51 protein-coding genes, 1 pseudogene and 2 riboswitches (2 of these 54 running past the window's edge) are annotated in these 57,270 nt (G+C 60.6%); of the genes and pseudogenes, 21 read left to right on the forward strand and 31 right to left on the reverse strand.

Translation table 11 applies throughout. From position 1 onward, the window contains the following. Both CE491_RS18420 and CE491_RS18425 read right to left on the reverse strand, forming a co-directional pair. Positions 1 to 715, reverse strand: partial view of a hybrid sensor histidine kinase/response regulator gene (locus CE491_RS18420; protein ID WP_110949763.1) — the beginning only. The gene continues 1,316 nt to the left of window position 1, outside the view; only the first 715 of its 2,031 coding nucleotides appear in the window; it begins with the start codon at positions 713 to 715; the stop codon falls past the left edge of the window. After that, positions 712 to 2,196, reverse strand: coding sequence for an ATPase domain-containing protein (locus tag CE491_RS18425; RefSeq protein ID WP_110949764.1), 1,485 nt, complete (start codon positions 2,194 to 2,196; stop codon positions 712 to 714). The genes CE491_RS18420 and CE491_RS18425 overlap by 4 nt, the downstream gene beginning before the upstream one ends. A gap of 308 nt (positions 2,197 to 2,504) precedes the next feature. Between CE491_RS18425 and CE491_RS18430 the strand changes: the two genes are divergently transcribed. Both CE491_RS18430 and nudC read left to right on the forward strand, forming a co-directional pair. Further along, positions 2,505 to 3,317, forward strand: a complete 813-nt coding sequence (locus tag CE491_RS18430; protein WP_110949839.1) for a crotonase/enoyl-CoA hydratase family protein — start codon at positions 2,505 to 2,507, stop codon at positions 3,315 to 3,317. Positions 3,318 to 3,422: 105 nt separating this feature from the next. After that, entirely contained in the window at positions 3,423 to 4,271 is an 849-nt protein-coding gene (nudC, locus tag CE491_RS18435; protein ID WP_110949765.1) for an NAD(+) diphosphatase, read from the forward strand. On the opposite strand, the gene CE491_RS18440 is transcribed toward nudC, so the two are convergent. The 6 genes from CE491_RS18440 to CE491_RS18465 all read right to left on the reverse strand — a co-directional run bounded on the left by CE491_RS18440 (position 4,233) and on the right by CE491_RS18465 (position 9,724). Continuing rightward, positions 4,233 to 5,006 (reverse strand): TSUP family transporter, encoded by a 774-nt coding sequence (locus CE491_RS18440; RefSeq protein ID WP_110949766.1) that lies wholly within the window; start codon positions 5,004 to 5,006, stop codon positions 4,233 to 4,235. The two genes, nudC and CE491_RS18440, sit on opposite strands and share 39 nt — an antisense overlap. 77 nt (positions 5,007 to 5,083) lie before the next feature. Further along, positions 5,084 to 6,241, reverse strand: coding sequence for a Gfo/Idh/MocA family protein (locus CE491_RS18445; protein ID WP_110949767.1), 1,158 nt, complete (start codon positions 6,239 to 6,241; stop codon positions 5,084 to 5,086). Between the two features lie 220 nt (positions 6,242 to 6,461). Then, on the reverse strand, positions 6,462 to 7,229 hold the full coding sequence (locus CE491_RS18450) for an SDR family oxidoreductase (protein ID WP_110949768.1): 768 nt from the start codon (positions 7,227 to 7,229) through the stop codon (positions 6,462 to 6,464). 36 nt (positions 7,230 to 7,265) lie between these two features. Next, the gene (locus CE491_RS18455; protein ID WP_110949769.1) at positions 7,266 to 8,333 is read right to left on the reverse strand and encodes a phosphotransferase family protein; all 1,068 of its coding nucleotides are present in this window, start codon (positions 8,331 to 8,333) and stop codon (positions 7,266 to 7,268) included. A 308-nt stretch (positions 8,334 to 8,641) separates the two neighbouring features. After that, positions 8,642 to 8,956, reverse strand: coding sequence for an SCP2 sterol-binding domain-containing protein (locus tag CE491_RS18460; protein WP_110949770.1), 315 nt, complete (start codon positions 8,954 to 8,956; stop codon positions 8,642 to 8,644). 57 nt (positions 8,957 to 9,013) lie between these two features. Beyond that, entirely contained in the window at positions 9,014 to 9,724 is a 711-nt protein-coding gene (locus CE491_RS18465) for a histidine phosphatase family protein (RefSeq protein ID WP_110949771.1), read from the reverse strand. 204 nt (positions 9,725 to 9,928) lie between these two features. Here CE491_RS18465 and sohB point away from each other — a divergent pair, with 204 nt between their 5' ends. Continuing rightward, positions 9,929 to 10,951, forward strand: coding sequence for a protease SohB (sohB, locus tag CE491_RS18470; RefSeq protein WP_110949772.1), 1,023 nt, complete (start codon positions 9,929 to 9,931; stop codon positions 10,949 to 10,951). Positions 10,952 to 11,169: 218 nt separating this feature from the next. Here sohB and CE491_RS18475 read toward each other — a convergent pair whose 3' ends face one another. From CE491_RS18475 to metH, 4 genes and pseudogenes are all read right to left on the reverse strand, one after another. Next, on the reverse strand, positions 11,170 to 11,664 hold the full coding sequence (locus tag CE491_RS18475; RefSeq protein WP_110949773.1) for a DUF934 domain-containing protein: 495 nt from the start codon (positions 11,662 to 11,664) through the stop codon (positions 11,170 to 11,172). After that, positions 11,648 to 13,306, reverse strand: a complete 1,659-nt coding sequence (locus tag CE491_RS18480; RefSeq protein WP_110949774.1) for a nitrite/sulfite reductase — start codon at positions 13,304 to 13,306, stop codon at positions 11,648 to 11,650. Before CE491_RS18480 ends, CE491_RS18475 begins: the two co-directional genes overlap by 17 nt. A gap of 473 nt (positions 13,307 to 13,779) precedes the next feature. Beyond that, a pseudogene (locus CE491_RS18485) lies at positions 13,780 to 13,954 on the reverse strand (DUF2970 domain-containing protein). A gap of 231 nt (positions 13,955 to 14,185) precedes the next feature. Next, positions 14,186 to 17,896 (reverse strand): methionine synthase, encoded by a 3,711-nt coding sequence (metH, locus tag CE491_RS18490; RefSeq protein WP_110949775.1) that lies wholly within the window; start codon positions 17,894 to 17,896, stop codon positions 14,186 to 14,188. A 172-nt stretch (positions 17,897 to 18,068) separates the two neighbouring features. Here metH and CE491_RS18495 point away from each other — a divergent pair, with 172 nt between their 5' ends. The 3 genes from CE491_RS18495 to nfuA all read left to right on the forward strand — a co-directional run bounded on the left by CE491_RS18495 (position 18,069) and on the right by nfuA (position 22,422). Further along, the gene (locus CE491_RS18495; RefSeq protein ID WP_110949776.1) at positions 18,069 to 20,378 is read left to right on the forward strand and encodes a fatty acid cis/trans isomerase; all 2,310 of its coding nucleotides are present in this window, start codon (positions 18,069 to 18,071) and stop codon (positions 20,376 to 20,378) included. Positions 20,379 to 20,708: 330 nt separating this feature from the next. After that, on the forward strand, positions 20,709 to 21,731 hold the full coding sequence (locus CE491_RS18500; protein WP_110949777.1) for an acyltransferase family protein: 1,023 nt from the start codon (positions 20,709 to 20,711) through the stop codon (positions 21,729 to 21,731). A 97-nt stretch (positions 21,732 to 21,828) separates the two neighbouring features. Then, complete coding sequence (gene nfuA, locus CE491_RS18505) at positions 21,829 to 22,422, forward strand: Fe-S biogenesis protein NfuA (protein ID WP_110949778.1); 594 nt, start codon at positions 21,829 to 21,831, stop codon at positions 22,420 to 22,422. Between the two features lie 281 nt (positions 22,423 to 22,703). Here the strand turns inward: nfuA and cobM are convergent, their stop codons facing one another. From cobM to CE491_RS18525, 4 genes are all read right to left on the reverse strand, one after another. Beyond that, the gene (gene cobM, locus CE491_RS18510) at positions 22,704 to 23,450 is read right to left on the reverse strand and encodes a precorrin-4 C(11)-methyltransferase (protein WP_110949779.1); all 747 of its coding nucleotides are present in this window, start codon (positions 23,448 to 23,450) and stop codon (positions 22,704 to 22,706) included. A gap of 117 nt (positions 23,451 to 23,567) precedes the next feature. Beyond that, complete coding sequence (locus CE491_RS18515) at positions 23,568 to 23,999, reverse strand: cobalamin biosynthesis protein (RefSeq protein ID WP_110949780.1); 432 nt, start codon at positions 23,997 to 23,999, stop codon at positions 23,568 to 23,570. Then, positions 23,996 to 24,715 (reverse strand): CbtA family protein, encoded by a 720-nt coding sequence (locus CE491_RS18520; RefSeq protein WP_110949781.1) that lies wholly within the window; start codon positions 24,713 to 24,715, stop codon positions 23,996 to 23,998. The genes CE491_RS18515 and CE491_RS18520 overlap by 4 nt, the downstream gene beginning before the upstream one ends. An 11-nt stretch (positions 24,716 to 24,726) precedes the next feature. Then, positions 24,727 to 24,912, reverse strand: a complete 186-nt coding sequence (locus tag CE491_RS18525; protein WP_110949782.1) for a CbtB domain-containing protein — start codon at positions 24,910 to 24,912, stop codon at positions 24,727 to 24,729. Between the two features lie 105 nt (positions 24,913 to 25,017). Further along, a riboswitch (cobalamin riboswitch) is annotated at positions 25,018 to 25,231 on the reverse strand. A 228-nt stretch (positions 25,232 to 25,459) separates the two neighbouring features. Then, positions 25,460 to 25,680, forward strand: a riboswitch (cobalamin riboswitch). A 133-nt stretch (positions 25,681 to 25,813) separates the two neighbouring features. Between CE491_RS18525 and cobW the strand changes: the two genes are divergently transcribed. From cobW to CE491_RS18545, 4 genes are all read left to right on the forward strand, one after another. Then, positions 25,814 to 26,893: a cobalamin biosynthesis protein CobW gene (cobW, locus tag CE491_RS18530; protein ID WP_110949783.1), complete on the forward strand. Its 1,080-nt coding sequence runs from the start codon at positions 25,814 to 25,816 to the stop codon at positions 26,891 to 26,893. 2 nt (positions 26,894 to 26,895) lie between these two features. Further along, the gene (gene cobN / locus CE491_RS18535; RefSeq protein ID WP_110949784.1) at positions 26,896 to 30,660 is read left to right on the forward strand and encodes a cobaltochelatase subunit CobN; all 3,765 of its coding nucleotides are present in this window, start codon (positions 26,896 to 26,898) and stop codon (positions 30,658 to 30,660) included. Between the two features lie 102 nt (positions 30,661 to 30,762). Continuing rightward, a complete protein-coding gene (locus CE491_RS18540; RefSeq protein WP_110949785.1) occupies positions 30,763 to 31,785 on the forward strand; it encodes an ATP-binding protein in 1,023 nt (340 codons plus the stop codon). A gap of 2 nt (positions 31,786 to 31,787) precedes the next feature. Then, positions 31,788 to 32,465: a vWA domain-containing protein gene (locus CE491_RS18545; protein ID WP_234407625.1), complete on the forward strand. Its 678-nt coding sequence runs from the start codon at positions 31,788 to 31,790 to the stop codon at positions 32,463 to 32,465. 108 nt (positions 32,466 to 32,573) lie between these two features. Here the strand turns inward: CE491_RS18545 and CE491_RS18550 are convergent, their stop codons facing one another. Next, entirely contained in the window at positions 32,574 to 32,840 is a 267-nt protein-coding gene (locus tag CE491_RS18550; RefSeq protein WP_110949787.1) for a hypothetical protein, read from the reverse strand. A 390-nt stretch (positions 32,841 to 33,230) separates the two neighbouring features. Here CE491_RS18550 and CE491_RS18555 point away from each other — a divergent pair, with 390 nt between their 5' ends. Then, positions 33,231 to 34,550, forward strand: coding sequence for a sigma-54 dependent transcriptional regulator (locus CE491_RS18555; RefSeq protein WP_110949788.1), 1,320 nt, complete (start codon positions 33,231 to 33,233; stop codon positions 34,548 to 34,550). Positions 34,551 to 34,706: 156 nt separating this feature from the next. Here CE491_RS18555 and CE491_RS18560 read toward each other — a convergent pair whose 3' ends face one another. Beyond that, positions 34,707 to 35,231, reverse strand: a complete 525-nt coding sequence (locus CE491_RS18560; protein ID WP_110949789.1) for an AAA family ATPase — start codon at positions 35,229 to 35,231, stop codon at positions 34,707 to 34,709. Between the two features lie 7 nt (positions 35,232 to 35,238). Next, positions 35,239 to 35,802, reverse strand: a complete 564-nt coding sequence (pnuC, locus tag CE491_RS18565; RefSeq protein WP_110949790.1) for a nicotinamide riboside transporter PnuC — start codon at positions 35,800 to 35,802, stop codon at positions 35,239 to 35,241. Between the two features lie 330 nt (positions 35,803 to 36,132). On the opposite strand from pnuC, the gene CE491_RS18570 reads away from it, so the two are divergent. Then, entirely contained in the window at positions 36,133 to 36,963 is an 831-nt protein-coding gene (locus CE491_RS18570; protein WP_110949840.1) for an undecaprenyl-diphosphate phosphatase, read from the forward strand. Between the two features lie 4 nt (positions 36,964 to 36,967). Continuing rightward, a complete protein-coding gene (locus tag CE491_RS18575; protein ID WP_110949791.1) occupies positions 36,968 to 37,402 on the forward strand; it encodes a DUF1294 domain-containing protein in 435 nt (144 codons plus the stop codon). 15 nt (positions 37,403 to 37,417) lie between these two features. On the opposite strand, the gene CE491_RS18580 is transcribed toward CE491_RS18575, so the two are convergent. Then, positions 37,418 to 37,762 (reverse strand): MmcQ/YjbR family DNA-binding protein, encoded by a 345-nt coding sequence (locus CE491_RS18580; RefSeq protein ID WP_110949792.1) that lies wholly within the window; start codon positions 37,760 to 37,762, stop codon positions 37,418 to 37,420. A 79-nt stretch (positions 37,763 to 37,841) separates the two neighbouring features. Next, positions 37,842 to 38,750 carry a LysR substrate-binding domain-containing protein gene (locus tag CE491_RS18585; protein ID WP_110949793.1) on the reverse strand — a complete coding sequence of 303 codons (909 nt, stop codon included), beginning with the start codon at positions 38,748 to 38,750 and terminating at the stop codon, positions 37,842 to 37,844. Between the two features lie 128 nt (positions 38,751 to 38,878). On the opposite strand from CE491_RS18585, the gene CE491_RS18590 reads away from it, so the two are divergent. Together CE491_RS18590 and CE491_RS18595 are read left to right on the forward strand one after the other, a co-directional pair. Further along, a complete protein-coding gene (locus CE491_RS18590; protein ID WP_110949794.1) occupies positions 38,879 to 39,484 on the forward strand; it encodes an FMN-dependent NADH-azoreductase in 606 nt (201 codons plus the stop codon). 394 nt (positions 39,485 to 39,878) lie between these two features. After that, positions 39,879 to 40,919, forward strand: a complete 1,041-nt coding sequence (locus CE491_RS18595) for an alpha/beta hydrolase family protein (RefSeq protein WP_110949795.1) — start codon at positions 39,879 to 39,881, stop codon at positions 40,917 to 40,919. A 51-nt stretch (positions 40,920 to 40,970) separates the two neighbouring features. On the opposite strand, the gene CE491_RS18600 is transcribed toward CE491_RS18595, so the two are convergent. The 6 genes from CE491_RS18600 to CE491_RS18625 all read right to left on the reverse strand — a co-directional run bounded on the left by CE491_RS18600 (position 40,971) and on the right by CE491_RS18625 (position 47,549). Then, the gene (locus CE491_RS18600) at positions 40,971 to 41,834 is read right to left on the reverse strand and encodes a TIGR03915 family putative DNA repair protein (protein WP_110949796.1); all 864 of its coding nucleotides are present in this window, start codon (positions 41,832 to 41,834) and stop codon (positions 40,971 to 40,973) included. Further along, positions 41,831 to 43,051, reverse strand: coding sequence for a putative DNA modification/repair radical SAM protein (locus tag CE491_RS18605; RefSeq protein WP_110949797.1), 1,221 nt, complete (start codon positions 43,049 to 43,051; stop codon positions 41,831 to 41,833). The genes CE491_RS18600 and CE491_RS18605 overlap by 4 nt, the downstream gene beginning before the upstream one ends. 215 nt (positions 43,052 to 43,266) lie before the next feature. Beyond that, entirely contained in the window at positions 43,267 to 43,911 is a 645-nt protein-coding gene (locus CE491_RS18610; protein WP_110949798.1) for an HAD family hydrolase, read from the reverse strand. A 195-nt stretch (positions 43,912 to 44,106) separates the two neighbouring features. Continuing rightward, positions 44,107 to 45,060, reverse strand: a complete 954-nt coding sequence (locus tag CE491_RS18615) for a 2-hydroxyacid dehydrogenase (protein WP_110949799.1) — start codon at positions 45,058 to 45,060, stop codon at positions 44,107 to 44,109. Positions 45,061 to 45,126: 66 nt separating this feature from the next. After that, positions 45,127 to 46,530, reverse strand: coding sequence for a sodium:solute symporter family protein (locus tag CE491_RS18620; RefSeq protein ID WP_110949800.1), 1,404 nt, complete (start codon positions 46,528 to 46,530; stop codon positions 45,127 to 45,129). Positions 46,531 to 46,985: 455 nt separating this feature from the next. Continuing rightward, positions 46,986 to 47,549, reverse strand: coding sequence for a cysteine hydrolase family protein (locus CE491_RS18625; protein WP_110949801.1), 564 nt, complete (start codon positions 47,547 to 47,549; stop codon positions 46,986 to 46,988). A 101-nt stretch (positions 47,550 to 47,650) separates the two neighbouring features. Between CE491_RS18625 and CE491_RS18630 the strand changes: the two genes are divergently transcribed. From CE491_RS18630 to CE491_RS18645, 4 genes are all read left to right on the forward strand, one after another. Next, complete coding sequence (locus CE491_RS18630; protein ID WP_110949802.1) at positions 47,651 to 48,649, forward strand: GlxA family transcriptional regulator; 999 nt, start codon at positions 47,651 to 47,653, stop codon at positions 48,647 to 48,649. Positions 48,650 to 48,715: 66 nt separating this feature from the next. Beyond that, positions 48,716 to 49,837, forward strand: a complete 1,122-nt coding sequence (locus tag CE491_RS18635) for a DUF1615 domain-containing protein (protein ID WP_110949841.1) — start codon at positions 48,716 to 48,718, stop codon at positions 49,835 to 49,837. A gap of 114 nt (positions 49,838 to 49,951) precedes the next feature. Further along, complete coding sequence (locus tag CE491_RS30325; protein ID WP_199885166.1) at positions 49,952 to 50,212, forward strand: hypothetical protein; 261 nt, start codon at positions 49,952 to 49,954, stop codon at positions 50,210 to 50,212. A 118-nt stretch (positions 50,213 to 50,330) separates the two neighbouring features. Further along, entirely contained in the window at positions 50,331 to 50,858 is a 528-nt protein-coding gene (locus CE491_RS18645; protein WP_110949842.1) for a hypothetical protein, read from the forward strand. A 92-nt stretch (positions 50,859 to 50,950) separates the two neighbouring features. Here the strand turns inward: CE491_RS18645 and moaA are convergent, their stop codons facing one another. The 4 genes from moaA to CE491_RS18665 all read right to left on the reverse strand — a co-directional run bounded on the left by moaA (position 50,951) and on the right by CE491_RS18665 (position 55,686). Continuing rightward, on the reverse strand, positions 50,951 to 51,949 hold the full coding sequence (gene moaA, locus CE491_RS18650) for a GTP 3',8-cyclase MoaA (RefSeq protein WP_110949804.1): 999 nt from the start codon (positions 51,947 to 51,949) through the stop codon (positions 50,951 to 50,953). Between the two features lie 75 nt (positions 51,950 to 52,024). Next, a complete protein-coding gene (locus CE491_RS18655) occupies positions 52,025 to 52,846 on the reverse strand; it encodes a formate/nitrite transporter family protein (protein WP_110949805.1) in 822 nt (273 codons plus the stop codon). Between the two features lie 303 nt (positions 52,847 to 53,149). Next, complete coding sequence (locus CE491_RS18660; protein WP_110949806.1) at positions 53,150 to 54,496, reverse strand: cation:proton antiporter; 1,347 nt, start codon at positions 54,494 to 54,496, stop codon at positions 53,150 to 53,152. Between the two features lie 248 nt (positions 54,497 to 54,744). Then, the gene (locus tag CE491_RS18665; protein ID WP_110949807.1) at positions 54,745 to 55,686 is read right to left on the reverse strand and encodes a class I SAM-dependent methyltransferase; all 942 of its coding nucleotides are present in this window, start codon (positions 55,684 to 55,686) and stop codon (positions 54,745 to 54,747) included. A gap of 112 nt (positions 55,687 to 55,798) precedes the next feature. Between CE491_RS18665 and CE491_RS18670 the strand changes: the two genes are divergently transcribed. Continuing rightward, positions 55,799 to 56,329: a GNAT family N-acetyltransferase gene (locus CE491_RS18670; protein ID WP_110949808.1), complete on the forward strand. Its 531-nt coding sequence runs from the start codon at positions 55,799 to 55,801 to the stop codon at positions 56,327 to 56,329. A 216-nt stretch (positions 56,330 to 56,545) separates the two neighbouring features. Next, positions 56,546 to 57,270 carry the 5' portion of a porphobilinogen synthase gene (gene hemB / locus CE491_RS18675; RefSeq protein WP_110949809.1) on the forward strand. Its footprint extends 250 nt past the window's final position, so 725 of the gene's 975 nt are visible here — the first part of the coding sequence; its start codon is at positions 56,546 to 56,548; the stop codon falls past the right edge of the window.

Raw genomic sequence — 57,270 nt, forward strand, 5'->3', positions numbered from 1 at the left:
CCACCCAGTGCAGCGAACCGTCGGGCCATACGTTGCGGAATTCGATAATGAAGTCGTCGCCCGTATCGAGGCTGCGTTGCAGCGCCGATTGCATGCGTGGCTGATCGGCGGGGTGCGCCGCGTCCAGCCACTCGTGATAGGTGAAGGGCGCCTGTTCGTCTCGCCCGTAATGCGACTTGCTGATGTCCGAGCAATCCAGTTCGAGGAATTCGGCTTCCAGTTGCCACGACCCGAGACGCCCGGCCTTGAGGGCATGCTGCAGGCGTTGCTCGCTTTCGAAGAGGTCTTCCATGCGGCTGCGCGCTTCATATTGCCTTCGGCGTCCGCGTACGGCGGTGCTCACCAAACTGACCAGAGTCGCCGGGTGAAACGGACGCTCGAGAAACGTCACGTTGCCGAGCATCTTGCCCAGCCGCGCCGACGGGTTCTGTTCCGGCCGGCCATGGTGGGTCAGCAGCACAATCGGCAGATCCGACCAGGCGGGTTGGTGGCTCAGCCAGTTGAGCAGAGGATTGAGATCGACCCCGCGCAATGCCTCGTCGGCAATGACGGCAAGGCCTGCGCCGGAAATCAATTCCTTGCACAGGCCTGCCAGGTCGTGGGCGATGAGCGCCGGGAAGCCCGCTTCCTGCAGGATTCTCAGGGCGATCTGGCTGTCCCGGCCCTGTGGGGCCAGGATGATTGCGCGTTCCGACAGTTGCCCAGGGGTACTCACACGTCTTCATCCCGCAACAAAGGATTGCTCTCGCCAAAATAGTGAGGCACGCCGCGCAGCACGCCCTGGAACGCTTCCAGCGGAGCCCCGATTTTCATGCCGGAGCCACTGATGCGGTATTCGCGGATGGTCGATTCATGAGTCCCTGTGCGTTTTTTGATGACGGAGATGGCGCGACGGACTTTGCCTAGCGCTTCGAAATAACGCAACAGGATCACGGTGTCGGCCAGATAGGTGATGTCCACCGGGGCGCGCATATCGCCGACCAGCCCGTGCTGTGCGACTGTCATGAATGTCGAGGCGCCCTGACGGTTGAGGTAGAGCAGCAGCTCATGCATGTGTAGAACCAGGGCGTTCTCTTCCGGCATTGCCGCTTGATAACCGTTGAGACTGTCGATGACCACGGTGCGGATATGCTTCTGGTCCACGCTGTGCCGTACGCGGTGCGAAAACTCGCCCGGGGACAACTCCGCGGCGTCCACCTGCTCGATCAGCAGATTGCCTGTGTCTTGCAATGCCTTGAGGTCGATCCCGATCTTCTTCATGCGCTCGAAGAGAAGCCGCAGCTCCTCATCGAAAATGAACAGTCCGACCTTTTCTCCTCGTGCCGCGGCGGCTGCGGCGAACACCAGCGCAATCAGCGATTTGCCGGTCCCGGCAGGGCCGAGAATCAAGGTGCTGGAGCCGCTATCGATACCGCCGCCAAGCAAGGCGTCAAGTTCAGGAATGTCGCTGCTCAGCTGCGTGCTTTGGTAGCCGTTGCGATGCTCGGCCGCCACCAGACGCGGGAACACGTGAATGCCGTCGGCCATGATGTTGAAGTCGTGATACCCGCCGCGATACTTCTGCCCGCGATACTTGACCACTCGCAGGCGCCGACGCTCGGCGCCGTAAGCGGGGGTCAGTTCTTCCAGGCGAATCACCCCGTGGGCGACGCTGTGCACGGTCTTGTCCAGGGCCTCGGTGGTCAGGTCGTCCAGCAGCATTACGGTGGCCTCGTAACGCGCGAAGTAGTGTTTGATCGCCAGAATCTGACGCCGGTAGCGCAACGAACTCTGCGCCAGCAGGCGGATTTCCGAGAGGCTGTCGATGACCACCCGCGTCGGCCTGACGCGCTCGACGATCTCGAAGATCTGCTTGGTCGCTTCGCCCAGTTCGAGGTCGGATGAATACAACAGGCTCTGCTGGTGCTCGGCGTTAAGCAGATCCTCAGGCGGTGTCAGCTCGAATATCTCGATCCGTTCATCCAGCTCCCAGCCATGAGAGCGTGCACCGTCACGCAACTCGCGTTCGGTTTCGGAAAGCGTGATGTACAGGCCTCGTTCACCTGCGGCAGCGCCCGCCAGAAGGAACTGCAGGGCTACGGTGGTCTTGCCGGTTCCGGGTTCTCCCTCGAGAAGAAACACATGACTACGTGAAAGCCCCCCCGCGAGGATGTCGTCCAGGCCAACGATGCTGGTTGCCGCTTTTGATGTAGTCAAGAACCGCCCTCTTGCGACCTGAAAAAGATGGGGTGCCGGTCTTCGATCGGTCACCCGGGCAGCGGCGAATGTCGCCTATTTGCACTTCTTCGCTGCCATGTTTCTGGACCATTGCCAGTGTTCTCGGTTCAGTTTTTCTGGATGGCCCGATGATGGCGGGGGGGATGTGCGACGTGTTGCGGTCCGGCAAATGGCGCAACCGTTGCCTGCGGCGGTCCGAGCGCCTTGATATAGTCCGGCGTCAAGGAATTCCACCCGCCCACCGCTCATTCATGTCATTCAAGTTATTCAATTCGAGGATCAAGGCCGTGTCCGACTACAGTGCTTTCAAGGTCGAGCTGACCGACCATATCGCTCACGTGCAAATCAACCGCCCGGAAAAGATCAATGCCATGAATGCGGCATTCTGGAGCGAAATCATCGACATCTTCCAATGGGTCGAAGACACCGATGAAGTTCGCGTGGTGGTCCTCAGTGGCGCAGGCAAGCACTTTTCTTCAGGAATCGACCTGATGCTGCTGGCGTCGGTGGCCAACGAGCTGGGCAAGGATGTCGGGCGTAACGCGCGACTGTTGCGGCGCAAGGTCCTGCAGATGCAGGAATCCTTCAGCGTCGTCGACCGTTGCAGCAAACCGGTGCTGGCGGCCGTTCAGGGCTATTGCATCGGCGGCGCCATCGACCTGATCAGCGCCTGTGACATGCGCTACGCGGCCGACGATGCACTGTTTTCCATCCGTGAAATCGATATGGGCATGGCTGCGGATGTTGGCACGCTGCAACGCCTGCCGCGGTTGATTGGCGATGGCATGATGCGGGAAATGGCGTACACCGGTCGCAACGTGAAGGCAGATGAAGCGCTGCGCATCGGTCTGGTCAACCGGACCTTTCCCAGCCATGAGCAATTGCTGGAAGGTGTGTTGGCCATCGCCGGCGAAATCGCTGAAAAATCGCCGATCGCCGTCGGCGGCAGCAAGCGCATGATCGCTTACATGCGCGATCACAGCGTCGATGATGGTCTTGAATACATTGCCACCTGGAACGCTGCCATGTTGCAATCGGCGGACCTGAAGCTGGCGATGGTGGCCCACATGGGCAAGCAAAAGCCGGTCTTCGATAATTGACTGCGAAATTCACTTCGCAGGCGCCTGCCCTCGCCGGATGTCCGGGACCCGCTTGACGGGCCGGGATGTCGAGCGAGGCAGGCCGCTCACCAGAGGAGTTTTGTCATGACGCGCCCCAGGCGTTGGACCACCGCCGTGCTCGATACCCAGGCAGCTGGCGGCTGGGCCGTGGTCCATAGTGACCAGGGTTTTATGCTGGACGGCAACGGTGTGATGTTCCCCCGTGAATGGCTCAAGCGTCAGGATTTGCCGCTGCTCAGTGAGCACGGGATCGGCCATTTCGATGGCGAGCCGGTTTACGTGCAGGTGCTCAGGCACCCGGTAGACCTGGAAGGGACGAGCTGGCAAACCTTACGCCAGTTCATGCTGGCGGAAGATGCCGATGTCTTTCAGAAACTCGCGTATGCCGCACAGATCAGCACCTGGGCGCGCGAGCATCGTTTCTGCGGCAGCTGCGGTCAGCCGACGCAGCAGGTGCCGGGGGAGCGGGCGATGTACTGCAAGGATTGCGATCTGCGCGCCTATCCACGCATTTCGCCGAGCATGATCGTGCTGATCACTCGTGGCGACGAGGTGCTGCTGGCCCGATCCCCGCGTTTCGTGACCGGCGTCTACAGCACACTGGCCGGATTCGCCGAGCCGGGCGAGTCTGCCGAGGATTGCGTGCATCGCGAAGTCATGGAGGAGGTGCAGGTCAGGGTCAGGAACATCCAGTACAAGGGCAGCCAGTGCTGGCCGTTCCCGCACTCGATGATGCTGGGCTTTCACGCTGAATACGACAGCGGAGACATCGTGCCTCAGGTCGACGAGATCGAAGACGCGCAATGGTTCAGCGTCCACGACATGCCGCCGTTACCGGCCAGTCGCTCGATTGCGCGTTATCTGATCGACCTGTATCTGGCCCAGCGGCTTGGGTTAGCGGAACCAGTGTTGCCAGGCCAGGCGGACAGTTAAGCCCAGCACCACGGTGATGAACACAGGGCGGATGAATTTGGCGCCGCCCTGAATCGCCGTTCTGGCACCGAGAAACGCGCCCACCATCAGCGCCGAACCCATGGCCAGGCCGATGACCCAGTCCACCGAGCCATTGATCGCGAAGATCGTCAGTGCCGCCGCATTGCTGACGAAATTCATGCTGCGCGCTACGCCGCTGGCCTTGACCAGATCGACCGGGTACATCAGCAGTGTGCTGACCGTCCAGAATGCACCCGTGCCGGGGCCTGCCACGCCGTCATAAAAGCCCAGCCCCAGACCTTGTGGCAGCTGCCATTTGCGCTTGATCGGCGCGTCGATGTCCAGTGGCGCCTTGGGTGTGCCGCCGAACAACAGGTACAAGCCACAGCCGAATACAATCACCGGGAGCATCTGGTTCAGCAGCTCGGCCGGCAGATAATGCGCGACCACAGCCCCGACCAAGGCGCCGACGGCAGTGCCGATCAGTGCGCGGGTCCATTGTCGGGGGTGAAACAGCTTGCGTCGGTAGAAGGTGAACCCGGCGGTGGCAGAGCCGAAGGTCGAGCTGAGTTTGTTGGTGCCCAGCACCAGATGCGGCGGCAGGCCGGCCGTGAGCAGAGCAGGGGTGGTCAACAGACCGCCGCCACCGGCAATGGCATCGATGAAACCAGCAACGAAGGCGACAAGGGCGAGCACCACCAGCGTGGTGGGATCAACGGTGAGTTCGAACGGCATGGCAGAGGGCTTACTTGGCAGACAGGCAGAATGGCTGCCCGGAAGCGCGGCATTCTACCTGCAAGCCAGTGAATGCGTCACACCCGGGTGCCGCATTGGATATCGGCCACCCTCACCCAGCGCATCTCTGTGGCCGCCACCCGAATCGCCGTCGCCAACCGTTCCACTTGCAGCGCTTCGGCAAAATCCGTGCCTTTGCTATTGATGCCACACAGCGCCTGAATCAGCCCGTGCACTTCCAGAGTCTTGAGCTCGTTGTAGCCCAGTTGATGCCCGGGCGCGGGGCAGAACGCGGCATAGTCCGGCTGCGTCGGCCCAGCCTGAATCCGTTGGAAGCCATCGCGGCCCGGTGCACCGGCCCGATACAGACGCAGCTCGTTGAGCCGCTCCTGATCGAACGACAGCGTACCCAGGGTGCCACCGATCTCGAAACTCAAGTGGTTCTTGTAACCATGCTTGAGCCAGCTGCTGCCGAAAGTGCCACGGGCCCCATTGGCAAAGCGCAGCAGGGCGTAGGTCTGGTCATCGACGACGATCCGTCGCTGCTCCTGACTGCCGACGGATGCCGGGCGCTGGCCGTGGACGGTTTGCGAGTCGGCGCATACCGCTTCGATATCACCCAGCAGATGCCGAGCCATCGACAGCAGGTGACTGCCCAGGTCCGCCAGCGCCCCTCCGGCATGAGCCTGTTCGCACCGCCAGGACCATGGTCCCTGCGGATCGCCCATGAAGTCTTCGCTGAACTCGCCCTGAAAACTGACGATCTGACCCAGCTCGCCGCTTTCGATCATGTCTCGAGCCAGGCCGATGATCGGGTTATGGAGGTAGTTGTAACCCACACGGGTCACGACGCCGGCTTTCAGGGCGGCGTCGTGCATTTCCCGCGCTTGCTCAAGGCTGACTGCCAGCGGTTTTTCGCAATACACCGCCTTGCCTGCTTCGAGGGCGGCCATGGCCATAGGGAAGTGCAGGTGATTGGGCGTGGTGATCGCGACCAGATTGACAGTCGGATCGCTGATCAGCTGTTGCCAGTCGGCGTGACTGTGATCGAAACCCCAGGCGCGTGCGCACTCCTGGGCGCGGGCAGCATCGGCGTCGGCCAATGCGCTGAGTTTGAGGTTGACCGCAAGATCGAACGTGGTGCGGGCATTCTGGAAAGCCAGGGCATGCGCCCGACCCATGAAACCGGTGCCGATCAAGCCGACACCCAGATCCGGAAGCGAAGACTCGCGCATGGCAGCGTCCTTGAGGGATTGTTGTTGTGCGCAAAATGTATTCGCTGCGTGATCTGGATGGAAACTTTATTCCATCAAATAAACCTCAGATTCGCCTCAATTTCATCGATCCATGGGCGCGTGCTTGCCCGCGATTGCGGTCTATCCGTGACATTGAGGTCGTTTGATACCCAGCATTCGCACGCAAGCGCGCTCCTACGGTGACAGCCTGCATCGCCAATCAAGACAAAAAACCGCCGTCTACATTCAACGCCACACCCGTGGTGTAGCTTGAGGCATCGCTGGCCAGGTACAGCACGGTGCCGGCCATCTCGCTCGGCGCAGCGACGCGATTGAGCGGAATCTGTGCCAGTGCGGTGTTGAGGATCTTCTCGTTGCTGACCAGTGCCGAGGCGAACTTGGTGTCGGTCAGGCCCGGCAGCAGCGCATTGCAGCGAATGCCGAATTGTGCGCATTCCTTGGCGAACACCTTGGTCATGTTGATCACCGCCGCTTTGGTCACCGAGTAGATACCCTGAAAGATGCCAGGCGATACGCCATTGATCGACGCCACGTTGATGATGCTGCCGCCGCCGTGCTCACGCATCAGCTTGCCGGCTTCCACGGACATGAAGAAGTAACCGCGAATGTTGACGTCCACCGTCTTCTGGAACGCACCCGGATCGGTATCGAGGACGTTGCAGAACTGTGGATTGGTCGCCGCGTTGTTCACCAGAATGTCGAGGCGCCCGAACTCTTCGCGAATCCTCGCGAAGACGCCGCTGATCTGCTCCATCTCACCGATGTGGCAGGCTATTGCCGTGGCCTTGCCGCCCTCGGCGACGATCGCGTCGGCGACCTGCTGGCAGCCTTCGATCTTGCGGCTGGAGACGATGACATGAGCACCCTGCAGGGCCAGCAGTTTAGCGATGGCTTCGCCGATGCCGCGGCTGGCGCCGGAAACGAAGGCTATCTTGCCGTCGAGGTCGAACAGTTGGGTCTTGGGCATGTTGTTTTCCTTATCCTGTCGCAATCGGTGTCGGGGTCACAGGCTTGAGCGGTCGATGACTTGCAAGGCCATGTGTTCGAGCAACTTGTTCATGTGAATGAACTGGGCGAAGCGCTTGTCCTGGGTCTGGCCGTGGAAGAACCGGTAGTAGATCTGCTGGACGATGCCCGCCAGACGGAACAGCCCGTAGGTGTAGTAAAAGTCGAAGTTATCGATGCCAATGCCCGAGCGTTCGGCGTAATAGGCAACGAACTGCTCGCGGGTCAGCATGCCCGGCGCGTGGCTTGGCTGCCTGCGCATCAACTGCACGGGCGCCGGGTCGTCGGCCTGAATCCAGTACGCCAGGCTGTTGCCAAGATCCATCAGCGGATCACCCAGAGTCGTGAGTTCCCAGTCCAGTACGCCGATGATCTGCATCGGATTTTCGGGGTCCAGAATGACGTTGTCGAAGCGGTAATCGTTGTGCACCAGGCTCGAGGTCGGATGGTCGGCAGGCTTGTTGTCGTCGAGCCAGCGTGCAACCTTTTCCCAGCCTGGGGCGTCCGGGGTACGGGCCTTTTCGTAGCGCTCGGCCCAGCCGCGAATCTGCCGCTCCACATAGCCTCGGGGCTTGCCCAGATCGCCCAGGCCGCATGCGTTGTAGTCGACCTGGTGTAAATCGACCAGTTTGTCGATGAAGCTCTTGCACAGGGCTTGGGTTTGTTCAGCGTCGAAATTCAGCTCGCCCGGTAGTTCGGAACGCAGGATGATGCCCTTGACCCGCTCCATGACATAGAACTCGGCGCCGATCACCGATTCGTCGGTGCAATGCACGTAGGCTTTGGGGCAATAGGGGAAGGCGTCCCGCAACTGGTTGAGAATGCGATATTCGCGGCCCATGTCGTGGGCACTTTTGGCTTTGTGGCCAAAGGGAGGGCGACGCAGCACGAATTCCTGCTCGGGGTATTTGAGCAAGTACGTGAGGTTGGAGGCACCACCGGGAAACTGGCTGATCTGTGCGGCGCCGCTCAGGCCGGGAATCCGGGCTTTGAGGTAAGGATCGATCAACGCTGCGTCGAGCTCTTCGCCGGATCGAACCTGCGTGGACTGGTCGGTTAGCGCCATGCTTATCCCTGCTGTTTATTTTGGTGGGGCTTGATCATTGGCTAATCTAATGCGCACCCACAGGCCCGAACAAGCGCCACGAGGCCTTATTGGCGAGCGTGTTACAGGGCGATCAGCGTCTTTGATCAGCGTTGTTGAGAAACCATAGAGCAAAAAAACCGAAGCCCGGAAGCTTCGGTCAGACGCATTTTCAAACTGACATGCGTAGCAGCGCGCTTGCCTGCGATGGGTGACTCCCCGTGACATCTGGATAGCCGACACACCGCGATCGCGGCTTGGCGCGCCCCTGAGCAAAGCGTCTCTGGGCTTTACGACGGGAACAAGTCGCTCAGCTTCATCGCCAGCATCATGTCGCCTTCGGCGCGCAGCTTGCCGCCCATGAACGCCTGCATGCCATCGGTTTCGCCGCTGACGATGCCTTCCAGGGTCTCGCCGTCCATCACCAGGGTGACTTGTGCGTCCGGGTTTTCGCCTTCCTGTAACTCGCAGGTCTTGTCCTTGACGATCAGGGAGAAATTCTTGGTTTCATCGATACGGAAACCGAACACCAGGTCCAGGCCCGCAGCGGCTTCCGGGTTGAACTTGGCTTTCATGGCTTGAACGGCATCGGCTACGGAGGTCATGGTGTCATCCTTTCATATGAGTGATTGCAGGCACCTTGCGGGTGCGATTGGCCGGGCTCAGCGGTAGGTGATGAGCTCCGGCGCCTTCATCAGTTGCAGATGCGCGAGACTGTTGAAGGAAGCCAGGGACACCTCGCGACCACGAAACTTCAAGTGGTTGAGCGAGGTGTTAACAATTTGCCAGTTAAGTTCGAACGCCTGGGTCGCCGGCATTTGGGTGATCAAGTGGAGCAGGGCGGTAATGGTGCCGCCTGAGGTGAACACGGCGATGCGATCGCTCTGGCCGGCGGTGTCCAGGATGCGTGCGAGGCCACTCTGAACCTGCTCGACGAACGCCAGCCAGCTCTGCAGCGCCGGTGTGTCATATTGCCCGCCCAGCCAGCGACCGATGATCAGTGCGAACAGGCGCTGAAATTCTGCGCGGTTCTGTGCGGCGTTACGCATGACTTCCAGCGCTTCGGGCTCATCGGGCAGCATGGCCGGAAGCAGGGCTCGGATAACGGCTTCGGCGTCGAATTCGTTGAACGCAGAGTCGGTTTCCAGCACAGGCGTAGCGAGTCCTGCGGCATCCAGCTGGGCCAGCGCTGTTTCGGCAGTATGGCGCTGGCGAAACAGGCTGCCCGAGATGCAACGATCTAACCTCAGCCCTAGTTGCGCCAAGTGCGCGCCGAGGACTTCGGCCTGGCGATAACCGGTCGGCGACAGGACATCGTAATCGTCCGCACCAAAGGAGGCCTGGCCATGTCTTATCAGGTAGATGCTGCCCACTCGCGCGTCATCCTGGCACGTTGAAAGTGAAGCGAGGTTATGAGGACGGTGCTGGGTCTGTCAATAAAAAAACATACGCTTGTTTGAATTGCTCGATTGTCATGATCTTTGACAGTCCTGCGGCTGGCTCGGCGCAAGGCTCGCCGGTATGCTGGGTCCATTCGCGATCCTGTCTCGGATCTGACGTGTAGGTAAGGAGCATCTGTGGAGTTTATTTTCGATTACGCCAGCTTTCTGGCAAAAACCGTCACTGTGGTGATCGCCATTGTCGTGGTGCTGGTGGTCATCGCGTCGATGCGCGGCCGGGGTCGCCGGAGCGGTGGCGGTCAGTTGCACGTGACCAAACTCAATGATTTCTACAAGGGTCTGCGCGATCGTTTGGAGGGTTCGCTGCTGGACAAGGCGCGCCTCAAGGCCTTGCGCAAGTCTCAGGCCAAGGAGCTGAAGAAGGACAAGAAGCAGGCCGTCGTCAAACCCCGCGTTTATGTGTTGGACTTCGACGGTGACATCAAGGCGTCGGCCACCGAGAGCATGCGTCACGAGATCACTGCGCTGCTCACCCTCGCAACCGACAAGGACGAAGTGGTACTGCGTCTGGAAAGCGGCGGCGGCATGGTCCACAGCTACGGGCTGGCCTCTTCGCAACTGGCGCGGATTCGTCAGGCGGGCATTCCGCTGACCATCTGCATCGACAAAGTGGCGGCCAGCGGCGGTTACATGATGGCGTGCATCGGTAATCGCATCATCAGTGCACCGTTTGCCGTGCTGGGTTCGATCGGGGTGGTGGCGCAGTTGCCCAACGTCAACCGTCTGCTTAAAAAGCACGACATCGATTTTGAAGTGCTCACCGCCGGTGAGTACAAGCGCACGTTGACCGTGTTCGGCGAAAACACCGAGAAGGGCCGCGAGAAATTCCAGCAGGACCTGGACATCACCCACGAGCTGTTCAAGAACTTCGTTGCCAGCTACCGCCCGCAATTGCATATCGATGAAGTGGCCACCGGCGAGGTCTGGCTGGGCATGGCGGCCAAGGACAAGCAACTGGTCGACGAGCTGAAAACCAGCGATGAATACCTGTCGGAGAAAGCCAGGACCGCCGAGGTGTTCCATCTGCACTATGCCGAGCGCAAGAGTTTGCAGGAGCGCGTAGGCCTGGCGGCGAGCGGTTCGGTGGATCGTCTGGTGACAGGGTGGTGGAGCAAGCTGACGCAGCAGCGGTTTTGGTGAGGCGCCGATTGCTTTATGAGGTCCAAACCGTGGGAGTGAGCTTGCCCACGAAGCTGTATTTCCAAGCTCTGTATCTGATGTGAAGGTAGGCCTGCTCGTGAGCAAGCTCGTTCTTGAAGGGTGATGCTCAATACCGATGGGACCTTTCGGCGACAAACAAAAAGCCCCGGCTTCTCGCGAAACCGGGGCTTTTTTGTTGCGCATCGATCAGCGTCGAGTCAACGACGACGAAACAGCGGCAGTGGCTCGTCGGTAGCAGCCTGATAAGACACGGAGAAATCCTTGAGGCTTTCCAGCGCTTCGTACGGGTCCTTATCGGCGCGGATCGCGAAGGCATCAAAACCGCAGCGATGCAGATAGAACAACTGGTCGCGCAGCACGTCGCCAATCGCTCGCAATTCGCCCTTGAAGCCATAGCGGTCACGCAACAGACGCGCGTTGGAGTAGCTGCGGCCGTCGGTGAACGCCGGGAAGTTCAGGGCAATGACCTGGAACTGATTGGCGTCATCCCCGATTTCCTCGGCTTCTTCGTCGCTGTCCAGCCAGACGCCCAGGCCGCCATCGCGGGCCTTGAGCGCGTGACCGTGGTCGCGCCACAGCGCCAGCGGCACGATCAGGTCGTCGCAGTTGGACAGGCCGTCCAGGGTGGTGTCCTTGGGCAGCAGGTGCCAGGTCTCGTCGATGACTTCGTTGTTCTTAATGATTCGCTGCATAGACGCGCTCCTTGAAAGGGTCGATGCCGATACGCTGGTACGTGTCGATGAAGCGCTCGTCTTCGGTGCGTTTTTCGACGTAGACGTTGATCAGCTTCTCGATCACATCCGGCATGGCGTCCTGTGCGAACGACGGGCCAAGGATCTTGCCCAGGCTTGCATCCCGGCTGGCGCTGCCGCCGAGGGAAACCTGATAGAACTCTTCGCCTTTCTTGTCCACGCCCAGAATGCCGATATGGCCGACGTGGTGGTGGCCGCAGGCGTTCATGCAGCCGGAGATGTTCAGGTCCAGTTCACCGATGTCGAACAGGTAGTCCAGATCGTCGAAACGGCGCTGGATGGATTCGGCGATCGGGATCGACTTGGCGTTGGCCAGCGAACAGAAATCACCGCCAGGGCAGCAGATGATGTCGGTCAGCAGGCCAATATTCGGCGTCGCGAAGCCTTGATCGCGCAGCTCGCCCCACAAGGTGAACAGTTGATTCTGCTCGACATCGGCCAGGATCACGTTCTGTTCGTGGGAAGTACGCAACTGGCCGAAGCTGTAGCGTTCGGCCAGGTCGGCGATGCCGTCCAGTTGCTTGTCAGTGACGTCGCCCGGCGCAACACCGGTCGGTTTCAGTGACAGGGTCACAGCCGCATAACCCGGCTTTTTGTGGGTCAGGACGTTGCGGGTGCGCCAGCGGGCGAAACCGGGGTGTTCCTTGTCCAACTGGGCCAGCTGTGCGCTGTAGTCAGGCAGGGCTTTATATTCAGGATCGACGAAGTGTTTGGCGACGCGATGCACTTCGGCTTCGGTCAGGGTGGTCTGGCCGCCACGCAGGTGGGCCATTTCCGCCTCGACCTTCTCGGCGAAGACTTCAGGGGTGAGCGCCTTGACCAGGATCTTGATCCGCGCCTTGTACTTGTTGTCGCGACGGCCGTAGCGGTTGTATACCCGCAGGATCGCGTCCAGGTAACTCAGCAGATCCTGCCAGGGCAGGAACTCATTGATGAATGCGCCGACGACCGGAGTACGACCCAGACCACCGCCCACCAGCACGCGGAAGCCCAGTTCGCCCGCCGCGTTCTTCACCGGCTCAAGACCGATGTCGTGAACTTCGATGGCCGCGCGGTCGGAAGTGGAACCGTTGATCGCAATCTTGAACTTGCGCGGCAGGTAGGCGAATTCCGGGTGGAATGTCGTCCACTGACGCACGATCTCGCACCATGGGCGCGGGTCAACCAGCTCATCGGCAGCGACGCCGGCAAACTGGTCCGTGGTGACGTTGCGCAGGCAGTTACCGCTGGTCTGGATCGCGTGCATCTGCACGGTCGCCAGTTCAGCGAGGATGTCGGGGATATCTTCCAGCGCCGGCCAGTTGAACTGCACGTTCTGGCGGGTGCTGATGTGCGCGTAGCCCTTGTCGTAATCGCGGGCGATCTTCGCCAGCATGCGGGTCTGGCGGGAAGTCAGCTGGCCGTAAGGCACAGCCACGCGCAGCATCGGCGCGAAGCGCTGGATGTAGAGGCCGTTTTGCAGGCGAAGCGGGCGGAACTCTTCTTCGCTGAGCTCGCCGGCCAGATAGCGGCGGGTCTGGTCGCGGAACTGCTTGACGCGGTCCTCGACGATCCGCTGATCGTACTCGTCGTATACGTACATGGTGGTCCTGTTCTCAGGCGGTTCACTGCTGCTTAGACGGCCCAAAACAGGCGATGCGTTGTCGCGATGATTTCAGGCCGCTGAACAAATCTGCGCGCACGGTCGCACAGCCCCTAACGGAGCCGGGGGAGGTTACCAGTTTGAAGATATGCGCAAAAGTGATGTTTGAATATAAGCAAAGAACCGAACGTGCTAAGCCCTTCGTCAGTTCCCCATAACCCCACTTGTGATAAGGATAAAGCTCGACTTTACTTTGGATTGGGTCAAGGCCATGCGCCTTTCCTGTGTACCAGACTGCATAAGACATCACCAATAAGACTGACAAGAGGCGATGCAATGAGAAATCACCACCCTAAAGTTGCCAAGTCCGACAGCCACGTGGATGCCTGGGCGATCCTTTTCATCATCATTCTCGTCGTGGGGGCCGGGGTGTTCTGGGTGAGTCATCAATAGCGCAAATACTAAACCCTGAATCAGCGCAGCGCGAAGTCCAGCATCGATTGCACGATACCCATCAGCGCCAAGGCGAACACAGCGGTAAAGACAATACCGATGACCACGAAATGCGCAGGCTTGCGGTGGGTGAAGCCGCGCGCGATGCTTACGGCTTTGCACGCCGAACGCCGCGGCCATGACGCTGTGCAGCATCGGCCAGAAGGTGGGTGGCTTGGTGACGTCGGGGTCGCGGGGCGGCTCTTCGGTTGCCTTTTCAAGCGATCTTCAGCGCACATGGAGGGCTGAAGAAGAAATAGCCGGAAATCGAGCGAGCTTTTATAGGCGCACGCTTGCCCGCGATGTGTAATGTCTGTGAAAAAATGCGGTGTTGACACTACGCAATCGGCGAGCAAGCGCGCTCCTGCACGTTGATCTACGCGTCAGTTACTCGTCATAACCAAGGTTCGGGGCCAGCCAGCGCTCGGTCACGCGCATTTCCTGACCTTTGCGGGCGTTGTAGCTTTCCACCTGGTCCTTGTCGACCTTGCCCACCGCGAAGTACTGCGCCTGTGGGTGGGCGAAGTACCAACCGCTGACCGCCGCCGCCGGGAACATCGCGTAGTGCTCGGTCAGGAACACCCCGCTGATACCTGGCTTGCCGTCGCCTTGAGTCGGATCGAGCAGGTCGAACAGCACGCCTTTCTCGGTATGGTCCGGGCAGGCCGGGTAACCGGGAGCAGGGCGGATGCCGACGTATTTCTCCTTGATCAGATCCTCGTTGTCCAATTGCTCGTCGGTGGCGTAGCCCCAGTAGTGCTTGCGCACTTGCTGGTGCAGCCATTCGGCGCAGGCTTCGGCAAGACGATCAGCCAGGGCCTTGACCATGATCGCGTTGTAGTCGTCGCCCTTGTCCTGATAGGCCTTGGACACTTCTTCGGCGCCAATGCCCGCGGTGGTGATGAAGCCGCCCACGTAGTCGGTCACGCCGCTGTCTTTGGGCGCGACGAAGTCGGCCAGCGAGAAGTTCGGCTTGCCGTCGGTCTTGATGATCTGTTGACGCAGATGATGCAGCCTGGCCAGCGGCTGGCCGTTGTCGTCGAACAGCTGAATGTCGTCGTGGTCGACCTGATTGGCCGGCCAGAAGCCGAACACTGCTCGGCTGCGGATCAGCTTCTCGTCGATCAGCTTGCGCAGCAGCTCCTGCGCGTCGTTAAACAGTGAGGTCGCCGCTTCACCCACCACTTCATCCGTAAGGATGCGCGGGTACTTGCCGGCCAGGTCCCAGGAAATGAAGAACGGCGTCCAGTCGATGTAATCCACCAGCACGTTCAGGTCGATGTCTTCCAGCACCTTGACCCCGGTGAAGGTCGGTTTGGCGGGCTGGTACGCGGCCCAGTCGAACTGCGGCTTTTTGGCGATGGCGGCACTGTAGCTCAAGCGTTCGGTGCGGGCGCTGCGGGCTGAGGTGCGTTCGCGGACTTCGACGTACTCGGCGCGGGTCTTCTCGATGAAACCGGCTTTCAATTCCTTGGACAGCAGCTGCGTGGCGACGCCCACGGCACGGGAGGCATCGGTGACGTAAATCACCGCGTCGTTGCTGTACTTGGGTTCGATCTTTACCGCCGTATGGGCTTTGGACGTGGTCGCGCCGCCGATCATCAGCGGCAGGCTGAAATTCTGCCGCTGCATTTCGCGAGCGACATGCACCATCTCGTCCAGCGACGGAGTAATCAGGCCGGACAGGCCAATGATGTCGCATTTTTCATCCTTGGCGACTTGCAGAATCTTCTCTGCAGGCACCATCACGCCTAAATCGACGATGTCGTAGCCATTACAGCCCAGTACCACGCCGACGATGTTCTTGCCGATGTCATGCACGTCACCCTTGACCGTGGCCATGAGGATCTTGCCCTTGGCTTGCGGCTTGTCGCCTTTTTCCGCTTCGATGAACGGTATCAGGTGAGCCACCGCCTGTTTCATCACCCGGGCGGATTTCACCACTTGGGGCAGGAACATCTTGCCCGAGCCGAACAGGTCTCCGACCACGTTCATGCCAGCCATCAGCGGGCCTTCGATGACTTCGATCGGTCGCGCAAAAGACTGACGCGACAACTCGGTGTCTTCGACGATGTGGGTGGTGATGCCCTTGACCAGCGCGTGCTTGAGACGCTCGTTGACCTCCCAGCCACGCCATTCTTCGGTTTCCGCTTCCTTGACCGAGCCGTCGCCCTTGAACTCGTCGGCGATCGCCAGCAGACGCTCGGTGCCGTCTTCGCTTCGGTTCAACACCACGTCTTCCACGGCGTCGCGCAGCTTGACCGGAATCTCGTCGTAGATCTCCAGTTGGCCGGCGTTGACGATACCCATGGTCAGCCCGTTGCGAATCGCATGCAGCAGGAACACCGAGTGGATCGCTTCGCGCACCGGGTTGTTACCACGGAACGAGAACGACACGTTGGACACGCCGCCGGAGGTCAGTGCATACGGCAGCTCGTCACGGATGTAGGCACAGGCGTTGATGAAGTCGACCGCGTAGTTGTTGTGCTCTTCGATGCCGGTGGCGATGGCGAAGATGTTCGGGTCGAAGATGATGTCTTCCGGCGGGAAGCCGACTTCGTTGACCAGAATGTCGTAGGAGCGTTTGCAGATTTCCTTCTTGCGCGCTTCGGTGTCGGCCTGACCGGCTTCGTCGAAGGCCATGACCACGACGGCGGCGCCGTAACGCTTGCACAGCCTGGCGTGATGGATGAACTGCTCGACGCCTTCTTTCATGCTGATCGAGTTGACGATGCCCTTGCCCTGAATGCACTTGAGGCCGGCTTCGATCACTTCCCATTTCGAGGAGTCGATCATGATCGGTACGCGGGAGATGTCCGGCTCGCCGGCGATCAGATTGAGGAAGGTCACCATGGCCTTCTTCGAGTCCAGCATGCCCTCGTCCATGTTGATATCGATCACCTGGGCCCCAGCTTCGACCTGCTGCAGAGCGACTTCCAGGGCTTCGGTGTAATTGTCTTCACGAATCAGGCGGGCGAAACGCGCGGAGCCGGTGATGTTGGTGCGCTCGCCGACGTTGACGAACAACGACTGGCGATCGATGGTGAACGGCTCCAGACCCGACAGGCGACAGGCTTTCGGGATGTCCGGGATCGTACGCGGCGGATACTTGCCGACGGCGTTGGCGATGGCCTTGATATGCGCCGGAGTCGTACCGCAGCAGCCCCCGACGATATTGAGAAAGCCGCTCTGGGCGAACTCTTCGACGACCTTGGCCATTTCGGCAGGCGACTCGTCGTATTCACCGAATTCGTTGGGCAGGCCGGCGTTGGGGTGCGCCGAAACCTGGGTGTCGGCCTTGTTCGACAGTTCTTCCAGATACGGCCGCAGGTCGCTGGCCCCCAAAGCGCAGTTCAGACCGACCGAGATCGGCTTGGCGTGACGCACCGAGTTCCAGAAAGCCTCGGTGGTCTGGCCCGAAAGGGTGCGGCCGGAGGCATCGGTGATGGTCCCGGAAATCATGATCGGCAGTTCGAAGCCGATCTCATCAAACACACCCTGCACGGCGAAGATCGCTGCTTTGGCGTTCAGGGTGTCGAAGATGGTTTCGATGAGGATCAGGTCCGCGCCACCTTCGATCAGGCCTTTGGTGGCCTCGGTGTAGTTCTTCACCAGTTCGTCGAAGGTAACGTTGCGATAGCCAGGGTTGTTGACGTCCGGCGACAGCGAGCAGGTGCGGCTGGTCGGGCCGAGTACGCCGGCGACGAAGCGCGGCTTGTCGGGGGTTTCGAGGGTCTTGGCGTCAGCGACCTTGCGCGCCAGTCGCGCACCTTCGACGTTCAGTTCGTAGACCAGTGCTTCCATGCCGTAGTCGGCCTGGGACACCTGGGTCGCGTTGAAGGTGTTGGTTTCGAGAATGTCGGCGCCGGCGTCCAGGTATTCTTTCTCGATCGCGCCAATGACGTCGGGGCGCGTCAGCACCAACAGGTCGTTGTTACCCTTGACGTCGCTTGGCCAGTCGGCAAAACGCTTGCCGCGGTAGTCTTCTTCCTCCAGACGGTAGCTCTGGATCATGGTGCCCATGCCGCCATCGAGAATCAGAATGCGTTCCTTGAGAGCTTGACGAAGTGCTTGAAGACGCGCGTTGCGATCTGACATTGGCTTACCCGGATGAAGAAAAACGGAAAAATGGTGACGCTCAAAGGAGCGAAATAATAGCAAACCTGTACCGTTTTAAACCGTGACGAGCTTTAAATGAATTCTGTTCATGTTAATGGCCGCTCGCCATGGGTAGAATTACCGGGTTTTTTATTTTCAGGACGCTCGTTCCATGTTGCATCGCTTGTTCGCCATGACTGTGGCCCTGTTGTTTTGCGGTGCAGCGTTCGCGCAATCGCCTCCTGCTTCGCCTGCCATTTCCCCTGTTTCCTACAGTCGCGACATCCAGCCGATCTTTACCGAGAAGTGCGTCGCCTGCCACGCCTGCAACGACGCCGCCTGCCAGTTGAACCTGGGCAGCGGCGAAGGGGTGTTGCGTGGTGCTTCCAAAGTACCGGTGTACCAGGGCGATCGCAGTCAGGCCGTTGCGCCGACGCGGATCTTCTACGACGCCAACCGCCCTGAGGCATGGCGCAAAAAGGGCTTCTATTCGGTGCTGGACGGGCAGAGCAATCAGGCCGCATTGATGGCCAAGATGCTGGAGTTCGGTCACAGCACGCCGTTGGTGCCTAACGCCAAATTGCCGGATGACATTGTGTTGGGCCTCAATCGCCAGAACATGTGCCCGCTGCCACAGGAGTTCGAAGGCTATGCCAAGGCGCATCCGGGGCAGGGTATGCCGCTGGCGGTCACCGGCCTGACCGACGTGCAATACAACACCCTGCAAAGCTGGCTGGCAGCAGGCGCACCCGTGGAGCAGACGCCGGTGCAGCCGAACGCGGGCGAGGCAGCGCAGATCACCGAGTGGGAAAACCTGTTCAACCGCCCTGGTTCGACCGAGGCCCTGGTCGCTCGCTGGCTGTATGAGCATCTGTTTCTGGCGCACATCTATTTCACCGATGGCGAGCAGGGGCATTTCTTCCAGTGGGTGCGTTCGCGCACGCCAAGCGGCCAGCCGGTGGACCTGATCGCCACCCGCCGTCCCGATGACGATCCGGGCACCACCTTCTATTACCGCCTGATGCCGGTGCAGGGCGTCATCGTCCACAAAACCCACATCACCTATCCGATGGGTCCGCAGAAGCTGGCGCGGGTCAAGCAGCTGTTTTACAGCGGCAACTGGCGCGCCACCGAGCTACCGGGGTATGGCCCGCAGCGTCGTGCCAACCCTTTCGACACTTTCAAGCAAATCCCGGCGGTCGCGCGTTATCAGTTCATGCTGGATAACGCCGAGTATTTCGTGCGCACTTTCATTCGTGGCCCGGTGTGTCGTGGTCAGATCGCCACTGACGTGATCCGCGATCATTTCTGGGCGCTGTTCCAGGAGCCTGCCCACGACCTCTATATCACCGATGCGGCGTATCGCGGCAAGGCAACGCCGCTGCTGGCGATGCCGGGCCAGAACGACGATGTCGGCAGTGTGCTCAGCGTATGGCGCGGCTACCGCAACAAGCGCAACGAATACGAAGACCTGCGCAGCGACGCCTACGCGCATATGCCGCCGCCGGGCTGGGCAACGCTGTGGGCAGGCAATGACAACGCCTTGCTGACCATCTTCCGCCACTTCGACAGCGCCACGGTCAACAAGGGCCTGATCGGCGATCTGCCGACCACCGTCTGGCTGTTCGATTATCCGCTGCTGGAGCGCACCTATTATCAGTTGGTGGTCAATTTCGACGTGTACGGCAACGTCTCCCATCAGGTGCAGACGCGCCTGTATTTCGACCTGATCCGCAACGGCGCCGAAGTCAACTTCCTGCGCCTGATGCCCGCGGACGAGCGCGACGACATCTTGGGCAGTTGGTACCAGAACGGCGGCCAGGTGAAGATGTGGCTGGATTACCAGGCCATCGACAACGACACGCCGACCGGTATCAAGCTGGACGAGAAAGACCCCAGGCATGATTTCGAGCGCAAACTGATCGAGCGCGCCGGCACGCTCAACGTCGCGCCCGATCCGATCAACCGCTGCAGTGGCGCCTATTGCTCGCGGCAGGGCGTGGGGCCGGTATTCAGCGATGTCGAGCAATCCCTGAGTCGCCTGGTGTCGCGCCCGGCGGCGGGGCTGCGTGTCATCGATCTGTTGCCGGAAGCGACGATGCTGCGTATTCAGGATGGCAGCGGCAAGCGCATCGTCTACAGCATGCTGCGCAACCGCGCCCACAGTAACGTGGCGTTCCTGCTGGGCGAGGCCTACCGCTATCAGCCGGGCCTAGACACGCTGACGATCTATCCGGGCGTGCTGACCAGCTACCCGAACTTCATCTTCAATATCCCGGCCAACCAAGTGAGCGCGTTCGTCGATGCGATGGAGCAGGCCCACGAGCACAGAGAGGCTTTCGACAGGATCGTTCAGCGCTGGGGCGTGCGTCGCAGCAATCCGTTGTTCTGGACGTATTTCCATGACCTGGACCAGTACATTCGCGAGACCGAACCGCAGGAGGCGGGGGTGTTGGATATGAATCGGTATGAGAATTTGTAAGCGTGGTCGTGGGTAAGCCGTGATCCCCTTGTAGCAGTCCGGCTTGCCAGCGGTAGGAATTTTGCCGATGCCGCCGCTGGCAAGCCATGCTGCCTACAGGATCGCCGCCCTCGATAATTAATTGCGAAATCCTCAACTCCGCGTAACGCCCATGCATGCTGGCTGAGACCCCTGAACCCTTCTAAAACATGGCGTGCAGCCATTATGCAGCCCGTCAGTCTTGCCGAACCTTTTTGCCAAAACCTCAGTCCGAACCTGCGAGTCGTCCTGCAAGTATGGGCTTTTGAGGTCCTGGTCGTGGGTCAAACCAGAGTAAGCAAGAGGTTGCAGATGTTGATTTCGGTTCAAGCCCTGCGGGCACTCGCCGCGTGGGTCGTTGTGTGTCACCACTTCATGCAGATTTTTTTCGATTTCCATCCCAGCGGCCCGATCGGCCGGTTCTTTACCGAAAAAGGCGCAGTCGGCGTCGACATCTTCTTCGTTATCAGCGGTCTGGTGATCTACCTGTCTACAGTGGACAAGGACATTCCCGCCAGCCGCTTCATACTCAACCGCATTATCCGGATCGTGCCTGCCTATTGGCTTTACACCCTGGTCATGGGGCTCTTGGTTCTGGTCGCCCATCCGCTGTTGCCTCATCAGGTCGTGGATTGGCAGAGCTTCATGCTGTCACTGATGTTCATCCCGTCGGAGAACCCCGGCGGGTACGGGCTGTACCCGACGTTGAACGTTGGCTGGACGTTGAATTACGAAATGCTGTTTTACGTGCTCTTCTCGATGGTGTTTTTGTTCCAGCAGCGTCTGCGCCCGCTCATCATCGCCGCCGCACTGTTCGCCGTAACCGACGTTCTGGGGCGTTCCGGTTTGATCAGCCGCTTCTACGCCAACGATATCGTTTATGAATTCCTGCTTGGCATTGGCATTGGCGTCATCTACCGCCGCGGCTGGATCACCGAGCGCCTGTGGCTACCGCTGCTGGCCGTGGGTGGCGCGTTGCTGACGATCAAAGAGCTGCAGCCGGACCTGCGATTCATCCATTGGGGCGTGCCCAGCGCTGTAATTGTGGTTGCGTGCATTTCCCTCGAGCCTTACTTGCGTGGCAGTCGGCTATTGAAAACCATGGGTGATTGCTCTTATTCGGTGTACCTGCTGCACGTTCTGGTGCTGTACGGCGGCTGGCTGGCGACCGAACGCTACGGTCTGAACCCTTACGCGGCGTTTGCCGTGTGTGTGCCGATCATCGCCCTGGGGGCCTGGCTGAGTTATGAGTGGATCGAGAAGGGCCTGTATCGCCGGATGAAGGGCTGGCTGGACAGCAGGCGGGCGGTCAAGGAAGAGGCAGCGCTGTCGTGAGTGAGTCTGTCGTCGTGTATTACCTGAGCGAAATACTAGGACTTTGTCAGTTGCTGTGGAATGGCGTAAACTGCGCCCACGTCTGCGAGGAATTTTCATGACCGCTATTACTATTACCGATGCCGCCCACGATTACCTGGCCGATCTGCTGCAGAAGCAGAACACCCCCGGCATCGGCATCCGCGTGTTTATTACCCAGCCTGGCACCCAATACGCCGAGACTTGCATCGCCTACTGCAAGCCGGGCGAAGAGAAGCCGGAAGACAAGGCCATCGGCCTCAAAAGCTTCACCGCCTGGATCGATTCGTTCAGCGAAGCGTTTCTGGATGACGCCGTGGTCGACTACGCCACCGATCGTATGGGCGGTCAGCTGACGATCAAGGCGCCGAATGCCAAGGTGCCGATGGTCAATGCCGACAGTCCGATCAACGAGCGCATCAATTATTACCTGCAGACCGAAATCAACCCCGGTCTTGCCAGCCATGGCGGGCAGGTGACGCTGATCGACGTGGTCGAGGAAGATGAGGCGAATATCGCCGTGCTGCAGTTCGGCGGCGGTTGCCAGGGTTGCGGTCAGGCTGACGTGACGCTCAAGGAAGGCATCGAGCGGACGTTGCTGGAGCGTATTCCTGAGTTAGCGGGTGTGCGTGACGTGACTGACCATACTCAGAAAGAGAACGCTTACTACTAAGCGGTTTCGGCCTGGATCGAAGAAGCCCCGACGTGTTCGGGGTTTTTTTGTGGGTGGTGGCGGCTTCGCAGCGTCCATGCCGATCGGCCCAGGGAGCGTCGCCTGCGTTCGGCCTGCACCCAAGTCGCGCTCAGCGGTGTCTGGACTGTCGCGCAAAAAAGCTGTAGCAGCGTGACTTGACGGTGGCGTCTGGGAAGCCGGGGCCGTCGGCAAGCCGGACTGCTATAGGTTGTGCCTTGGGCTCTTATCGATGTGTTTACAGGCTCAATCACTTTCGTTCTTTACGGCCTGAACACATGCGCATGCCCCGCTCGATACAGCGACGATTCACCGAACACATCATTCCCCAGCACTCGCCCTACCAGAATCAGCGCGGTGCGCCTGAATCCCTTGGCCGCTACTTTCGCTTCAATGTCTGCCAATGTCCCGACGACCCAGTCCTGATCCGGCCAACTTGCACGATGGACCACGGCAATTGGGCAGTCCTCGCCATAATGCGGCATCAGTTCGGCGACGATTTTGCTGAGGTGGTTTACCCCCAGGTGAATCGCCATGGTCGCCTTGTGACGCGCGAATTCGCCGAGTTCTTCGCCTTCGGGCATGGCGGTTTTGTCAGCGTAGCGGGTCAGTATCACGCTCTGCGAGATGTCGGGCAGCGTTAGTTCAGTACCCAGCAGGGCAGCACAGGCAGCGGTGGCGGTGACGCCGGGGACGATTTCGAAAGGGATGTGGAGATCACGCAGGCAGCGAATCTGCTCGCCGATGGCGCCGTACAAACTTGGGTCGCCGGAATGCACGCGCGCCACATCCTGGCCCTGTGCATGAGCGGTTTTCATCAAGGCGATGATCTGCTCGAGGTGCAGCTCGGCGCTGTTGGTCACCTGAACCGCGTGATGGCCCTGGATGACGGCCTCCGGAACCAACGACCCGGCGTAGATGATCACAGGACAGCTACGGATCAGGCGTTGGCCCTTGACCGTGATCAGATCTGGATCGCCTGGGCCTGCGCCGATGAAGAAAACGGTCATTCAATCTCCCGAATGTCGATGTTTCGACGAACCCTGTAGGAGCGCCCGCAATCGCTTCTGTACCAGACGACACACATCCGCTGGACGTTGCAATTCTCTTCGCGGGCAAGCGCGCTCCTACAAATTACTGCGTCCAGTCCTCGCCTCAGCCAGCGCAAACGTTGCCCGCGAACTGTTCCGCCGCTCGATCACCAGCTTCGCCGGCGATCCACTCAAACGCGAAGCCATCGCCAGCGCCGCGCTTTCCGCCACGCCGTGACAACCCGTGTTGTCAAAGGCGATCTGCGAGCGATGGCTCAATTGCGGTTCGAATGCGGCCAGCTCATCAGCGCTGAAGAAGCCAAGAGGCAGCCCTAGATACTCGGCCAACTCCAGCAAGCCTGACTCTGAAGACTTGATGTCGATGGAGGCGAGGGCGGTGATATCCGCCAACGTCAATCGATGCTCCCGCAGGCTGACCTCGATCAGGCCCTGGAGCACCGACGTCGGGCAGCCGCGCTGGCACCCGAGGCCGATCACCAGGGTCGGTCGGCAACCCGCTTCATTCACAGCGCGGGATTCAGGCCAGGTTGCGCCGAGCGCGGCTCATAACGTTGGAACAGCCAGGCGCTGATCAGCCCCATCGCCACCCAGAACGCGGCGTTGGTCAGCAATGAGGCGATCTTGAATTGCGCCTCCAGCGCTTCAGGCGCCAGCGCCGAATGGACGTCCGGCTGAGGCGCACCCAGCACATGCGGCACCACCAGAATCGCCGCGCCCAACACTTTCAGCAGCCAGTTATGAGCGAAGACGATGAGCGCCAAACCCGCAGCGGTAGAGGCTGCGGTCCCGACCCACCAGATCTGCCGTTGAGTCAAATCGGCAGCAGCGGTGCCTGGCAACTCCGGCGGCAGCCCCAGGGTCGGGGCGAGCACGAAGACGGCAAACCCGGCCAGACCCCAAAGTGCGCCCTGGCGGATGTTGCTTGGCGTACGCAGGGTGTACAGCGCTGCCAGGATCAGGGCGAAACCCACCGCGACCACCAGATTGCCGCCGGTGGTGGACAGTACGCGCTGCCAGCCGTCTTCCGGTTCCCAGGCTTCGTCGTTGTGGACGTGAGCGGCCATCGCGCCTTCGGCGTGCTCGTGGGTTTGCACGGTAGGCGCTTTTTCGTAGGTTTCGGCCTGGAGGATCAACGGCGCTACCCAGAAGCTCTGCAAAAGCGTGAGCAACAGGGCGGCGAGCAGTCCGGTGAAACCGGCCGTTTGAGCGATTCGCTTGAACATGACGGCAGGTCTCAGTGGCAAGGGAAGGCAGAGCTGTGACGGGTGTCGTGCGCAGCGTTATGCACGGCGTCGATGTGCGAGAAGCCGGCGAAGTAGACCAGGCACGCGCCGAGAATCATCGCACTGATGGCGGCGGTGAGACGCTGGCTCTGGGTGTTGACGTTGCTGGTGGTCTGGCTGGTGGTGCTGATCGACATGGCGCTTCCCTCTGGAATGTCGGCGAAGGGAGGGCGCAAAGCCAACCACTGACGCATGTCAGTAGCGAACTCAACAGCGCCCGCCCACCGCGGGTTTGTTATGTGTCGTTGTCATTGTCGGGCCGGTCTCCGGGCTTGCGAGGGGCATTGGACATGCCGACAAGAATCCCCTTCCCATATCGCTGATCGACACAGTGGATCTGACTCTTCGCTCGCTTACCGTTGCGGGGGCAGCGCCGGACTTGCACAGACATCGAGGTCTGCACGCACCGGTTTCCCGTTTCACCCTGTGAAGGGCACCCGTAACAAGGTGTGTAGGAGACCACGGAGCAGGGCGGCAGTCAATTCCACATGGCGCGTCATCCGGCGCTATTAGCGCAGCCGGGCTGTAGGAGTGAGCCTGCTCAGGAAGGCTCACTTCCAGAATCGACATCTGCCGCGGATGTACGAGCCCTTTGTTGAGCACGCTCACTCCTACGGGGATCGGTAGCAGACCGACGTCCTGCGTTCACGCCGGTTTGCACGTTGACCTTCGCCAAGGCACTGCGTAGCCTTGCGCACTTGAGGTTCGCCGATCCGGGTCCAGCCGTCTCGGCGCTAAGAAGGGAATGTGGTTCAAGCCACAGCTGCCCCCGCAACTGTAAACGGTCATGTTCATTGCACAGCCACTGCGCGAGCGGGAAGGCGCATGAACGCGTGTGTTCTGGCGAAGATGCCAACACATTCGCCGCCGTGAGCCAGGAGACCTGCCTCAAACACCGGCCTGTTATCCCGACAGCCCGAAGAATTCTCATTACAACCGGGCGGGGTGATCCGGTGGCGAATCGAACGGCGGGCCTGTCGAGATGGGCGGTTGCGCGGTTCTCGTCCTGTTTGCCCGCCGCTGCGCCTGAGGGCAACCATGAAAACACTGGCCAAACTTCCCGTCACCATCGTTACCGGCTTTCTCGGTTCAGGCAAAACCACGCTGCTGCGTCACATGCTCGATAACGCCGAAGGCCGTCGCATCGCGGTGATCGTCAACGAGTTCGGCGAGCTGGGCATCGACGGCGAAATCCTCAAGCAATGCACCATCGGTTGCACCGAAGAAGAGGCCACCGGCCGGGTCTACGAGCTGGCCAACGGTTGCCTGTGCTGCACCGTTCAGGAAGAGTTCTTCCCGGTGATGCAGGAACTGGTGGCCCGTCGCGGCGACCTGGACCATATCCTCATCGAAACCTCCGGCCTTGCGCTGCCCAAACCCTTGGTACAGGCCTTCCAGTGGCCGGAAATCCGCAACGCTTGCACCGTCGATGCGGTGATCACCGTGGTCGACAGCCCGGCCGTAGTTGCCGGAACCTTCGCCGCTTTCCCCGATCAAGTCGATGCCCAACGCAAGCTCGATCCGAACCTGGATCATGAATCGCCGCTGCACGAACTGTTCGCGGATCAACTGGCCAGCGCCGATCTGGTCATCCTCAACAAGGCCGACATGCTCGATGCCGATGCACTCGCTGCTGTGCGTGCCGAAGTCGCCGAAGAACTGCCGCCCGCGGTGAAGGTCATCGAAGCCAGCAAGGGGCAGTTGCCGATCAGCGTCCTGTTGGGGCTGGGCGCCGAATCCGAGCTGCACATCGACGGTCGCAAGACCCACCACGATCACCACGAAGGTGACGACCATGACGATCACGATCATGACGCCTTCGATTCGATTTCCATCTCGCTGCCCCAGGCCGACGAAGCACTGTTGCTCGACGCCTTGGTTGAGGCCGTCGTGCAACATGGCATTCTGCGGGTCAAAGGTTTCGCGGCGATTCCCGGTAAGCCGATGCGCTTGCTGGTGCAAGGTGTCGGCACGCGTTTCGACAAGCATTTCGACCGCGCCTGGAAAACGGATGAGCAGCGCCTGACCCATCTGGTGCTGATCGGCCAGGAGCTGGACGCTGCGGTGCTGGAAGCCCAGTTGCGCGCTGCGCTCACCACCGTTGAAAGCAAAGCCTAGTCATGCACCTGCTGCGTACCCAGCCCGGCGGCTTCGTCCCGGATGACAGCATCGCGGACCTGGGTCAGACCCCCGCCGAGCTGGTGATTCTGTGCAGCGGTGATTCCCATCTGGCGTTGTTGGCCGAAACCGCGCAGCAATTGCCGGACGATTACCCCAGCCTGCGCCTGGCCAACCCCATGCAGGTGCAGAACCACGCCTCGGTGGACCTGTACGTCGATGAGGTGCTGCGTCACGCCAAAGTGATCCTCATCTCGCTGCACGGCGGCATCGGCTACTGGCGCTACGGCGTCGAGCGATTGGTGGAGCTGGCGGCCAAGGGTGTGAAGCTGATACTGGTGCCAGGGGACGACCGCCCAGACCCGGAACTCAGTGACCTGAGCAGCGAACCCGCAGAAGACCGCGAGCGGCTCTGGCATTACTTGCGTCAGGGCGGCAAGCAAAACGCGCTGCAGCTGTTTAATTGTCTGGCTAATCGCTGGCTGGGTCGCGCTTACTCGTGGCAAGAGCCACAGACGCTGCCCCGCGTGGCGATCTACCACCCGCACAAGGCCAGCGCCGTGCTGGGCGACTGGCAGGCGGACTGGCGAGCCGATCAGCCGGTGGCTGCCGTGCTGTTTTACCGCTCGCACCTGCAGGCGGCCAACACCGGTTTTATCGACGTGTTCTGCCAGCAACTGCTGGCGCAGGGGTTGAATCCGCTGCCCATCGCTGTTGCGAGCCTCAGGGAACCCGCGTGCCTCAGCGCGGTACAGGACTGGTTGGACGAAACCGAATGCGAGGTCATCCTCAACACCACCGGTTTTGCCCAATCCAGCCCGGAAGCGCCGCATTTGCGACCTTTTCGTCGCAATATTCCGGTGATCCAGGCGATCTGCGCTCAGGACAACGAACCGGCCTGGCAGGCCAGTGAGCAAGGGCTGGGTTCGCGCGATCTGGCAATGCACATCGCACTGCCGGAACTCGACGGACGCATCATCAGCCGGCCGATCAGTTTCAAGGACCTGGCCTGGTACAGCGAGCGCAGCCAGTCTGACGTGGTCTGTTACCGCGCCCAACCCGAACGCATGGATTTCGTGGCTGAACTGGCGCGGCGCTGGGTATTGCTGGCGCGCACGGCCAATGTCGACAAGCGCGTGGCACTGATTCTGGCCAATTATCCGACCCGCGATGGCCGCATCGGCAATGGCGTCGGCCTGGATACGCCTGCGGCGGCGCTGAACATTCTCAGGGCCATGCAAGGCGAGGGCTATCCCGTCGAGGGATTACCGGAAAATGGCACGGCGCTGATCCACGCGCTGCTTGGCGGCGTAACCAACGACTCGGACAGTCTCGACCAACGTCCGTGCCACCAAAGCATGGCGATGAACGATTACCTGGCAGCGTTCCAGGCCCTGCCCGCAGCCAATCGCGCGGCGGTGATTGAGCGCTGGGGTACGCCGCAGCAAGACCCGATGTGCCGCAACGGGCGCATGATGATAGCCGGGCTGCGCTTTGGCCTGACTTTCGTCGGCATCCAGCCGGCACGGGGTTACAACGTCGATCACAGCGCGGTCTATCACGACCCGGATCTGGTGCCCCCCCACGGCTATCTGGCGTTCTATTTCTGGCTGCGCAGAAGCTACGGCGCCCATGCCGTGATCCACGTCGGCAAGCACGGCAATCTGGAGTGGTTGCCGGGCAAGGGTGTAGGGCTGTCCGAAAACTGCTGGCCGGATGCGATTCTGGGCGCGATGCCCAATATCTATCCATTCATCGTCAATGATCCGGGCGAGGGCGCGCAGGCCAAGCGACGCACCCAGGCAGTCATCATCGATCACCTGATGCCACCGCTGACGCGGGCGGAAACCTACGGACCGCTGCGTAACCTGGAGCTATTGGCCGACGAGTATTACGAGGCGCAGTTGCTCGACCCTCGGCGCGCACGGGAGCTGCAAAAGGACATCCTCAAGCTGGTTCGCGAAACCCATATTGATCGTGAGTTGGCCCTGGACGAACATCTGGACAGCGATGCCGATGCCGCAATCTGGCTGCCGCGACTGGACACTTATCTGTGTGACTTGAAGGAATCGCAAATCCGCGACGGCCTGCATGTGTTCGGTGAGTCGCCGAGCGGGCGGTTGCGAATCGATACCTTGCTGGCGATTCTGCGAGTGCCGCGAGGTGACGGGCGGGGCGCGAATGCCAGCCTGGTGCGGGCCTTGAGTAGCGCGATGGGCCTGACGTTCGACCCGCTGGATTGCGATTTGGGTCAACCGTGGTCGGGAGTCAAACCTCGGGCGTTACTTGAAGTCAGTGCCGAACCCTGGCGTACGGTTGGCGATACCCGCGAGCGTCTCGAACTGTACGCGGGATATGTTATTGAACGGATTGTCGGTACTGGTGATATTGAAAATACTTTTGAAAACAAAGAGTTGAATCTCGTTATTAACGCGATAAAGGAAGTCGTGGTGCCACGCCTGGACGGCTGCGGTCCCGCCGAAATCCACGGTCTGCTGGACGCGCTGAACGGACGTTTTGTCCCGGCCGGACCCAGCGGCGCACCCAGTCGCGGACGGCTGGATGTGCTGCCGACCGGGCGCAATTTCTTCTCGGTGGATGTGCGCAATCTGCCAACCATGACCGCCTGGCGTATCGGTTTTCAGTCAGCAAATTTATTGCTGGAGAGGCACTTACAAGACAATGGTGACTATCTACGTCAACTGGGCTTGTCGGTGTGGGGGACGGCGACGATGCGCACCGGCGGTGACGATATCGCTCAGGCCATGGCGCTGATGGGCGTGCGCCCGGTATGGGCCACGGGCAGTCAGCGGGTCGACGACTTCGAGATCCTGCCACTGAGTCTGCTGGACCGTCCTCGGGTCGATGTAACACTGCGGGTCTCCGGGTTTTTCCGTGATGCCTTCGCTAATCTGATTCGTCTGTTCGATGCGGCGATTCAGGCGGTCGCAGCACTGGACGAACCTGACGACATGAACCCGCTGGCATCGCGCGTGCGTCAGGAGCGTGCCGAGCTGGAAAGAGAAGGGTTGAGCGCGGAGCAGGCGGCGAAGCAGGCCGGTTGGCGAATTTTCGGTGCCAAGCCGGGTGCCTATGGCGCGGGGGTGCAGAACGCGATCGAGGGTCGACTGTGGCAGAGCCGCGCCGATCTGGCCGAGGCCTACCTGAACTGGGGCGGTTACGCCTATGGGGCGGCGGATGAAGGCACGCCGGCGCGGCAGGATTTCGCCAGGCGCCTGAGCCAGGTGCAGGCTGTGGTGCAGAATCAGGACAACCGCGAGCACGACCTGCTCGATTCCAACGACTATTACCAGTTTCAGGGCGGCATGCTGGCTGCGGTGGAAAGCCTTGGCGGCGAGAAAGTCTCGAGCTACCACGGTGATCACAGCCAGCCCGACCTGCCGAAAATTCGCAGCCTCAAGGAAGAACTGAACCGAGTCGTGCGCTCGCGGGCGGCCAATCCAAAATGGATCGAGGGAGTCAAGCGACACGGCTATAAAGGCGCTTTCGAAATGGCGGCGACCGTGGATTTGCTCTTCGCCTTCGACGCCACCACCGAGTTGATCGACGATCATCAATACGCGTTGCTCGCCGACGCCTACCTGCTCGATCCATCGACCCGTGCGTTCATTCAGCAGCACAATCCGGATGCCCTGCGAGACATGACCGAACGCATGCTGGAGGCGCAGCAGCGCGGGTTGTGGGAGGACCCGGGGGAGTATCGCGAGGCGTTGGAGAACCTTTTGCTCGATATAGAAGAAACATAAGATCCGCCACTGTCGCTTTTGATTCTGGCTGGACTCCTACGCCCTCCGGGCAGAAGCAGACTGTGTGAACCTTAATAGTTGATGCATGAACAGAGCCCAACCATGACCGACATCCCCCATTTCCCCCTGGCCGCCGTGGTCGGCGCCGATGAGTTGAAGCTGGCGCTGTGCCTGACCGCCATCGACCCGAAGATCGGCGGTGTGCTGATCGAGGGCCCGCGTGGCATGGCCAAGTCGACCCTGGCACGGGGCCTGGCCGATCTGCTGGCCAGCGGGCAGTTCGTCACCTTGCCGCTCGGTGCCACCGAAGAACGATTGGTCGGTACCCTGGATCTGGATGCGGCGCTGGGCGAGGGCCGGGCGAGTTTTTCGCCAGGGGTGCTGGCCAAGGCCGATGGCGGCGTCCTGTATGTCGATGAGGTCAACCTGTTGCCTGATCATCTGGTCGATCTGCTGCTGGATGTGGCCGCCAGCGGGGTCAACTTGGTGGAGCGCGACGGCATATCCCATCACCACCCGGCGCGCTTCGTGCTAATCGGCACCATGAACCCGGAAGAAGGTGAGCTGCGTCCGCAATTGCTCGACCGATTCGGCCTCAATGTGGCGCTGAATGGCCACACCCTGCCCGAGCAAAGAGGACAGATCATTCGTCGGCGGCTGGATTTCGATTCCGCGCCTGACGCCTTCTGCCAGCATTGGGCCAGCGAACAGCAAGCGCTGAAGGCCCGCTGCGTGGCTGCCCGCGGTTTGCTGGCGAACATCGAACTGGACGACATCAGCCTGGCGACCGTCACCGAGCGCTGCTACGCCGCGGGCGTCGATGGTCTGCGGGCGGACCTGGTCTGGCTGCGCGCGGCGCGGGCTCATGCCGCCTGGCGTGGGGTGTCGGCGATTGCCCTTGAGGATATCGATGCAGTGGCCGAGTTCGCGCTGCGACACCGTCGCCGGGACGCTCAAGCGCCCCAGCAACAGCCCCAGCCACAATCACAGCTCAACTCTGACAATCCTGCGCAATCACCGCGCACACCGTCTGAGCAAGATGAAGGCCATTGGGGCGAAATGCCCGCGCCAGCGGTTGCCACTGGTGCGCGTCGAGAAGTGCCCAGCTGGCCAAAAAAGCCCTAGGCATCCGCCCTCGCCAAAAGACGGGGGCGGATGCCAGCCCCCGGCCAGGCAGTCTCGACGGAGGCAAAAGCGGTGCGGCCCGGTCGGGTGCCGATGGCGCCGTCGCCTGGTTGCCGACCCTGCTGCGCGGGCGGCCGCAGCGCCGTGCCGATCTCGTGCGTCAACCGCGAACCCGGCGTGAACAGATGTTGTGGCTGGTGATCGTCGACGCCTCGGCCTCGACCCGACGCAACCAGGCCTTGAGTCAGGCCAAGGGGCTGCTGGCCCAGTTGTTCGACGACGCTTACCGGCAACGGGCACGGCTGGCACTGCTCACCGCCAGCGGCGGCGCCCCGCGCTGGCAGCATCACGGGCTCAAGGCAGGATCAGCGTTGCAGCGGTGGCTGGAGACGTTGGGCGCAGGAGGCGGTACACCGTTGTTCGAGGCCATCGATCAGGCGAATCAATGGCTGAGCAGACGCCGAAAACGTTATCCGGCCGAGGCGCACCGGGTGCTGATTCTCACCGACGGCCGCGTCAAGGAATGCGCCGGCCTCAAAGCCCTGGATTACCCGAGCCTGTTGCTCGACATCGAACGAGGGCCGATCCGGCTGGGCAGGGCAGTCGATCTGGCGCGCCAACTGGGTGCCGCGTATCGGCATATCGACGAGACGACGGGCGACCCAGGTTCTTCTCTCTAAAGAAGGCAACGCCAAACAACCTGTAGCAGTCCGACTTGCCGGCGGTAATGAACTCGTCAACGTCTGCGCGGGCGAGCCTTGCTGCAACAACCTTTCATCAGCAGACAATCAGGCAGGCATGGTCCAGGGTTCGAGGCTGTAGCCCTCGTCGCTGATTTCAGCGCGGGCCTGTTCCAGAAACCGGGCCAACTGTTTTGGATCGGAGTAGGCGCTGCTTGGGATCTGTTTGCGACCGATACGGGTGCTGGTGCGATCGACGACGGTCAGGCTCAGTTCGCCGTTACCGTCCTGCGGAGCCCAGGCAACGCAGCGGAACGGTTCGAAAGCGTGACCGGCAATCAGCAAAGCATCGTTAAAGCGCAAAGGGGCGTTCATGCAAAGTCCTCAAATGCCCGTATCAATTCAATTACCGCCGGCGGGCGTCCCGAGCGGTTGCTACTTGTACTGATGACCGGCACGGGGGTGTAAGTCACAGGATATTTCGTTTTTTTCAAAATTATTTGATCGGCGCGATCATTTTCTTTCGGATGGTAAGCCGGGATTTTTGTGGCTAAACGGGTGTTACAGGCCTGATTCGGTCGTTTGATTACTCATTTAGTGCTTTTTCGGCTTCGTTAAGCACGTTTTGATCTGAGGCTTATATTTAAACAATCCAAGCGAGTGTCAAAAATTTGCTAATGTATTCGCTACGGTCGCCAAGACACTGTTTCTAAAAATGTTTTTGATCTGAAATATTATTTGAATCCTGGCGCCAAGGAATTTCTCATGCATGAACTGGCATCGATCCGCCGCCTGTTAATTGTCGAACCCTGCGAAGAGTGTCTGCGTCTGATTCCCGGCCTGCGCATCGCCGGCTGGGAAGTGGACAGCTGTACGCTGGAATCCGCCGCTTCCCGGTCCTGTGACGTGGGGCTGATCCGTCTGATGCCGCAACACCTGGAACAGCCTCAGGTCATCAGGGACCTGATCAGCCGCAGCCACACAGAATGGATAGCCGTGCTGACCGCCGATGACCTGCGCCGCGAACTGATCGGCGATTTCGTCTGTGAATGGTTTTTCGACTTCCATACCTTGCCCTTCGATGTCGCCCGGGTTCAGGTGACCCTCGGGCGGGCTTACGGAATGGCACGCTTGCGTGCTCAGGGTGCCCGATACGGCAGCGGCCCAGAGCATGAGATGCTCGGGGAGAGCAGGCCAATCCGGGAGCTTCGCCGCTTGCTGACCAAATTGGCGCCGACCGAATCGCCGGTGCTGATCCGGGGCGAAACCGGCACCGGCAAGGAGCTGGTGGCGCGCACGCTGCACATGCAATCGCAGCGACGTCTGCAACCGTTCGTGTCGATCAACTGCGGCGCTATCGCCGAGAACCAGTTGCAGGCCGAGCTCTTCGGTCATGAGATCGAGGGCGCCAACGGCGGCCTGCAACGTAAGCCGGGGCGGATCGAAGCGGCCAATGGCGGCACGCTTTTCCTCGACGAAATCGGCGATCTGCCGCTGGACGTGCAGGCCAATTTGCTGCGTTTTCTTCAGGACCGGCATGTCGATACCGGCGTGGAGCGTATCGCCGTGGATGTGCGCATTCTCGCCGCGACCCACGTCGACCTTGAGGCGGCGATTCGCAAGAAGCGTTTCCGCGAAGACCTCTATTACCGGCTCAACGTGCTGCAAGTGGGCACCGCGCCCCTGCGTGAGCGGCATGGCGACCTGGCATTGCTCGCCAACCATTTCGCGCATTTCTACAGCCAGGAAACCGGCCGCCGGCCGCGTAACTTCAGTCAGGATGCGCTGGTCGCCATGGGCAAGCACGACTGGCCGGGCAATGTGCGTGAGCTGGAAAACCGCGTGCGTCGCGGCCTTGTGCTGGCCGAAGGGCGGCAGATCGAAGCGTTCGACCTGGGATTGCTGGGCGAAGAGGAAATCAGTTCCAGCATGGGCACGCTGGATGAGTACAAATCCCGGGCGGAGCGCCAGGCGTTGTGCGACGTCCTCACTCGTCACAGCGACAACCTCAGCGTCGCCGCCAAGGTGCTGGGCATTTCACGGCCGACGTTTTATCGGTTGTTGCATAAACATCAGATTCGTTGAGCTGCCGATCAGGCGTTTTGCATAACCTGTGTGAGAGTGAGCTTGCTCGGGGTCGCCATCGGAATAGGCCAATGCATCCACAGTATTTTCATGGCTGACCCGCCGTATTGTGAGCAGGCTCAACCCCACAGACCCTGCGTGCGCCCTCGGTCTGTGTCACCAGCGCAACAACCGCTCTACTGCCTCAAACGCCTTTTCCCTGCGGTAGCTCCAAGTGCCTTCGATGACTTCATAACGCTGCCCATGCTCATCGAGCCACTGTTTGCTGGCGTCGAAGAATGCCTGACGTTCAGCCAGCAACGGTTGGCAGCGCTGGCCGTCGCCCACCCACTCGACGCCTTCGGGGGAGAGTAACAAGTGCAGGTCGTAATGCCGGGCCAGCAATTGCTGGTCAAGCCACGGCGGGCAGTCACCGAACAGGGTGCGGCTCCACAGAATGTTGCTTAGCAGATCAGTGTCGAGGATCAGCAGCTCGGGCTTTCGGATGCGGGCGGCGTCCTCCCAGGCCAGTTGGCCCTGCGCGATCACCGGGATGTCGGCGTAGCAGGTGTCCCGCTGTGCCTGATCGATGAAAAGACGCACGTACTCACCGACCAACTCGCCACCGAAACGCTGCTGAATATGCCCGGCGAGCCAGCTCTTGCCGCTGGATTCGGGGCCCGCCAGTACCAAGACTTTCATCGCAGGTTCAACGCGCGAGCGCAGGGTCGGCACGCCAGTCGCGCCACCCTTGCGCGGCCAGCAACGTAAAAAGGACGTACAGGGCTGCGGTCAAGTACAGCTCTTTATAAAGGAACAACCCGACGAAAATGACATCCAGCACGATCCACAGCGGCCAGCACTGCACGCGCTTCTGGGCCATCCACACTTGCGCCACCAGGCTGAAACCGGTCAGCGCCGCATCGAGCCAGGGTTGCGCCGCGTCAGTGAAGTGCGCCATGGCTGCACCGAGCGCCACACTAACCACCGCGCCGATGGCCAGGCTCAGCGTGAGAGCGCCGCCACCCAGAGATGTCACCTTGCGCCCGTCAATGGCGTTCCCGCGACGTGTCCACTGCCACCAGCCATACAATTGCAACGCGGCATAGACAACCTGCAGCAGCATGTCCGAGTAGAGTTTCACGTCGAAGAAGATCCAGGTATAGAGCAACACCATTACCAATCCGATCGGCCAGCCCCACGGGTTTTGTTTGACTGTCAGCCAGACGGCAATGACACCGAGTGCAGCGGCGAACAGTTCAAGCCCGGACATGGAGACTCCTGCGAAGGATGGAAGGAAAAAAAGGCCTGCGATTGTATGCCGTTTACGGGCAGTTGTGGCAGGCAGATTCGAGGGAGGCGAAGACCTGCCGGCGATAGGTAAAACCTTGTTTTTCTGCCAACTCACGTCAAAGGTTGCACGCCAATATCCATGCTAGAGCGTTCGCCGTGAAGGTCTGTTAGCATCGCGGCGCTCGCGTGCTTGAGCCTGCAGTCTTGACTGTTCATGCGGTTTTTACATCCGACCGTTTATCGTGCGCCGAACAGTGCTCAAAACATATCAAGAGGGCTTGCCATGAGTAGGCCCCACTTTGGGGGAATGATGGATCTTTGGACCGCCGCACAGGCGTTAATACTGGGTGTCGTTGAAGGGCTGACGGAGTTCTTGCCGATCTCCAGCACGGGGCACCAGATCATCGTCGCCGATCTGATTGGCTTCGGTGGCGAGCGGGCAATGGCATTCAACATCATCATTCAGCTGGGTGCCATCCTGGCGGTGATGTGGGAGTTCCGGCACAGGATTTTCCAGGTCGTCACCGGCCTGCCGACTCAACCGCAGGCCCGCCGCTTCACCGTTAACCTGATCATCGGGGTACTTCCAGCGGTAGTGCTGGGGGTGATGTTTTCCGACGTGATTCATGAATACCTGTTCAATCCCATCACCGTGGCCGCTGCACTGGTGGTCGGTGGTTTCGTCATGCTCTGGGCCGAGCGCCGTCAGCACGAAGTCCATGCCGAAACCGTGGACGAGATGACCTGGTCTGACGCACTCAAAGTCGGCTTCGCCCAATGTCTGGCGATGATTCCAGGCACGTCACGCTCCGGCTCGACCATCATTGGCGGTTTGCTCTTTGGTCTGTCGCGCAAGACGGCCACTGAGTTTTCATTCTTTCTGGCCATGCCGACGATGATCGCCGCATCGCTTTATTCCGGCTACAAGTATCGTGACCTGTTTCAACCCGATGATTTTGCGGTCTTTGCAGTAGGATTCGTGACGTCGTTCATCTTCGCGATGATCGCCGTGCGCGGGTTGCTCAAGTTCATCGCGACACACAGCTATGCCGTGTTCGCCTGGTACCGCATCGCTTTCGGGGTGCTGATTCTGGCGACCTGGGTGTTCGGTTGGATCGATTGGTCCAGTGTGCAGGCATGAGCCGATGAATCAGCGCTTCAAACCCGACGCCGTCAGCCGCGGCGAGAAGTCCGCGGTGCGGTTTTTCAAGTTCAAGTTGGCGCTGCTGGTCGTGCTGTGTGCGTTGCCGGTTTACGGGGTGATCTCGGTGGGTTTGCGCGGCGGTTCGTGGTTGCCAGCGGCGGTTTATCCGTTGATGAGCCTGGTCACGTTCGCGCTGTATGGTTATGACAAGAAACAGGCTCGCACTCAGGGGCAGCGTACGCCCGAGAAGGTCTTGCACGCAGCCGAGTTCCTGGGCGGCTGGCCCGGTGCGCTGGTGGCGCAGCAGGTGTTTCGGCACAAGACACGCAAGTTCTCCTATCAGGTGGTGTTCTGGCTGGTTGTGCTGTTGCACGAGTTGTTCTGGATGGACCGGGTGCTGATGGGCGGGAATTTTTTGGCTCGCCACTTTTATTGAGCCGCACCCGCTCGATTATAGCTTGAGCGCGACCTGGCGGCGTTTGGGAAGTTTGCTGACAACCAGTTGGTGGGAGCGGGTCAGCAGGTCGCGCAGTTCGTTGTCGCTCATGGCGTATGGGTGGGTCAGGGTGATCCAATGCGCGCGGGCCCGATAGGGGGCAGGGCGTATGCCGGGGCGGTCGACGTAGCCGAGGAACAGGTCCGGGCCGACCTTGAACGCGAGATCGTTGCCGGTCAGGCCCATGACGGCGAACATTTTCGTCTCTGCGATGGAGAACACCCGCACGCCACCCCATTTGTAGTCTTCTCGTGCGCCTGGCAGTGACAGGCAAAAGGCGGCGACGTGTTCGGTATTCATGAGGTTCCTCCGATTTGGTCTGGTCTGGGGCGGTGATGCGGGTTCGCCTTCTCAGGAGTGGAGAGCATTTTAGGCGCTCCTAGACACACCCCGTCGAGTGCACGCTGAATGCCTGCGCCACATGATCGAGCCATGCTCGAACCGCTGGCAACGCGCCTCGCCGCTGGGTGTAAGCCGCCTGAAGATTCCCCGTCGACATCGACCATTCAGGCAACAGCCGCACCAGGCTGCCGTCGGCCAGGGCATCGTGGCAGTTCATCATGGGCAGCATGGTGATCCCCAACCCCGCCAGGGCCGCTGCCTTGCGAATGGTGAAATCGTCGATGGCCAGACGCGGTTCGAGCATCACCTCATGGCGCCGACCATTCTGGTGCACCAACTGAAAATGCACCTTGCGATCAGCCTCGATCGCACCCAGCACTGGCAGGGCGCTCAGGTCCTCGGGGGTACGGATGTGCCTGTCGGCAATCAACGCAGGGGAGGCTACCAGAGCTGCTTGCGCGGGCGCCAGATGACGCACGATCAGGCTCGGGTCTTCATCACCGATATCCCGCACGCGCATGGCCACATCAATGCCTTCGTTGACCAGATCAACGCGGCGATTAAGCAGCAGCAATTCCAGCTGCACCTGCGGATAGCGCGCCAGAAAATCAGTGACCACCTCGCTCAGGTGCCAATGGGTCATCCCCACCGGGCACGAGACGCGTAATCGGCCACGCGGCTCGGCGGACAACGTGGCCACCACCTCGTCGGCCATCTCGGCTTCCAACAACATCGCCTGACAGTGCTGCAGATAACGCTCGCCCACCGCCGTCAGCGCCAACTTGCGTGTGGTGCGCTGCATGAGGCTGGCATTGAGCCGTGTTTCCAGCTCGGCGATACGGCGCGACAAACGAGATTTGGGAATGCCCAGCGCGCGCCCGGCCGCTGCGAAACCGCCGCATTCGACCACCTTGGCGAAGTAATAAAGATCGTTGAGGTCCTGCATTTCCAACTCGACTGTCCTATTGGCGGGACAAACTATCGCACTTTTGCCGACTAATCAGCTATTGGCTTAGAGGGTAGGATTATCGCCACTCGATCGCCACGCGGCGGTTCTCACTTGGGAAGCACATCATGAAACTCTTGCACATCGATTCCAGCATTCTTGGCGATCATTCCGCTTCGCGCCAACTGAGCCGCAGCGTCGTTCAATCGTTCACGGCGACACATCCGGGCACTGAAGTGGTGTACCGCGATCTGGCCAACGAAGCCCTGAGCCACTTCTCCGGCGCTACGCTGGCTGCCGCAGGCACTCCGGTTGACGGCCGCGACGCTGCCCAGAAGCTTGAAGTTGAAACCAGCGAAGCCACGCTGCAGCAATTCCTGGCGGCCGACGTCGTGGTCATCGGCGCGCCGATGTATAACTTCACCATTCCGAGCCAACTCAAGGCCTGGATCGATCGCATCACAGTTGCCGGTCGCACGTTCCGTTATACCGAAGCCGGTCCGGAAGGCCTGTGCAAAGACAAGAAAGTGATCGTCGTTTCCACGGCCGGCGGTCTGCACGCCGGGCAACCGACCAGCGCCGGTCATGACGATCTGCTCAAGGTGCTGTTCGGCTTCCTGGGCGTCAGCGATCTGCATTTCGTATCCGCCCACGGCCTGGCCTACGGCGAAGAGCCACGCGCCAGTGCCCTGACCGCCGCGCAGAAGCACATCGCCGAAAGCCTGTTCGCGTGATGGCAGCCAAGCGCTAGCCGTTATCGGCACAGCGCATCGAGTGATGAAAGCCCCGCCACCCAAGGCCTAAAGCCGACCGGTGCCGGGGCTTTATCGTTTCCGGATGCTTTAAACCTGCGCGTTCAGCCCGGCGACAGGCTTTGCGATTTCTTTACGCGTAGTCTTTGTCAATGGCGGTAAAATTGCGGCTGATTCGTTCCACCCTCTTCGCGACAATACGCCCGCGACCTTGATGTTTCTGAGCTTGGCCCGCCTTGTGCACTATTGATCTAACAACCTCCCTGAATGTTATCGGCTCTGACCGGTCACATGACGACAGGCAGCGTTTACAAGGACTTCAGACCGCACAGGTCTGATTCGAAGGGCACGGATTGAAAAGGTGAGGGGCATTGCGATGATGCGTCTTTGTGCAGTGATAGTGTTTAGCCTGTTCAGCGGCTTGATTTCGGTGCAAGCCAGTGAACTTGCAACCTGGAGCGTAGGCTTTCACGAGCTGACCTTCCTTGATCCGCTGGATTCCCAGCCGATGCACGCCTATGCCTTTTATCCCTCCACTGACCCGGACAACGTCACCCGGGTTCAGGGCTATCCCATCCAGGCAACAGAAGATGCAGCGATCGCCATGGGGCGCTTCCCGCTGCTGATGCTGTCCCACGGCAACACTGGCACCCCGTTGGCCCAGCATGATCTGGCGACTTCCCTGGCCCGCAAGGGCTTCGTGGTGGTCGCAGTATTCCATCCAGGCGATAACTATCTGGATCACAGCCGACTGGGCAGTCTGAGCAACTTGTATGGGCGTCCGTTGCAGATCTCGGAAGCGATCAGCGCGGCGTTGCTCGATCCAATGCTTTCGCCGTACATCAGCGCCCGTCGCGTCGGGGTGATCGGTTACTCGGCGGGTGGCGAGACCGCGCTGATCCTTGCCGGCGCGCAGCCGGATTTGAAACGCCTGCGCCAGTACTGCGTGGAGCGTCCTCAGGACCGCGATGCGTGCAAGACGCAAGGTGAGTTGCTGGCCGATCGAGACGACCTGCACGCCCAGGCCGACCCCCGCGTAGGCGCCTTGATGCTCATGGCCCCGCTGGGGCTGATGTTCGGTCGCCAGACGCTGGCAGACGTGCATGTGCCGGTGCTGCTCTACAGCGGCGACGGCGACGAGCTACTGGCCATCGACAAGAATGCCGAAGCGCTGGCGCGCAAGTTGCCCGAGGTATCGAATTTCAAGTTGCTGGCCGGTGCCGGGCATTTCGTGTTCATGGCCCCTTGCGATGACGAGCAGCGCGCCAGACAACCGGGGCTGTGCACCGATGCCATCGGCGTCGACCGCGAAGACATCCATCGCAACCTCAGCAGCGAGGCGGTGGCGTTTTTCGGCACCGCGCTGGGATCGCCCTTGAGTACGGCAGGAATGCAGACTGCCGTGCATCAGCAATAAACAAGTGGCCACCCCCCAGACGAAACACAACGGCCGATCAGCGACGGTCGGCTACCCTCTGATCACCTTGCCTTTACGCTCGGCAATCTTTCTCGCTTGCCCATCCCGTTGCTTGCCGGTGCGCGCTTCGCTGATCAACGCCGGGATCAGCGGGCCTTCGGGCAGGTTTTTCCAGAAGCGGGCGGGCAGGTGACCCTGCATGACCCTGGGGTTGAGCCGGGCCGGATTGAAGATGTGGCTGTAATAGGTCAGCCATAGTTCGCCATGAGGGTCATCGGCATTGCGCGCCAGCGCCTGCCACGCGTCGGGACATTGGCGCTTGTGGATCAGTTGCTGGCCGTCATAGAAAACCCCGTCCTTGGGCGTCGCGATCATCCAGCGGTGTCGACCGAGTCGGCCAACGAAATGCTCGCTTGCACTGCGCAATATGTCGTGAGCCGGTTCGTGCCAGGCAACGTATTCAGGCAGGGACTGAGTCTCCAGCAACGCCGCCTTGACTGCCAGATCCTTGGGATTGGGGCTGACGGGCAAGGCGATGAAACGTAGGAACGCATGCAGATGATGTGCTTCGCGACTGACCTGCTTGAGACGCCGATGCAGCTCGCTGCCGAGCTTGTCTCCCGCGAGCATGGCCGTCCGATCGCCGTGGCTGACGCGCCATAACACTTCATACAGCAGGCTCCAGCGCTGCTCGCCGCAATACTGCGCGGCGTTCTGCAACAATTCCACCAGCTCCAGCGGCACCCGCGCCTGAAACGGTCCCAACTGTTCAGGGTAGTGGTCGTCGCTGGTAAACAGGTCGGCATCCTCAGGCACGCTCCAGCTCACCTGATCCGGGTTGATCTGATGACTGAGCAGCCAGCGTGCCTGCTGCCGCCAGGTGTCGAACAGATCGCCGCAGTCAAGAACGATCATCCCCAGAGCGCCATCTGTTGCGGCTGCGGACGATCGCGCAGTTGCTCGCGCAGCATGACGCTGGAGCTTTCTGCCTGCCTTGGGTGGTAATCGCTAGTGATGATGAAAGGCCTGGCCTTGGCCAGCACGCAGCGCAGCCGGGTCAGGTCTTCATAACGGATGCGCCGTTGGCGACGCAGCTCGACCAGCCGCTTGGTAGTACGAATGCCGATGCCGGGGATGCGCGCGATCATTGCGGGTTCAGCGCAGTTCAGGTCCAGCGGAAAGACGTCGCGGTGCTCGAGCGCCCAGGCCAGTTTGGGGTCGATATCCAGCGCCAGATGCCCCGGCCCGTCGAGCAATTCATTGGCGCGGTAACCGTAGCCGCGCAACAGGAAGTCGGCCTGATACAGACGATGTTCGCGCATCAAGGGCGGAGCGGCCAACGGCACGCTTTTCGGGCTGTTGGGAATCGGGCTGAAGGCCGAGTAATACACGCGCTTGAGGCGGAAGTCGCCATACAGCGATTCGGCGGTGTGCAGCAGCGTGCTGTCGTCGGTGTCATCGGCGCCGACGATCATCTGCGTGCTTTGCCCGGCGGGAGTGAAGCGCGGAGCTCGCGGTTCGTTGAGGACAGTCTGCTGGCCGGTGTAGATGGTCTGCATCGCCTGCTTGATCGAGCCCATCTCCTTTTCGGGCGCCAGGGTCTGCAGGCCCAACTGAGTGGGCAGCTCGATATTGACGCTCAAACGATCGGCATAACGTCCGGCTTCTTCGATCAGTGCGGGGTCGGCTTCGGGGATGGTCTTGAGATGGATGTAACCTCGGAATTCGTGTTCTTCACGCAGCAGCTTCGCCACTCGGACCAGCTGCTCCATGGTGTAGTCCGCCGAACGGATAATGCCGGAACTGAGAAACAGCCCGCTGACACAATTGCGACGGTAGAAATCCAGGGTCAGGGTGACCACCTCTTCGGGGGTGAAGCGCGCACGCGGCACATCACTGGAACGCCGGTTGACGCAGTACTGGCAGTCATACAGACAGAAATTGGTGAGTAGAATCTTCAGCAGCGAGACGCAGCGTCCATCGGGGGTATAGCTGTGGCAAATGCCCATGCCGGTGCTGGAGCCAATGCCCGACTTGCCTTCGCTACTGCGCTTGGGCGCAGCGCTGCTGGCACAGGAAGCGTCGTACTTGGCGGCGTCGGCGAGGATGCTCAGCTTGTCGATTAGCTGCATGGAAGTTCTCGATACTGGTTTTATGTACAGTATCGAGTTCATTCGTTACGGGCAAGGGCCGATTGGATGAGCGGGGTCGCTCGCTCATTCCGTTTGACCAGATATGGCAATGTTCGCGTGGCTTATGGCCTGTAACGCGGCTTGCGGGCGGTAACGTTTTCAAAGGCGCCAGCGCCGACAAGCCGGACGGCTACAGGTCGAGCGCAAGGGGCAACTCAGCTGATGCGCTGCACCAACTGTTTCAACTCCCCAAAATCCTTCACCGGATGAAAATTGACGTGGCCGACGAACTCCGAAAAGTCGGTATCCCCGTAACCCGCCACCTGAGCCCCTGCACCCAGACCGGCCTGCACGCCAGGAATGCTGTCTTCGACCAGCAGGCATTCCTCGGGCTTTAAGCCCAGCAAATCGGCGGCATGTTCGATCAGGATCGGCGAGGGTTTCCAGGCGTCTACTTCGTAGGCGCTGACGATCAGGCCGTGAAACACGTCGAGCAAGCCCACGGTACTCAGGCAGGTTTCGATTTTGCTGCGCGGGCCGTTGGAGGCCACGCACTTGGGCAGGGACAGGTTGCGAACGAAGTCCACTGCACCGGGCATTTCTTCGAGTTCGGCCTGCAACAACGGTAGAGTACGCGCCCTGAAGTTGTTGACGATTTCCAGGCTCGGCAACCACGGATAATCGTGGCAAAGGCTTTCCATGCACAGAGCGAACTGCACGCCGCGAAAGCGTTCCAGCACCTCGTCGACGCTCAGCGTAACCCGGTGTTCCTGCAGTATGTCGCGCAGAAGTCCCGCGGCCAGCCGTTCGCTGTCCACCAGGGTTCCGTCGCAGTCAAAGATGACGCCGGCAATGTTCAAACAGGATTCTCCCGTGTTCATGTTCGGGGCGGTTGGACCGGCATTATCCAGAAAAGTTGGCGGCAGGGGGTGAAGACTGACCTACGGTCGCGGCCCGGTCGGCGTTTGTGTAGAGGTAGGCCCGTGCAGCGTGGCGTGCCGGGAGCGACTGATGTAAGCCGCCAACGCCGGTACGCCAGGACGTTTCATACCGAGCTACAGGGAAACCGGCGTGACCAGCTCGCCGTCGTCGAAGAAGCGGCTGACGTTGGCGAACACCAGATCGGCCATTGCCTGCCGCGTTTCATAGGTACCGCTGCCGATGTGCGGCGTCAGCACCACGTTGTCCAGATTCAGCAGCTCTGCCGGAACGTTGGGCTCGTCTTCGAATACATCGAGACCGGCACCGGCGATGCCCGATTCCAGCAGGGAGGCGACCAGTGCCTGTTCGTCGACCACCGAGCCGCGTGCCACGTTGATCAGGTACGACTTCGGCCCCAGCGCCTTAAGCACCTCGGCGTTGATCAGATGCTGGGTGTCGGCGCCGCCCGGAACGATGACGATCAGGTAGTCCGACGCTTTCGCCAGTTCGACCAGATCGGCGTAATGGGTATAGGACACATCCGAGTAGGGCTGGCCACGGCGGAAATAGGCGATGGTCATGTCGAATGCGGCGGCGCGCTTGGCGATGGTCTTGCCGATCTTGCCCAGGCCGACGATGCCGCAGGTCTTGCCGCACAGGTCGTTACCCAGAGGCAGTTTGCCGGACGTCCATTTGCCAGCGCGCACGAAACGCTCGGCTTCGCTGATGCGTCGCGAGACGCACAGCATCAGCGCCATAGCGGTCTCGGCGACGGCGTTGTTCAGCACATCAGGGGTATTGCTCAGCCTGATGCCACGTTTGGCCAGATAGGCGGTGTCGATCGCGTCGTAACCGACGCCGAAGCTGTTGACCACTTGCAGATTCGGCAGCTTGTCCAGCAGGGCGTTATCGGTGCCATAGACGCCGCTAGTGACCACGCCGCGAATCCTGTCGCCGTGCTCACTGGCCCAAGCGTCTATGTCCTGGATTTGCCAACGATTATGCACGTTGAAGTCGCGGTTGAGATTCTGCGTCAGCGCGGCATGCACCGGGCCCCAGACCAGAACATCGGCTTTCTTGTCGCTCATTGTTTTCTCCTTGCGGCGCGGGCCCTTGGCAGGGACCGCATCCTGGTTGCGTCTACGAATAGCGTTTCAACCGTTCTTGTTTAACACAGGTTGTGGCTCGGAACGCCCGGTTTTGAACAGCTCGGCGATGGCCATGGTCAGCAGCGGAGCGAAAAGGGCGAAATACGAACTGTCGATCCCGTACGGGTTGCCTGCCAGAAACCAGCCAATGGTCGAGATCACGGACAGCATTACGCCGGCCAATGCGCCACGCCCGGTGCCGAACTTCGGCGCGTAGAAACACATCAGCACGATGACGGCGAGGGTGGCGCGCAGGGCTTTGCCGAGGAAGGCGATCAGCAGGATCTTGTCGGCATACAGCGCCAGCACCAGGGGCAGGAAGCCGATGACCACGATCGACAGGCGGATAAACACCACGGATTTCTGATCGTTTTTGCCCTTGTTGAAGAAGGGGTCGTAGAAGTCCTTCAACAGCAGGGTGGACGACGCCAGGGTGTTGGCCGAGATACCGCCGAACAGCGCGCCTGCCAGACCGATCACCACCAGGCTCGCCGAGAAGGCCGGCATGTGCGCGATGAGCGCCGGGAAGGCGTCGATGGACTTGATGCCGGGGTACAGATAGGCGCTGCACATGCCGATCATCGCGGCCATCAGGCCGAACGGAATCATCAGCGAAGACACGTAGAAGCATGCACGTTTGGCGGTCTTTTCATCCTGAGTGCTGACCAACGCCTGAATCACGTATTGGGTGGCGAAAATCGAGCCGACGCCGCCGATCATCCAGGCGAAGATCTGGCCCCAGCCCACGCCGGTGAAGTCGAACATGGTCGCCGGCATTCTGGCCTGCATGGCGCCGATACCGCCGGTGGCGTGCAGGGCGAATGCCAGGGCCAGGACGATGCCGATGTACTTGATCGAGGCGTGCACGAAGTTGGTGTAGACCACCGAACGCATGCCGCCCACGCTGACGTAGAACACGGTGATCACGCCCACCAGCAGGATGGCGAAGGTCTTGTTGATGCCCAGCACCGCCGCCAGCACCGCGCCGCCGCTGGCGTACAGGGCGACCGAAACGATGCTCAGCGCACAGATGGTCAGCACCGATGCGGCGTAGCGTGTGCCCTGACCGTAGTTCTGCGCAAGGATGCCGGAAATGGTGTTGAGGCCGGTTTCCCGGTATTTCTTCGCCAGTACCAGTCCCAGCAGCAGAAAGCCGAGGGACAGGGCGACCAGGTTCCAGGCAGCAGAAATTCCTGCCTCGAAGCCCTTCTGCGCGGTGCCGATGCTGACCGAGCTGCCGATGAATTCGGAAAGCAACAAGGCGCCGATCAGGAAGGGGGGAAAGCTGCGGCCGCCGCCGGTGAAGCCTTCACTGCTCTTGGCGTGTTTGCGCACGCTGTAGCCGATGTAGGACATGACGACGAAGTAGCCGGCGGTCAGGCAAAGGATGATTGTTATTCTTGGGTCCATGTTCTCTCCGTTCCCATTTTGCTGGGCGCGTGGAATGGTTAGATGTGCATGCGTTTACGCGTATGAGTGCCTTGCAGCGATACGCCGTTGTCAGACGACGTAGTCAGCTGTGGCCGGAATGCGGAAAGAGCTGCTCGATTCGCGCCTGCGCTATTGCGTGTTCGGAAATGGAATAAAGGACGGGTAATCGAAGAATGAGGCCTGGTTGATGGCCGTTGCAGAGCGAGGGAGTGTGTATATTTTCATTTTTATTAGAGGCTCGTGATTAACGTTGGATGGCAACTCAATACGATAGGCTTGTTATACGTCATCGTACAACGTCGCGCAATCTCACCTGTGCATCACTGTGAATCAAGGGCCGTTGATCGTTGCAGGGCCTGCGCAAAAACTGGCTGTCTCGTCCGGCTTGCCAGCGCTAGCGATCTCGATCACGCCACCGCTGGCAAGCCATGCTGTTACCGCGGCGCATGTATCCCGTTCAGGAAGTCCTCGGTGGAGATGACCTTTGCATAGGCAAACCCCAGCGCAGACATGAATGCTGCATGCACCTGCGCCGCAGGAACGTTCATGCCGTTGAACTCCATATCCCGAGTCGCGCAGGCATCGTGAATCACCCTGACGTTGTAGCCCAGATCCGCCGCAGCGCGGGTCGTGGCGTCAATGCACATATGGCTCATCGATCCGATCACCACCACATGCTCAACGCTGTGCTCACCCAGCATCTGTTTCAGCTCGGTTTCTCGAAAAGAGTTGGGGAAGTGCTTGAGCACCACCGGTTCCTCGCCTTGATTGATGACCTTCGGATGCAGCTTCGCGCCTTCTGAGCCAGGAGTGAAAAACGGCGCGTCTTCGCGGGTGAACTCATGGCGGACGTGAACGACCAGAGCGCCGGCGTCGCGGGTCGCTTGAATCACGCGGGCGGCGTTGTCGGCGGCCGCATCGGCGCCGACCAGGGGCCATTTACCGCCAGCGAAGTAGTCGTTCTGGATATCGACTACGATGAGCGCTGATTTGGACATGTCTGCTTCCTCGGTTGGGATGTGTGGCGTGGGGTCAGTATTGACCCTGGGCAATGGCATGGGGATTGGCTGCACCGACATTAAGCGGGGGAAAACTGACAATGAGTGCTGAACGGGCAATCGCCGAGATTGGCCTGCTGATTTATCCCGGCTCGCAAACCGCTGCCGTTCATGGCCTGACGGACCTGTTCGAAATCGCCAATCGCATGGCTGACGAACAGCGATCCAGGCAGCTGCCGCGTTTGCGGGTCAGTCACTGGCAGGCGGATAGCCATTGTGAGCCTCGGCGGGTGTTCGAGAGCTTTGCCTATGACGACGAGACCGCCCTGGCCGCGGTGCTGATTCCGCCCTCGCTGATGGGCGTGCCGGGCACCGAAGCGATGGAAGGGCTGTCGCGCTGGGTGTTGAATCAGCATGCCGCTGGAGCGACCATCGGCACCGTGTGTCTGGGCGCATTCGTGCTCGCGCAAACCGGCCTGCTCGACGGTCGCGCGGCTACCACCCACTGGACTCAGGCCCAACCCCTCAGCGAGCGTTTCCCGAAGGTCAGGATTCACGCCGACCAACCGATCATCGACGATGGCGACCTCATTACCACGGCGGGCCTTATGGCCTGGTCGGCATTGGGCCTGCGTGTGGTCGAGCGGCTGCTGGGACCGAGCATCGCTACCAGCACCGCGCGGTTTCTGGTGATCGAACACAGCGGCAGCGCTCAACACTGCGGCAGCAATTTCGCACCGATCCTCAGCCATGGCGATGCCGCTGTACTGAAGGTTCAGCACTGGTTGCAACGCACCGGCGCGGTTGAAGTTTCGGTGGCACAGATGGCACAACGCGCGGGTCTTGAAGAGCGCACCTTCCTGCGGCGTTTCCGTGCGGCGACCGGGCTCAAACCCACCGAGTACTGTCAGCATCTGCGCGTGGGCAAGGCCCGGGAAATGCTCGAATTCACCAATGGCACAGTCGACCACATTGCCTGGACGGTGGGCTATCAGGACCCCGCGGCGTTCCGCGCCACGTTCAAGAAGATCACTGGCCTTGCGCCCAGCCAATACCGCAACACATTTGGCGTCGGCTCTTCGGTAGCGCCCCGTGGTTGAGGCATGAGTCACTTGCTGCGGCGCGCTGTCCATATCGGCAATCCATTGTCCGAAGATCGAGATTCCATGCCCGCGAAAGGATTCACCCGCCACACCCATGCCGTGATCAGCCTGATGCTGCTGGCATTTCTGGCCGGTTGCAGTTCGCAACGCAACCAGGCGCCTGCACCGCCTCCGGATCTGGTGCGTAGCGAAATCTTCCGCCTGCTGCCAGCCAGCGTTGCCGATCGCCAGGGCTGGGCGACGGACATCTACACCGCGTTCGACACACAAAAAATCGCCCCGAGCGTGGAAAACCTGTGCTCGGTGCTGGCGGTGGCCGAGCAGGAATCCAATTATCAGGTCGACCCCGCTGTGCCCGGCATGGGCAAGATCGCTCAGGATGAAATCGATCGCCGCGCCAGCAAGGCCCACATTCCCAATCTGCTGGTGCGTAGCGCGCTGGACATCCGCTCGCCCACCGGCAAGACCTACGACGAGCGCCTGAGCGCAGCCCGCACCGAGAAGGACCTGAGCGCGATTTTCGATGACTTTATCGGCATGGTGCCGCTGGGCCGCACGCTGTTCGGCAACTTCAACCCGGTGCATACCGCAGGTCCGATGCAGGTCAGTATCGAATTCGCCGAGAAGCAGGCGCGCGATTATCCGTATCCGGTGGAGGGTTCCATTCGCCACGAGGTGTTCACGCGCCGGGGAGGGGTGTACTTCGGCATCGCTCATTTGCTGGGGTATCCGGTCAGCTACGACAAGCCGATCTATCGCTTCGCCGATTTCAACGCCGGTTGGTACGCCAGTCGGAACGCAGCCTTTCAGAGCGCCGTCGCGCGCCTGTCGGGCAAGCGCCTGGCTCTGGATGGCGACCTGATCAGCTACGGTTTCGGCCCGTCCCTGGGTCAGACCGAACTGGCGGTACGCAGCCTGCACGCGCAATTGGGCATGCGCAATACCACCATCCGCAACGCGCTGGAGAAGGGGGAGAGCCTGGAATTCGAGGACACCGACCTCTATAAGCAAGTGTTCGCGCTGGCCGACAAGGCCGCGGGCAAACCGTTGCCCCGTGCCATTCTGCCGGGCATCGTGCTGGAAAGCCCGAAGATCACGCGCAAGCTGACCACCGCCTGGTTCGCTCAGCGAGTGGAAGAGCGCCGGGTGCGATGCATGGCGCGCGCTTCCGGCAAGCTCATGTGAAACCGGCAGCAAGTGCAGTCTGACCGCTGGTCATGTTTAGGGCACCCGCGGCGCGCAACCGCCTCGAAATAGCAACCGCCCATTTTGTTCGGGCTCTGCAGAGAAGAGGTGCTTATGTCAGTCGCTCCCACCATGTCAGCCGCCCCGGACGAAGAGTTGCCTACTGCCGATCAGGATGTCGATCCGGATGCTTTGGATGACGAAGACGCTCGGGATGAGGCTGGTCTTGGACAGCAACCCAGCGAACTTCCGAAGGACTGGCTCCCACCCCCGGATGGGCAGAGCGAACGGCCAAAGGACTGGGATGAACCACCTGCCGCAAAGCCAGTGCCGCCAGCGCATGAGCCGACGCCGCTGTCCGATGATCTGCGTTGAATAGTTGAGTGAGCGCCGCGCGAAACGCCGGGGTTGCGTGTAATGCGCGGCTCTGGCTTTTTGTCGGTGCACGGCCAGGGAGTTTTTGGTTTTGAAACGTGAGACGGTAACACCCAATATCATCACCAGCAGCGTTGCGGTGGCCGATGTGGATAGCGCGCAGTCGCTGCTGTTTGGCACGCCCAAGGAGCGTCTGGACTTTTATCGCAGGGAAATTCAATACGAGACGGCGATTCTCTCCAACCGCACCAACGCCTATTTGTCCGCGCAGTCGTTTCTAGTGATCGCCTTCGCATCGTCCATGGCCAACCTGAATCCTGAGTGGGGCAAGTTGTTTACCCTGGTCGTGCCGCCGTTTCTGACGTTGTTGGGGCTGATCAGCTCCATGCATGCGTGGCCGGGCATCCGGGCGGCTTATGAAATCATCGATCACTGGCATTTCAAGCAGAGTCAGTTGTTGCACAGCCAGCCGGCCATGGGGCTTGCCTATGACGATTCGCCACTGTTCAGCGAGCACGAGTCGAGCGAGAAGGGGTATCGCAAGTCCTTGATGTTTTCGATGCGTACGCCCTGGTTGTTCAGCATCTTCTGGTTCCTGCTGGGGGCGTTTTCAATTTATGCGCAAACTACCGATATGGCGTTTTAGCGGTTCGGGCGCTCACTTGCGCTGTATATCCTTCCCTGGCGGTTTCGCGGGCGTCGAGCACGACCCGGCTATCGCCAGTGCCGCTCAGCGATCTACCCCCCTGTCATATTCATGAAACGCACCACCTGCACATCATCGTTGATCTCGAAATTATGCTTGTAGGGCTTCAGCTTCATGGCGGCGACGATGGCTTTTTCCAGTTTTTCGGGCTGGCCGGGGTTGGCGCGCAGTGTGGCTTTGAGGTCGGCGGAGTGTTCGTTGCCCAGGCACAGCAGCAGGCGTCCTTCCACCGTGACGCGCACGCGGTTGCAGGTGGCGCAGAAGTTGTGACTGTGGGGTGAGATGAAGCCGACGCGGATGTTCGGCGCTTCGGCCAGGCGCCAGTAGCGAGATGGGCCTTGGGTCGATTCGGTGGAGTTGATCAGCGTATAGCGTTCGGCAATGCGTTCGCGCACCCGGTCGCTGGAAAAGAATGATTCGGCGCGGCTGTGCTCGCTGATCAGGCCCAGTGGCATTTCTTCGATGAAGGTGATGTCCAGGCCGCGGTCGATGGCGAAAGCCACCAAATCATTGATCTCGTGATCATTGCGCCCCTGCATCACCACGCAGTTGAGCTTGGTATGGGTGAAGCCAGCGGCATTGGCGGCGTCGATCCCGGCGATGACCTTGTTCAGGTCACCCGTGCGGGTCAGTTCCTTGAACCGCGCAGGGTCGAGGCTGTCGAGGCTGATGTTCAGGCGTTTCAGCCCGGCATCGAACAACGGCGCCGCGAGTTTTTCCAGTTGCGAGCCATTGGTGGTCATGCACAGTTCGCGCAGGCCGGGCAGGGCGGCGATGTTCTTGCACAGCCCGACGATACCGGCGCGCACCAGCGGTTCGCCTCCGGTCAGGCGGATCTTTCTAGTACCCAGTGCTACGAAGCGCTCGGCAATCTGCTGGATTTCTTCGAGGGAAAGAATCTGCTGGCGCGGCAGGAAAGTCATGTCCTCGGCCATGCAATACACGCAGCGAAAATCACAACGATCGGTCACCGACATACGAACGTAATCGACTTTGCGTGAATACCCGTCTATCAGGACTCGATCGGACATTGTTTCCTCTACAGGGTGCTGCGTGGCAGAAGCGATTCGCGTGCCTGTTGGTTAGAGCAGCACGCGAGGCAATCGTTAAATCTTTTGGCTAACCGGTTGCTCAAGGCTTGCCGCGTCGTCGCTGGTGGCTTGGGCAGACCTCGAATAGGACACGTAATACGCCAGCCCGACGAAAATTGCACCACCCACCGCGTTACCGAGGAATACGGCGAAGAAGTTTTCGACGAAATCGACCCAGGTCAGCGCGTCGGCGAAGATTGCGGCCGGGATGATGAACATGTTGGCCACCACGTGCTGGAAGCCGATGGCCACGAACGCCATGATCGGAAACCACATGCCGAGGATCTTGCCGGTGACGTCCTTGCTCGCATAAGACAGCCACACCGCCAGGCACACCAGCCAGTTGCAGCCGATCCCGGAGATGAACGCCTGACTGAAGTCGGCACTGGCCTTGGCCTTGGCGATGGCCAGGGTCTTGGCCAGGAACGCTCCTTCGGTCAGGCCCAATACGTGGCCGAAGAAGTACGCAATGAACAGCGCGCCGACTAGGTTGGCGAAGGTCACCAGTATCCAGTTACGGGCCACGGCGCCTACGGAAATGCGGCCGGCGAACATGGCGCTGGGCAAGGTCATCATGTTGCCTGTCAGTAGCTCACCGCCGGCCAGGATCGTCAGAATCAGGCCAATCGGAAAGACCGCTGCGCCCAGCAGATTGCCCAGTGAAGCCCACGGGCCGGGGATCATGGTGCTGACGTGGATATCCAGCAGGAACCCCAGAGCAATGAACGCGCCGGCGAGAAAACCCAGCACCAGGATCGATAGGGTGGGCAAACAGGATTTCTTCACGCCGGCTTCGACGGTGATTTCAGCGATCTGTTGGGGCGTATTGATGGACATGTTTTATGGACTCGCACGCAAGGGTCGGCACCGCGACACGAAGCCGCGCGCCACGCAGATTTTACGGAGGTGATGTTCAAGCGTCCGGTCTTGATGCGCGAACGTGTCAGCGGACACGGCGCCAATCCATTTGAAGGCAACGATGTGCGACTTTCGGCCGCAGTTCAGATACGGCCAAAAAACACGTGATCAGTTGATGAGCAAGCTACCGATATCGCGCTAGAGCGTCCAATCGCTTGTTCCGATGAATTGATCGACAGGCTCTATCAGGAACCTCTATTCGGCCCACTGGTAATGAGTTGCCTATTGATCGTCCCGCGCCATACTGCGTTCGTAACGCTCCAGCAGCGGCTGAATGCTGATGCCGTGCAGCAGAATGCTCAGGGCGACCACCGACAGCGTCAACCCGATGATGGTTTTCACGGCCTCCATGGGCACGCCATGGGACAGCGCATAGGATAGGTAATAAAGGGTGCCGATGCCGCGGATCCCGAACCAGCCCACCAGCGCCTTTTGCGGTCGGCTCAGCAGTCGGCGACTGATCAATAGCCAGACGCTCAGCGGTCGGATCACACAGAACAACGCCAGTCCCAGCCCGACCGCGCGCCAGTCCCAATAGAAGGCGAGAGCGGCGCCGAGCAGGGTGATCAACAGCACTTCCATCCCGCGTTCCACCAGGCTGCCGAATGCCAGCATGTCGCCCATCATGACTCCAGCGGCCAACTGCGAATCACTGAGTTCCTCATGGCTGGCAACTGTCGCGGCCTGTGGGTCGCTGTCCATGTGACCCAATACCGGCTTGGCGATGTGCTCGGCGGGCACATCCGATTTGGTGGTGCGAACCTCGGCCTGACGCAGCCCCAGCCCCGCCGCGAAAACCGCAAGAAAGCCGAACGCGCCCAGACCTTCGGCACTGACATAGGCGATGGCGATCAGGGCCAGTGCCAAAAAGTCGTTGGGTGAGCTGGTGCTGTCGGCATTCTTGATGCGCAGGTAGATCATCAGATGCCCCACACCGCGGCCCAATCCATAGCCCAGCAACAGCCCCACGGGCACGCCCCACAGGATGTTTTTCAGCAGCCAGCCCTGGACCCAGGTGAAGTCCGACGAGCCGTGGCTGAGAAACAGCAGGGCGAAGATGACGAAGGGGAACGCCGTGCCGTCATTGAGCCCGGCTTCGCCTGAAAGGCCAAAGCGTACCCGGTCGAAGTCCTGAGCGTTGTTGACCTGCACCAGCCCGGCCAGCACCGGGTCGGTGGGGGAAAGCATCGCGCCCAGCAGCAGCGATATGGGCCACGAGAGATCCAGCAGGTAATGCGCGGCGACACAGACGCCGACGATGGTGGCGAGCATCACCGGCATGGCCAGCAGATAAGCCGAACGCCAGACAGAGCGGTGCAGTTGCAGGCGCAGCTTGATGCCAGTATTGAACAAAGAAAAGAGCACCGCGGCTTCGGTCAGGCGTTCCAGCCAGTGGCGGCCTTCGTGGATATCGATCTGGACCAGGTCCAGCCCCCAAGGGCCCATACATGCGCCGAACGCCAGGCACACTGCCGAGGTGGTAACCGGCATCCAGCGCAGGTAAGAAGACGTCAGTGCCAGCAGCATCAGCAGGACACCGAGCACGGTCATGCAAAGAATGAAACTCATCCGGCCTCGATATGCGTGTGGAGTAGGGTTGCGTTCTTGTATGACTGTGTAGATGAGGGATAGTTGAAGGAATGTTCGATTGATCAACGTTCAGCGCTGGGCCTCTGGGGTCAGCAGGCATTCGCCGAGCGTTTTGCGCCAGTTCCGCCTGTTCTCGGTATCGCGCCGCATGGACGATTGTCCCGAAGGCGGCGGGCGGGTCACGTAACTGTCGCAGCAGGCCGGACTTACCGGGGTGATCGTGGCGTTCAGCCTAACTGCCGGAACACGAGCGCCTTCAGGCCGCCGTCGGGCTCGACATCGGCGAACTCCGGCGGGTTGTCCAGCCGCTGTTCGAAGCGTAACCCCGGTGCTTCCCGCATCACGCCCTCGATCAGAAAATCCGCGCCCAGCGCCGGGTCGTTCATGCACGCGAGCACGGTGCCTTCGCTGCTCAGCAGTTCCGGCAATTTGCGCAGTACGCGCTGGTAGTCCTTGGTCAGCAGAAAGCTGCCTTTCTGGAACGAGGGCGGGTCGATGATCACCAGATCATAAGGTCCGCCGCTTTTCACCTTGCCCCAGGACTTGAACAACTCGTGCCCCAGAAAGCTGACCTTGCTAAGGTCATGGCCATTCAGGCGATGGTTGTCGCGACCCCGGCTCAACGCCGCGCGGGACATGTCCAGGTTGACCACGCACTGCGCGCCACCGGCGATCGCCGCCACGGAAAAACCGCAGGTATAGGCAAACAGGTTCAACACGCGCTTGCCGGATGCGTTGGCGCGCACCCAGTCCCGACCGTAGCGCATGTCCAGGAACAGACCGGTGTTCTGCTTCTTGCCGAAATCCACCAGGTAGCGCAGGCCGCCTTCAGTCAGTGTCCATTCGTTCGGCATCTGGCCCATCAGCGTTTCGGTATGGCTGTCGGGCAGGTAGCGGTGTTGCAGCAGCAGGGTGTGCGCCTGCGCGTCTTTGCACACCTGACCGTGGACGAGATCGAGCAGCAGACGTTTCAGGGCTTGCAGTTCCTCGGTCCCAGGCTCTTTGAACAACGACACCAGGATCACGCCTTGCATCCAGTCGACGGTCAACTGCTCAAGCCTCGGCCAGCGTCGCCCACGACCGTGGAACAGGCGGCGGGTTTCTGCCGGTGCGGCGGCGAGCGCGGCCAGCAGGTGCTCGTTGAGGGTGTTCAGTGCGTCGGAGTTCATCGGGTGGCGGCGGGTCGGAAGTGAGAAAGGGCGGCATTCTAAACCCAAATCCCGAGCATGAATGTATATCCTGTGACCTCCACGGAAGATCACATTCTCAAGAAGACCGCTCATGACCCACACCCTTACCCTGCGCGACGCCCACGAAGACGACATGCCCGCCGTTCAGGCGATCTACGCCCACCATGTGCTCCACGGCACCGCCAGTTTCGAACTGGAACCGCCCACCCTGGAGCAGATGCGTCAGCGCCGCGTCGATGTCTGCGCCAATGGTCTGCCTTACGTGGTCGCCGAGCGCCATGGCGAGGTGGTCGGTTATGGCTATGCGACCCTCTACCGGCCGCGTCCGGCCTACCGCTTCACGGTCGAGGATTCGGTGTATGTGCGTGAAGGCATGGCCGGGATGGGGATTGGCCTGGCGCTGCTGGAACTGATCATCCAGCGCTGCATCGAGGATGGCCGGCGGCAGATGGTGGCAATCATCGGCAATAGCGAAAACATCGCGTCGCTCCGCCTGCACGAGCGCCTGGGCTTTCGCAAGGTCGGTGTGTTCGAGTCGGTAGGTTTCAAACATGGCCGCTGGCTCGACACCGTAATCATGCAGCGCGAACTGGGCGAGGGCGATGGCAGCCTGCCAGGCTGAGGCATCGCGTTAACACCGGGGCCCGCTGTTCCCTTCGATGCCTGTCCGTCATTGGATTCGCCTGACGTCGGGCACCGTACTGTTACGCGCACGACAACTCTCTTTATCGCCCTGATATTTGAATCCGACGCGAGTCAGGAATAAGCTTCGCGCCATTGATAGCGCCCAGGGCCGTTCTATGTGGCGCTTTTCGCAAATCTTCGATCAGGAACTGCCATGTCCAGTCTGTTTCCCGCCGCTCGTCCACGACGCCTGCGCAGCAACGAACACTTCCGCGCGCTGTTTCAAGAAACCGAATTCACTCTCAACGATCTGGTGCTGCCGATCTTCGTTGAAGAAGAAGTCGACGAATTCGTGCCGATCAACAGCATGCCGGGGGTCAGCCGCATCCCCGAGTCGAAGCTGGCGCAGGAAGTCGAGCGTTATGCCCGCGCGGGGATCAAGTCGGTGATGACGTTTGGCGTCTCCCATCACCTGGACGCCAGCGGCAGTGACACCTGGCAGGAAAACGGCCTGGTGTCGCGGATTTCACGCACCATCAAGGACGCCGTGCCGGAAATGATCGTGATGTCAGACACTTGTTTCTGCGAATACACCGACCACGGTCACTGCGGCGTGATGCACGGTGCCCATGTCGACAACGATGCGACCATCGAGAACCTTGGCAAGCAAGCGGTGATGGCCGCCCGCGCCGGTGCCGATGTGATTGCGCCGTCGGCGGCCATGGATGGTCAGGTACGGGCCATTCGTGCGGCGCTGGATGCCGCCGGTTTCACCCATACGCCCATCATGGCGTACTCCACCAAGTTCGCGTCATCGCTCTACGGCCCGTTCCGTGAGGCGGGTGGCTCGGCGCTCAAGGGCGATCGCAAGACCTATCAGATGAACCCGATGAACCGCCGCGAAGCGCTGCGCGAATCGCTGCTGGACGAGGCCGAAGG

Origin of the sequence: Pseudomonas bohemica (genome assembly GCF_002934685.1) — a bacterium.
GTDB lineage: Bacteria > Pseudomonadota > Gammaproteobacteria > Pseudomonadales > Pseudomonadaceae > Aquipseudomonas > Aquipseudomonas bohemica.

What these genes read in the sequence shown, in the direction of transcription:
- CE491_RS18495 (WP_110949776.1), top strand. Translation starts at nt 18,069, where the DNA reads ATGTTGCATCGCTTGTTCGCCATGACTGTGGCCCTGTTGTTTTGCGGT.
- CE491_RS18480 (WP_110949774.1), bottom strand. Translation starts at nt 13,306, where the DNA reads ATGTACGTATACGACGAGTACGATCAGCGGATCGTCGAGGACCGCGTC.
- CE491_RS18655 (WP_110949805.1), bottom strand. Translation starts at nt 52,846, where the DNA reads ATGTCCATCAATACGCCCCAACAGATCGCTGAAATCACCGTCGAAGCC.
- CE491_RS18520 (WP_110949781.1), bottom strand. Translation starts at nt 24,715, where the DNA reads ATGTTCAAGCGAATCGCTCAAACGGCCGGTTTCACCGGACTGCTCGCC.
- CE491_RS18525 (WP_110949782.1), bottom strand. Translation starts at nt 24,912, where the DNA reads ATGTCGATCAGCACCACCAGCCAGACCACCAGCAACGTCAACACCCAG.
- cobW (WP_110949783.1), top strand. Translation starts at nt 25,814, where the DNA reads ATGAAAACACTGGCCAAACTTCCCGTCACCATCGTTACCGGCTTTCTC.
- CE491_RS18665 (WP_110949807.1), bottom strand. Translation starts at nt 55,686, where the DNA reads ATGAACTCCGACGCACTGAACACCCTCAACGAGCACCTGCTGGCCGCG.
- nfuA (WP_110949778.1), top strand. Translation starts at nt 21,829, where the DNA reads ATGACCGCTATTACTATTACCGATGCCGCCCACGATTACCTGGCCGAT.
- CE491_RS18475 (WP_110949773.1), bottom strand. Translation starts at nt 11,664, where the DNA reads ATGCAGCGAATCATTAAGAACAACGAAGTCATCGACGAGACCTGGCAC.
- CE491_RS18590 (WP_110949794.1), top strand. Translation starts at nt 38,879, where the DNA reads ATGAAACTCTTGCACATCGATTCCAGCATTCTTGGCGATCATTCCGCT.
- CE491_RS18440 (WP_110949766.1), bottom strand. Translation starts at nt 5,006, where the DNA reads ATGCCGTTCGAACTCACCGTTGATCCCACCACGCTGGTGGTGCTCGCC.
- nudC (WP_110949765.1), top strand. Translation starts at nt 3,423, where the DNA reads ATGACGCGCCCCAGGCGTTGGACCACCGCCGTGCTCGATACCCAGGCA.
- CE491_RS18450 (WP_110949768.1), bottom strand. Translation starts at nt 7,229, where the DNA reads ATGCCCAAGACCCAACTGTTCGACCTCGACGGCAAGATAGCCTTCGTT.
- CE491_RS18500 (WP_110949777.1), top strand. Translation starts at nt 20,709, where the DNA reads ATGTTGATTTCGGTTCAAGCCCTGCGGGCACTCGCCGCGTGGGTCGTT.
- CE491_RS18605 (WP_110949797.1), bottom strand. Translation starts at nt 43,051, where the DNA reads ATGCAGCTAATCGACAAGCTGAGCATCCTCGCCGACGCCGCCAAGTAC.
- CE491_RS18575 (WP_110949791.1), top strand. Translation starts at nt 36,968, where the DNA reads ATGAATCAGCGCTTCAAACCCGACGCCGTCAGCCGCGGCGAGAAGTCC.
- CE491_RS18445 (WP_110949767.1), bottom strand. Translation starts at nt 6,241, where the DNA reads ATGCGCGAGTCTTCGCTTCCGGATCTGGGTGTCGGCTTGATCGGCACC.
- CE491_RS18570 (WP_110949840.1), top strand. Translation starts at nt 36,133, where the DNA reads ATGGATCTTTGGACCGCCGCACAGGCGTTAATACTGGGTGTCGTTGAA.
- CE491_RS18660 (WP_110949806.1), bottom strand. Translation starts at nt 54,496, where the DNA reads ATGAGTTTCATTCTTTGCATGACCGTGCTCGGTGTCCTGCTGATGCTG.
- CE491_RS18555 (WP_110949788.1), top strand. Translation starts at nt 33,231, where the DNA reads ATGCATGAACTGGCATCGATCCGCCGCCTGTTAATTGTCGAACCCTGC.
- metH (WP_110949775.1), bottom strand. Translation starts at nt 17,896, where the DNA reads ATGTCAGATCGCAACGCGCGTCTTCAAGCACTTCGTCAAGCTCTCAAG.
- CE491_RS30325 (WP_199885166.1), top strand. Translation starts at nt 49,952, where the DNA reads ATGTCAGTCGCTCCCACCATGTCAGCCGCCCCGGACGAAGAGTTGCCT.
- CE491_RS18600 (WP_110949796.1), bottom strand. Translation starts at nt 41,834, where the DNA reads ATGATCGTTCTTGACTGCGGCGATCTGTTCGACACCTGGCGGCAGCAG.
- cobM (WP_110949779.1), bottom strand. Translation starts at nt 23,450, where the DNA reads ATGACCGTTTTCTTCATCGGCGCAGGCCCAGGCGATCCAGATCTGATC.
- cobN (WP_110949784.1), top strand. Translation starts at nt 26,896, where the DNA reads ATGCACCTGCTGCGTACCCAGCCCGGCGGCTTCGTCCCGGATGACAGC.
- pnuC (WP_110949790.1), bottom strand. Translation starts at nt 35,802, where the DNA reads ATGTCCGGGCTTGAACTGTTCGCCGCTGCACTCGGTGTCATTGCCGTC.
- CE491_RS18630 (WP_110949802.1), top strand. Translation starts at nt 47,651, where the DNA reads ATGAGTGCTGAACGGGCAATCGCCGAGATTGGCCTGCTGATTTATCCC.
- CE491_RS18540 (WP_110949785.1), top strand. Translation starts at nt 30,763, where the DNA reads ATGACCGACATCCCCCATTTCCCCCTGGCCGCCGTGGTCGGCGCCGAT.
- CE491_RS18585 (WP_110949793.1), bottom strand. Translation starts at nt 38,750, where the DNA reads ATGCAGGACCTCAACGATCTTTATTACTTCGCCAAGGTGGTCGAATGC.
- moaA (WP_110949804.1), bottom strand. Translation starts at nt 51,949, where the DNA reads ATGTCCGATCGAGTCCTGATAGACGGGTATTCACGCAAAGTCGATTAC.
- CE491_RS18595 (WP_110949795.1), top strand. Translation starts at nt 39,879, where the DNA reads ATGATGCGTCTTTGTGCAGTGATAGTGTTTAGCCTGTTCAGCGGCTTG.
- CE491_RS18455 (WP_110949769.1), bottom strand. Translation starts at nt 8,333, where the DNA reads ATGGCGCTAACCGACCAGTCCACGCAGGTTCGATCCGGCGAAGAGCTC.
- CE491_RS18460 (WP_110949770.1), bottom strand. Translation starts at nt 8,956, where the DNA reads ATGACCTCCGTAGCCGATGCCGTTCAAGCCATGAAAGCCAAGTTCAAC.
- CE491_RS18670 (WP_110949808.1), top strand. Translation starts at nt 55,799, where the DNA reads ATGACCCACACCCTTACCCTGCGCGACGCCCACGAAGACGACATGCCC.
- CE491_RS18615 (WP_110949799.1), bottom strand. Translation starts at nt 45,060, where the DNA reads ATGAGCGACAAGAAAGCCGATGTTCTGGTCTGGGGCCCGGTGCATGCC.
- CE491_RS18580 (WP_110949792.1), bottom strand. Translation starts at nt 37,762, where the DNA reads ATGAATACCGAACACGTCGCCGCCTTTTGCCTGTCACTGCCAGGCGCA.
- CE491_RS18550 (WP_110949787.1), bottom strand. Translation starts at nt 32,840, where the DNA reads ATGAACGCCCCTTTGCGCTTTAACGATGCTTTGCTGATTGCCGGTCAC.
- CE491_RS18635 (WP_110949841.1), top strand. Translation starts at nt 48,716, where the DNA reads ATGCCCGCGAAAGGATTCACCCGCCACACCCATGCCGTGATCAGCCTG.
- CE491_RS18620 (WP_110949800.1), bottom strand. Translation starts at nt 46,530, where the DNA reads ATGGACCCAAGAATAACAATCATCCTTTGCCTGACCGCCGGCTACTTC.
- CE491_RS18625 (WP_110949801.1), bottom strand. Translation starts at nt 47,549, where the DNA reads ATGTCCAAATCAGCGCTCATCGTAGTCGATATCCAGAACGACTACTTC.
- CE491_RS18560 (WP_110949789.1), bottom strand. Translation starts at nt 35,231, where the DNA reads ATGAAAGTCTTGGTACTGGCGGGCCCCGAATCCAGCGGCAAGAGCTGG.